49 protein-coding genes and 2 tRNA genes (1 of these 51 running past the window's edge) are annotated in these 57,671 nt (G+C 49.0%); 23 read left to right on the forward strand and 28 right to left on the reverse strand.

Going from position 1 to position 57,671, the window contains the following annotated elements; genetic code table 11:
- Window positions 1-365: hypothetical protein (locus ABI361_12665; GenBank protein ID MEO9321512.1), on the reverse strand; the 365-nt coding region annotated here is incomplete at its 3' end.
- Between the two features lie 629 nt (window positions 366-994).
- On the opposite strand from ABI361_12665, the gene ABI361_12670 reads away from it, so the two are divergent.
- Window positions 995-3,418, forward strand: a complete 2,424-nt coding sequence (locus ABI361_12670) for an HYR domain-containing protein (GenBank protein ID MEO9321513.1) — start codon at window positions 995-997, stop codon at window positions 3,416-3,418.
- Between the two features lie 175 nt (window positions 3,419-3,593).
- On the forward strand, window positions 3,594-4,460 hold the full coding sequence (locus ABI361_12675) for a hypothetical protein (GenBank protein MEO9321514.1): 867 nt from the start codon (window positions 3,594-3,596) through the stop codon (window positions 4,458-4,460).
- A gap of 52 nt (window positions 4,461-4,512) precedes the next feature.
- Here ABI361_12675 and ABI361_12680 read toward each other — a convergent pair whose 3' ends face one another.
- On the reverse strand, window positions 4,513-4,740 hold the full coding sequence (locus ABI361_12680) for a hypothetical protein (GenBank protein ID MEO9321515.1): 228 nt from the start codon (window positions 4,738-4,740) through the stop codon (window positions 4,513-4,515).
- Between the two features lie 499 nt (window positions 4,741-5,239).
- Complete coding sequence (locus ABI361_12685) at window positions 5,240-5,494, reverse strand: hypothetical protein (protein MEO9321516.1); 255 nt, start codon at window positions 5,492-5,494, stop codon at window positions 5,240-5,242.
- 98 nt (window positions 5,495-5,592) lie between these two features.
- Between ABI361_12685 and ABI361_12690 the strand changes: the two genes are divergently transcribed.
- Entirely contained in the window at window positions 5,593-5,772 is a 180-nt protein-coding gene (locus ABI361_12690) for a hypothetical protein (GenBank protein ID MEO9321517.1), read from the forward strand.
- Between the two features lie 417 nt (window positions 5,773-6,189).
- On the opposite strand, the gene ABI361_12695 is transcribed toward ABI361_12690, so the two are convergent.
- Complete coding sequence (locus ABI361_12695; GenBank protein ID MEO9321518.1) at window positions 6,190-6,723, reverse strand: CopG family transcriptional regulator; 534 nt, start codon at window positions 6,721-6,723, stop codon at window positions 6,190-6,192.
- A gap of 80 nt (window positions 6,724-6,803) precedes the next feature.
- Here ABI361_12695 and ABI361_12700 point away from each other — a divergent pair, with 80 nt between their 5' ends.
- The 4 genes from ABI361_12700 to ABI361_12715 all read left to right on the forward strand — a co-directional run bounded on the left by ABI361_12700 (window position 6,804) and on the right by ABI361_12715 (window position 10,700).
- Entirely contained in the window at window positions 6,804-8,234 is a 1,431-nt protein-coding gene (locus tag ABI361_12700; protein MEO9321519.1) for an FAD-binding oxidoreductase, read from the forward strand.
- A 444-nt stretch (window positions 8,235-8,678) separates the two neighbouring features.
- Window positions 8,679-8,912, forward strand: coding sequence for a hypothetical protein (locus tag ABI361_12705; GenBank protein MEO9321520.1), 234 nt, complete (start codon window positions 8,679-8,681; stop codon window positions 8,910-8,912).
- Complete coding sequence (locus ABI361_12710; protein MEO9321521.1) at window positions 8,909-9,673, forward strand: hypothetical protein; 765 nt, start codon at window positions 8,909-8,911, stop codon at window positions 9,671-9,673. Before ABI361_12705 ends, ABI361_12710 begins: the two co-directional genes overlap by 4 nt.
- 4 nt (window positions 9,674-9,677) lie before the next feature.
- Complete coding sequence (locus ABI361_12715; GenBank protein MEO9321522.1) at window positions 9,678-10,700, forward strand: thymidylate synthase; 1,023 nt, start codon at window positions 9,678-9,680, stop codon at window positions 10,698-10,700.
- 133 nt (window positions 10,701-10,833) lie between these two features.
- On the opposite strand, the gene ABI361_12720 is transcribed toward ABI361_12715, so the two are convergent.
- The 9 genes from ABI361_12720 to ABI361_12760 all read right to left on the reverse strand — a co-directional run bounded on the left by ABI361_12720 (window position 10,834) and on the right by ABI361_12760 (window position 22,357).
- Window positions 10,834-11,439 carry a deoxynucleoside kinase gene (locus tag ABI361_12720; GenBank protein MEO9321523.1) on the reverse strand — a complete coding sequence of 202 codons (606 nt, stop codon included), beginning with the start codon at window positions 11,437-11,439 and terminating at the stop codon, window positions 10,834-10,836.
- Complete coding sequence (locus tag ABI361_12725) at window positions 11,436-12,401, reverse strand: methyltransferase (protein ID MEO9321524.1); 966 nt, start codon at window positions 12,399-12,401, stop codon at window positions 11,436-11,438. Before ABI361_12725 ends, ABI361_12720 begins: the two co-directional genes overlap by 4 nt.
- Window positions 12,402-13,360: 959 nt before the next feature.
- Window positions 13,361-14,827: a restriction endonuclease subunit S gene (locus ABI361_12730; protein MEO9321525.1), complete on the reverse strand. Its 1,467-nt coding sequence runs from the start codon at window positions 14,825-14,827 to the stop codon at window positions 13,361-13,363.
- A gap of 4 nt (window positions 14,828-14,831) precedes the next feature.
- Window positions 14,832-16,223, reverse strand: a complete 1,392-nt coding sequence (locus ABI361_12735; protein ID MEO9321526.1) for a class I SAM-dependent DNA methyltransferase — start codon at window positions 16,221-16,223, stop codon at window positions 14,832-14,834.
- The gene (locus tag ABI361_12740; GenBank protein MEO9321527.1) at window positions 16,211-18,871 is read right to left on the reverse strand and encodes a type I restriction-modification enzyme R subunit C-terminal domain-containing protein; all 2,661 of its coding nucleotides are present in this window, start codon (window positions 18,869-18,871) and stop codon (window positions 16,211-16,213) included. The genes ABI361_12735 and ABI361_12740 overlap by 13 nt, the downstream gene beginning before the upstream one ends.
- A 155-nt stretch (window positions 18,872-19,026) precedes the next feature.
- Window positions 19,027-19,287, reverse strand: coding sequence for a hypothetical protein (locus ABI361_12745; GenBank protein ID MEO9321528.1), 261 nt, complete (start codon window positions 19,285-19,287; stop codon window positions 19,027-19,029).
- 157 nt (window positions 19,288-19,444) lie between these two features.
- A complete protein-coding gene (locus tag ABI361_12750) occupies window positions 19,445-20,089 on the reverse strand; it encodes a hypothetical protein (GenBank protein MEO9321529.1) in 645 nt (214 codons plus the stop codon).
- Window positions 20,082-22,064, reverse strand: a complete 1,983-nt coding sequence (locus ABI361_12755; GenBank protein ID MEO9321530.1) for a hypothetical protein — start codon at window positions 22,062-22,064, stop codon at window positions 20,082-20,084. The genes ABI361_12750 and ABI361_12755 overlap by 8 nt, the downstream gene beginning before the upstream one ends.
- Complete coding sequence (locus ABI361_12760; GenBank protein MEO9321531.1) at window positions 22,061-22,357, reverse strand: hypothetical protein; 297 nt, start codon at window positions 22,355-22,357, stop codon at window positions 22,061-22,063. The genes ABI361_12755 and ABI361_12760 overlap by 4 nt, the downstream gene beginning before the upstream one ends.
- 435 nt (window positions 22,358-22,792) lie before the next feature.
- Here ABI361_12760 and ABI361_12765 point away from each other — a divergent pair, with 435 nt between their 5' ends.
- A complete protein-coding gene (locus ABI361_12765) occupies window positions 22,793-23,713 on the forward strand; it encodes a hypothetical protein (protein MEO9321532.1) in 921 nt (306 codons plus the stop codon).
- A 37-nt stretch (window positions 23,714-23,750) separates the two neighbouring features.
- Here the strand turns inward: ABI361_12765 and ABI361_12770 are convergent, their stop codons facing one another.
- Together ABI361_12770 and ABI361_12775 are read right to left on the reverse strand one after the other, a co-directional pair.
- Window positions 23,751-25,022 (reverse strand): hypothetical protein, encoded by a 1,272-nt coding sequence (locus ABI361_12770; GenBank protein ID MEO9321533.1) that lies wholly within the window; start codon window positions 25,020-25,022, stop codon window positions 23,751-23,753.
- Window positions 25,023-25,063: 41 nt separating this feature from the next.
- A tRNA-Ile gene (locus ABI361_12775) sits at window positions 25,064-25,137 on the reverse strand.
- 99 nt (window positions 25,138-25,236) lie between these two features.
- Here ABI361_12775 and ABI361_12780 point away from each other — a divergent pair.
- The 8 genes from ABI361_12780 to ABI361_12815 all read left to right on the forward strand — a co-directional run bounded on the left by ABI361_12780 (window position 25,237) and on the right by ABI361_12815 (window position 30,679).
- Complete coding sequence (locus ABI361_12780) at window positions 25,237-25,545, forward strand: translation initiation factor eIF-1A (protein ID MEO9321534.1); 309 nt, start codon at window positions 25,237-25,239, stop codon at window positions 25,543-25,545.
- Window positions 25,546-25,581: 36 nt separating this feature from the next.
- Window positions 25,582-25,673 (forward strand) — tRNA-Ala (locus ABI361_12785).
- 137 nt (window positions 25,674-25,810) lie between these two features.
- Window positions 25,811-26,209, forward strand: coding sequence for a hypothetical protein (locus tag ABI361_12790; protein MEO9321535.1), 399 nt, complete (start codon window positions 25,811-25,813; stop codon window positions 26,207-26,209).
- A gap of 44 nt (window positions 26,210-26,253) precedes the next feature.
- Complete coding sequence (locus tag ABI361_12795; protein MEO9321536.1) at window positions 26,254-26,991, forward strand: DNA alkylation repair protein; 738 nt, start codon at window positions 26,254-26,256, stop codon at window positions 26,989-26,991.
- Between the two features lie 38 nt (window positions 26,992-27,029).
- On the forward strand, window positions 27,030-27,338 hold the full coding sequence (gene rpl12p / locus ABI361_12800; GenBank protein ID MEO9321537.1) for a 50S ribosomal protein P1: 309 nt from the start codon (window positions 27,030-27,032) through the stop codon (window positions 27,336-27,338).
- A gap of 104 nt (window positions 27,339-27,442) precedes the next feature.
- On the forward strand, window positions 27,443-29,206 hold the full coding sequence (locus ABI361_12805; protein MEO9321538.1) for a hypothetical protein: 1,764 nt from the start codon (window positions 27,443-27,445) through the stop codon (window positions 29,204-29,206).
- A 61-nt stretch (window positions 29,207-29,267) separates the two neighbouring features.
- Window positions 29,268-29,867, forward strand: a complete 600-nt coding sequence (locus tag ABI361_12810; GenBank protein ID MEO9321539.1) for a hypothetical protein — start codon at window positions 29,268-29,270, stop codon at window positions 29,865-29,867.
- A 173-nt stretch (window positions 29,868-30,040) separates the two neighbouring features.
- Complete coding sequence (locus tag ABI361_12815; GenBank protein MEO9321540.1) at window positions 30,041-30,679, forward strand: hypothetical protein; 639 nt, start codon at window positions 30,041-30,043, stop codon at window positions 30,677-30,679.
- Window positions 30,680-30,800: 121 nt separating this feature from the next.
- Here the strand turns inward: ABI361_12815 and ABI361_12820 are convergent, their stop codons facing one another.
- From ABI361_12820 to ABI361_12845, 6 genes are all read right to left on the reverse strand, one after another.
- Window positions 30,801-31,688 (reverse strand): 50S ribosomal protein L10, encoded by an 888-nt coding sequence (locus ABI361_12820; protein ID MEO9321541.1) that lies wholly within the window; start codon window positions 31,686-31,688, stop codon window positions 30,801-30,803.
- Window positions 31,689-31,691: 3 nt separating this feature from the next.
- A complete protein-coding gene (locus ABI361_12825) occupies window positions 31,692-32,363 on the reverse strand; it encodes a 50S ribosomal protein L1 (GenBank protein MEO9321542.1) in 672 nt (223 codons plus the stop codon).
- A 61-nt stretch (window positions 32,364-32,424) separates the two neighbouring features.
- Window positions 32,425-33,393, reverse strand: coding sequence for a hypothetical protein (locus ABI361_12830; GenBank protein MEO9321543.1), 969 nt, complete (start codon window positions 33,391-33,393; stop codon window positions 32,425-32,427).
- A 256-nt stretch (window positions 33,394-33,649) separates the two neighbouring features.
- Window positions 33,650-37,390 (reverse strand): hypothetical protein, encoded by a 3,741-nt coding sequence (locus ABI361_12835; GenBank protein MEO9321544.1) that lies wholly within the window; start codon window positions 37,388-37,390, stop codon window positions 33,650-33,652.
- 249 nt (window positions 37,391-37,639) lie between these two features.
- Window positions 37,640-38,890 (reverse strand): hypothetical protein, encoded by a 1,251-nt coding sequence (locus tag ABI361_12840; protein ID MEO9321545.1) that lies wholly within the window; start codon window positions 38,888-38,890, stop codon window positions 37,640-37,642.
- 73 nt (window positions 38,891-38,963) lie between these two features.
- Window positions 38,964-39,350: a hypothetical protein gene (locus tag ABI361_12845; GenBank protein ID MEO9321546.1), complete on the reverse strand. Its 387-nt coding sequence runs from the start codon at window positions 39,348-39,350 to the stop codon at window positions 38,964-38,966.
- 148 nt (window positions 39,351-39,498) lie between these two features.
- Here ABI361_12845 and ABI361_12850 point away from each other — a divergent pair, with 148 nt between their 5' ends.
- Both ABI361_12850 and ABI361_12855 read left to right on the forward strand, forming a co-directional pair.
- A complete protein-coding gene (locus ABI361_12850) occupies window positions 39,499-41,151 on the forward strand; it encodes a hypothetical protein (protein ID MEO9321547.1) in 1,653 nt (550 codons plus the stop codon).
- Between the two features lie 110 nt (window positions 41,152-41,261).
- A complete protein-coding gene (locus ABI361_12855) occupies window positions 41,262-41,648 on the forward strand; it encodes a phosphomannose isomerase type II C-terminal cupin domain (GenBank protein MEO9321548.1) in 387 nt (128 codons plus the stop codon).
- A 12-nt stretch (window positions 41,649-41,660) separates the two neighbouring features.
- Here ABI361_12855 and ABI361_12860 read toward each other — a convergent pair whose 3' ends face one another.
- Genes ABI361_12860 through ABI361_12875 form a run of 4 tightly spaced genes read right to left on the reverse strand, consistent with a single transcriptional unit; the run spans window position 41,661 to window position 47,362 of the window.
- The gene (locus tag ABI361_12860) at window positions 41,661-43,796 is read right to left on the reverse strand and encodes an SMC family ATPase (protein ID MEO9321549.1); all 2,136 of its coding nucleotides are present in this window, start codon (window positions 43,794-43,796) and stop codon (window positions 41,661-41,663) included.
- The gene (locus ABI361_12865) at window positions 43,793-44,962 is read right to left on the reverse strand and encodes a DNA repair exonuclease (protein ID MEO9321550.1); all 1,170 of its coding nucleotides are present in this window, start codon (window positions 44,960-44,962) and stop codon (window positions 43,793-43,795) included. The genes ABI361_12860 and ABI361_12865 overlap by 4 nt, the downstream gene beginning before the upstream one ends.
- Window positions 44,963-44,973: 11 nt before the next feature.
- A complete protein-coding gene (locus ABI361_12870; GenBank protein ID MEO9321551.1) occupies window positions 44,974-46,488 on the reverse strand; it encodes an ATP-binding protein in 1,515 nt (504 codons plus the stop codon).
- A 19-nt stretch (window positions 46,489-46,507) separates the two neighbouring features.
- Window positions 46,508-47,362 carry a DNA double-strand break repair nuclease NurA gene (locus ABI361_12875; GenBank protein MEO9321552.1) on the reverse strand — a complete coding sequence of 285 codons (855 nt, stop codon included), beginning with the start codon at window positions 47,360-47,362 and terminating at the stop codon, window positions 46,508-46,510.
- 133 nt (window positions 47,363-47,495) lie between these two features.
- Between ABI361_12875 and ABI361_12880 the strand changes: the two genes are divergently transcribed.
- The gene (locus ABI361_12880; protein ID MEO9321553.1) at window positions 47,496-48,743 is read left to right on the forward strand and encodes a hypothetical protein; all 1,248 of its coding nucleotides are present in this window, start codon (window positions 47,496-47,498) and stop codon (window positions 48,741-48,743) included.
- 36 nt (window positions 48,744-48,779) lie between these two features.
- Here the strand turns inward: ABI361_12880 and ABI361_12885 are convergent, their stop codons facing one another.
- Window positions 48,780-50,087, reverse strand: a complete 1,308-nt coding sequence (locus ABI361_12885) for an FAD-dependent oxidoreductase (GenBank protein ID MEO9321554.1) — start codon at window positions 50,085-50,087, stop codon at window positions 48,780-48,782.
- A 95-nt stretch (window positions 50,088-50,182) separates the two neighbouring features.
- Between ABI361_12885 and ABI361_12890 the strand changes: the two genes are divergently transcribed.
- The 4 genes from ABI361_12890 (at window position 50,183) to ABI361_12905 (ending at window position 56,208) form a co-directional block, all read left to right on the forward strand.
- Window positions 50,183-52,864 carry a DNA-directed DNA polymerase I gene (locus tag ABI361_12890; protein MEO9321555.1) on the forward strand — a complete coding sequence of 894 codons (2,682 nt, stop codon included), beginning with the start codon at window positions 50,183-50,185 and terminating at the stop codon, window positions 52,862-52,864.
- Between the two features lie 71 nt (window positions 52,865-52,935).
- A complete protein-coding gene (locus tag ABI361_12895; protein MEO9321556.1) occupies window positions 52,936-53,925 on the forward strand; it encodes a methyltransferase in 990 nt (329 codons plus the stop codon).
- A gap of 65 nt (window positions 53,926-53,990) precedes the next feature.
- Window positions 53,991-54,935 carry an arginase family protein gene (locus tag ABI361_12900; protein MEO9321557.1) on the forward strand — a complete coding sequence of 315 codons (945 nt, stop codon included), beginning with the start codon at window positions 53,991-53,993 and terminating at the stop codon, window positions 54,933-54,935.
- Window positions 54,936-54,993: 58 nt separating this feature from the next.
- Window positions 54,994-56,208, forward strand: coding sequence for an MFS transporter (locus tag ABI361_12905; GenBank protein MEO9321558.1), 1,215 nt, complete (start codon window positions 54,994-54,996; stop codon window positions 56,206-56,208).
- Between the two features lie 100 nt (window positions 56,209-56,308).
- On the opposite strand, the gene ABI361_12910 is transcribed toward ABI361_12905, so the two are convergent.
- Both ABI361_12910 and ABI361_12915 read right to left on the reverse strand, forming a co-directional pair.
- Window positions 56,309-56,959, reverse strand: a complete 651-nt coding sequence (locus tag ABI361_12910; GenBank protein MEO9321559.1) for a phosphatase PAP2 family protein — start codon at window positions 56,957-56,959, stop codon at window positions 56,309-56,311.
- A gap of 152 nt (window positions 56,960-57,111) precedes the next feature.
- Window positions 57,112-57,671, reverse strand: partial view of a threonine--tRNA ligase gene (locus ABI361_12915; GenBank protein ID MEO9321560.1) — the final stretch only. Its footprint extends 1,357 nt past the window's final position; only the last 560 of its 1,917 coding nucleotides appear in the window; its start codon lies off the right edge, out of view; it ends in the stop codon at window positions 57,112-57,114.

Here is a 57,671-nt window from a genome sequence, read left to right on the forward strand (position 1 = left end):
AAGACGTACCCTCCATAGCTGACGGGCATTATCGTATAAGTCAGGCCGCTTCTCAAGGTGTATGAGATTGACGGACCGGTATTCCACGCAAGAAAAGTACCGCTCTGCCATAGGCCAAAGTAGCCACCAAGCGAGCCGCCTGAGTTGCTTACCGAGGTGATAGTCAGCGTCGAGTACAGCGAGTCGGCCCTGGCGGGCCTTGAAACAAGCAAAGATGGTATGGCAGTAGTTGCCACGGCGAGAAGGCAGGCTATGGCGATTGCCGGCGCGGCTCGCCTGATTACTATCGCACTTGTTGGTTGTCTGCTAGTGTTGGAAAGCTTTTTTCCGTTCGAATCTGCTTTGAATCCAAAAAAGTCTTTCATGTCGTCAGCCTCGTTACCAAAATTATGAACTTAACAGGTTAGACAGACTGTTCAATGGCAAAAGCACCATATTCGTCTATCGCGGGAATCTCATTGGAACGCAAGACCGGATGATATTTCTTTGAACTTTTTTGGAAGGTTGATAGCTACTCGCACATGGCGAACTCGTATATTCGAGTCAGTCTGAATTTCCGCCGACAATAGCGCCCGCAGCCAACTCGAGGCGCGGCAAATCGAGGTCGGCCCCAGCCATCATCACAAAATACATCAAATGTCTTCTCGGACACGGCATGTCGCCTCGCGACGTGTCATATTTGCCAGTTAGAGGAAGGTCGCCTTCATGCTATCAGACATTCCAGCCTCCCTCTAATGCGCTTTTTCGCTGAAAAACATCTTGAGAGGACAAAACCCGGTTCTTGACCGTTGGCATGTAGTTAGAAATTATACATAAGCATCGATTTAGACGCCAACGACTCCCGGCCATTCAAGGTCACTGAAAAATTGTCGCGATTCCCAGAAAACAAAGAGAGTGGATTTCTACCCCAGTCGTGCGTTTCGATATTTTCTCCAGTCACCGTTTCCTCGATTTTTGAGGAACGGAAAGGTGTTCCAGGAAGGTACAGCGAAAATTGATCCCATTCAAGTTGATTGCAATAGCCATCACTGCGCTGATAGTAGCTGGCGGAACAGCGGCTACGGTGTTGGTTCCCAAGTCTCAGTCAAACGGGAGCGATAGTACTTCCGGAAATTCGACGCCCCTATCTGTGCTCAGCAGTATACCGTCAGGTGCTGGAGGTCTTATCATTCACTCGGACGGAACAGCAGGCAGCAAGGCAGGCAGCCCCTCCGAAAGTCAGACTACCGTGCAGTCTGGCTCCGAGAACCCTGCTGTTCGAAGCAACTCGACAATCGGCGGAGATGTTTCAGGTGTCAACGAGACGGAGAAGAACTCGACAAGCAACATAATCGGCAATGTTACTCAAGGCGACATCGGCTCGGAGAACGTTACCGAGAGCTCAAACATAACGATCACCGGCCCTGCGCATGGCATGATGTTTGTAGAGGCAACTGGCCCGGCTGGCGCAAAGGTTTCATTTGATAATATCAATGCGACTGACGGATTCGGCCAACCCCTATCTCCTGTTTGCACCCCGGTCACCGGCTCGACATTCCCTCTCGGCACCACAAGGGTTACCTGTTCAGCTACCGATCATCATGGAAGAGCAGCTAGTACAGCTTTTGACGTCATAGTGAGAGATACTACCGCCCCGTCGCTTGTAGCTCCGGACGACATTACCGCACTTGCAACGGGCACGCTGACCAAGGTGTCACTTGGTGGCCCGGTAGTCACCGATGCAGTTGACAGTTCTCCAAAGGTATCCAACGACGCCCCTCCGAATGGATTTCCTGTAGGCGATACCGTTGTAACATGGACAGCGACAGACAGCTCGGGAAACACGCAGACAGCACAGCAGCTGGTCACTATTACTAATGAGTCATCTCAAACTAACGCAAATTCTTCCGAACCATCGACCACCGATGTGCCACAGCTGACGCTGAGCGGCGCATACTATAACGACACCTCGAGTGGCAGGATTTTTGTCGGACCGGCCACCACATTTGCCTTAGGATCAACTACCGGTAATGCCTCGACAGTGAATCATTACAGATACTACCGTTCAGGCGACAGCGGCGACCTTCCTGATTTCGCAAACGGATCTACCTTTACAGTTGCCGGCCACGACGGGGAGTATGTCATAGAGTACTATGGTCAAAATGCAACTCTTGTGCAGAGTCTTGATGTAACCTATGACGGCTCGCCGCCTACCTCTTCAGCGAGCATTGCCAACGATTCGTCGATAGCCTCAGCAGACAGCATTAACATTACTGCCTCAGACAGCGGGAGTGGATTGGCAAAGCAGATGCAGTCAGGGGTCTATTACTCGATCGACGGCAATAGCACATTTAGCAGCTCCAAAACCGGACTTTTGGTCCTTCCTGCCAGCGCGCTCAAATCAGGCCACCATTCGCTGACTTTCTACAGCGTGGACAACGTCGGAAATAAAGAATCGCTCAAGACAATCAGCTTTAACCTTTCCGACTGCAGTACTATGCCGACCGAACTTGTAAAAGGAGTGGTATTTGCCGACCCGACGCTCACCACAACTGGCGATGGGCAGCCGCTTACAAAGTATAGCATGCCATCAATCGACTCGAAAATCGCGGACATCAGCTCCAGAGGCTTCAACACCATTAGCGTGCCATTCTTCTGGTCTGCCTATTCAGATAACCCGACATCCACGCTCTCCGAAATGTCAAAGATTGCCGCGAGTGCTCAGAACCACAAGTTGTGCGTGATTTTCTCAAACTATCAGAGTGACACTGGCGGCAAATTCGGAGGACACGGATTCCCGCTCTCTGTTACCAAAAACTATGGCACAGAGCGGGCATTCTGGACGGATCTTTATGCTAACAGAATCCTCACCGACCACGGGCCGGAAACTATCTGGAACATACAGGCAGCAATGATGCGCGATATGATCTCGTCTGTAGACAAGTACTCCAGCGTGACCGGCTACGAGATAATCACCAGACCATACGTCTATGACCTCGACCAGTACGCTCAACTCGGTCAGTATCAGACTTATGTAGCGTCACAGATGCGCTCCGTCACCGCCAAGGTGATATTCTTCGACAAAGCAGAACCTAGGACTGGCTACAACGTCTATGTCGATCCAGAACATGACAGTCTGACAAAGCCAGCAGTGTCAAATGTAGTATTTGCTCCACACTTCTACGAAGGTGCGGCAAGTGGAACGGCTGAGGACGTGCAGGGATACGTGCAACTCGCGAGCGAATGGAACTGCCCGCTTATCATTGGCGAGTGGGCAGACAATTCCCTGAATAGCACAAAGACCAGCATCGACTCATTTGACTCGAACAACGCTGGCTGGATCTGGTGGAGCTACGACCCAATTGATTCATCGAGCCTGATGGACGCCGACTACAAAACGACGCAGAACATGGCAAACCTGCAATCAGCAATGAACTAAAGCTGTCTGACTGGCGCAAGAAGATCAACGCGCCTCCCATATTTTTAGAAGTTAAATATACCGAATTTGTACCCCTGATTGTTCTGACAGATTGTGTGACCGTAGGAAGATTTCGAGCAGATTTCGCTAAATTCAGGCTCAAACCGTTAAGAGCCGTGTGGCATCGGTTGCTTCAATGAAACCAACAACTTTTGGAATCTCGACGGCTATAGTCCTGGCGGGAATCCTTGCAGTATTTTCTGCAGGTGGCTTTTCTGCCGTGGCAGCACAGACACAATCGACCGGAACGGCAGCAGGAGCTGCCGGTAGCGCGAGCGGTTCAGGCGCAAGTCCCGGCACTTCAAATTCAGGCAGTGCATTGGCTTCGGCTCCTTATTCTAGTATTGTAAACTCGACACGAACAGCGTCTTCAAGTATGATGTCAGTATGTGAATCGAACAATACCACGGGTACTGCTTCCACAGGCAATACAACTGCTACCAGCATGAACAGCACGTCAAGTGCAGGAAGCGCAGGCAGCGGCACTAAAACCGGCAGCTTGGCAGGAAACACCGGTACGGCAGCAGCTAACAGCAGCACTGGTACAACCTCAACTTCCCCATCAGCAACCTCAAGCCTCACTGCATATAACACCAATACAAAATCAAGTGCAAACAATTCGACGTCTACTGCAAGCCTTACAGTCAACTCAACAACAGCAATGAAGCAGGCCAAATCCGACATTGAAACCGCATGTACCTTCATCAAGACCAATAACACGAGCAGTGCCCTGATGTATCTCCAGATGGCTGATCAAGTTCTCATGCAGGCGCTCAACAATACCTCGACTTCGACCGCCTCGACCAACACCACAGCAAACACTTGCAGCCCCATCAGTACAGGAACAAGCGGCACTACTGGCGTCTTGGCAGGAAACACCGGTGCGGCAGCAGCTAACAGCGGCAACGCTGGTACATCAGGCAGCACTGCGAGCAACTGTGCTAACGGACTGACAAGCAGTTCAGGCACAGACAGCACCGGAACTTCATCCACTACAAGGTAAGCAAAAGGAATGCGGACCTAAAAGGTCCGGCTTTTTCTTTTTTTATATGTCTTCAGCCAGTTGCAGGAGAATTCTTTCTGTCCCTGCTGTCTCTTCCAAATGAACGCATGAAATATCCTGAAAAAACCATTCCCGCGCTCAAGAACGCGGCCGTAATGATTCTGTTCGGCTCGAGATGAAAAACCAGACCCGAAATCGCTGCTACGCCGGCGCCTCCTGCACTCAGTGCAAGCCATCGAACAAGCTCGCTCGACCTGCCTTTAACGGATAGCCCTGACATAGAACCATCAAACCTAACACAAGTTCAAGATAAAAGTATTGCCCATTCGTTTGACTGCGTGGCTGAAGGCCCGGCTGCGCAGCGGAAATGTGGAAGGATTCCAGATACTAGTGATCCCCGAAGAGTTGTTCTGTATGTTGTAACTGGGTTGACTGCCCTGAATCTTGTAGGGTCACAAGAATCCTGTACTTCAGGACAAAAGATAGGTTGTCATTCTTTTTATTTTTTTAAGGGTACAGTCATCACGATGGGTCACCCCGAGAGAGATACTATTGAAAATAATCTAGAACATATGCTTCACTGTACCTGCAGAGCAATGGAATACAGCTACTGGGAGCCATCTAGGATGGAAAGGATGCTTTGTATCCGCGAGCCATGCAATTCGATCGAGTCCTCGAGCGAAAAAGGCAGAGGGATATCTCTTGGCCAACCAGTACTAGAGATAACGTTTGACTCACGCCGAACGCCGATCGTCAGGGAATTATGGCTCGGCTCAACCCTATGATTCCGGATGGGCCTGTCTAGAATGCTGCGTTAGCTCCGCCATAGTCTCGAACGACTCGTCGCATTCGTCACATTTAGGCTGCGACTGGTCCTCTGGGTTTTTTGCATTCTCTGCAGTAAACTCGATGCGCTGCCTGCCGACCTCGATGTTCTGCTCGCTTTTGTAATCTGAAATATTTGGCTTTTCTTGCTCGCTGACAGAAGGTGCTTTTTCGTGTTTTTCAGGCATCCTTGCCTTGTCGCTTGACATGGATATAGCTTGTCGCTCATTGAATTTCATGGTTTTCACTGCTATCGCAGCGCCTCAAAAGGCTGCTCGATATATAGTACAAATGCGTTTGGAAATAGATGGACGCGCGCGCAAAGGACGATGGAAGCATGTTCTACCTGCTTGGCAAAAGGCTGGAAAGGAAACACGCGGCTCACATGGACCGAAAGCAGTTGTACGACGCTCTGAGGCACGAGAACCCTTCGCTCAGGGACAAGAGCGACGAGTATATCTCACAGCTTATCGATAATCTGAGGTAGTCCGTTAGCAAGCGATGAACGGCAGCGCTGCTCGCCGCTGATCCACGCTGTGAATTCTCGGAATCTTTGCCATACTGGGAGCTATTGCATTAGCTCAATAGCCAGTCATTCTGGAAAAGGCCGACGCGTCGTAAACACAGGTTACGGAACTGAACCATGGGCCGCAAGGGACTCAGGACAAATTAGTCTTGAATCTCAATTTGGGTCGGGCCTACAAGCCTTTGAATCGTGTGCCGCAAGGTCCACAGCAGGGGATCACTCGTGCAAGTGAATATCAACAATTCAAAGGGAAAAGAAAGCTCATGCGTCCCACCTATGCTACAAGTTGGAGTCTAATTCAAATCACACATTAGGTCATTCGATAGAGGTCTCCTCAGATTTGTTGAGTCATGTAACTATAACAACTATCTTGAATAATTAAGGGAGTGGCTCTGTAAAACGGATTGTGATAGAGTTCTTCCCTAATTCAAGTTGAGGGGCAACTCCGATAATTTTGCGAATGGCCGCATCAAAGTAATGGGCCAAAAACTCAGAATATCCTGGCCCGAGTTCGTGATGGATGGCAAGCAGATGCACAGATTGTCCAATCGAGTGCTCGTACTCAAAGGTATTTCCATATTTTGATAGAATGTGCACAAACTGAAAAAAGGTGTTAACATCAAGCTTTCCAAACCAAAAAAGGGCTATCTCTGGCGCGTTTCTTGAGCCAGCTTCTGATGCATGCTCTAGGAGTTTTTCTTTACCAATGGAATCTATTAGACTCCTGAAGCCCTGGCGGGAGATAGAGATCATTGGAAATCTTTGGGCAAACCTGTCCCATTCTGCATACCTCGTAATAATTTCAGATAGGAGTGCATTTACACTGATCCCTCTCTTCTTCGCATCAGCCTTCAAAAGCCTGTCCTGTTCATCGTTAAATCTAATACTCCTAAGGATGGTTTTGCTGCTCATAGGGTTGTGTTACATTGTAATACTCATAAGGATTACTTTGTGGACAACATGGATATATTTACAGGCCACTTTGAATCGGTGTGAATACCTCCCCAATTCCTTCAGAACCTCTCACTGCATCCCAAATAGCCAGTCTCAAATCTGTATTCTCCGGCGATATTATTTCGAAAAATGAGAGCAGTTACGACGAATCAAGAAAAGTCTGGAACGGAATGATTGACAAGCATCCTGAACTAATTGCCAGGTGCATGAACGTTAACGATGTTGTTCAGGCGGTCAAATTTGCGCGTAAACACTCACTCCCAGTAGCCATTAGGGGAGGCAGTCACAATGTCGCCGGCTTTGCCACCTGCGATAATGGAATGGTAATAGATCTCTCCTTAATGAAATCGATCAAAGTCGACGAGGCAAAGAAGGTTGCACGCGCTGATCCGGGCCTAAAATGGAAGGAGTTTGACGCTGCGACTCAGGCGCACGGATTGGCCGTTACCGGTGGATTAATTTCGACTACTGGAATATCCGGCTTTACCTTGGGCGGCGGCATTGGCTGGCTTGTTCGCAAATGCGGTTTTACGGCTGACAACCTTATTGGTGCCCAAGTTGTCACGGCGGATGGAGAAATAATAGACTCCAGCATGGAAGTAAACCCAGATTTGTTCTGGGGGCTGCGGGGCGGGGGTGGAAATTTTGGAATCGTCACATCATTTCAATATTCCCTTGCACGAATTGGAACCATGGTTCTGGGAGGCCTTGTGCTTTATTCCTTTAAAAACGCACAGCAAGTGCTCGATCGGTATGCGAATCTAGTAGCACAGAACCCACCCGATGAACTTACTACCCTGATTGCGTTTATCACTGCGCCTCCTGCGCAGTTTGTTCCTCAAGAATATCAGGGAAAACCGGCGATCGCGCTGGCGTGCTGCTATTGTGGAGATACCAGCGATGGAGCAGAGATAGTGCAGCCGTTTAGGGCTCTCGGGGAGCCAATCGTGGATCTGATCCAGCCGATGCCCTATACTGTTCTTCAATCCATGCTTGACGAAACTGCGCCAGCCGGGCTTCAAAATTACTGGAAGTCTGCATACTTGCGGCCGATAGGCAAGGAGTTTATAGAGGCTGCAATTTCGCGGTTTAAATTAGTCCCCTCACCATTGTCTGCGATTCACATTCATCAGTTAGGTGGCGCCATCAGGCGCGTAGGCGACAATGCGACGGCTATTGGAAAACGAAATGCAGCCTATGTGTCGAATATCGTTTCCATGTGGATATCTCCAGAAGAATCCGACAAAAACGTGAAGTGGACAAAAGATACCTTTGACGCATTCGCAAAGTTCTCCGAGGAGGGCGCTTATGTTAATTTTCTGGGAGAAGACGGGAGCGATCGCGTCAGAGCAGCATATGGTGAAGGAAAGTACAGGCGTCTGTCGCAACTAAAGAGGAAATACGACCCGACTAACTTTTTCCATCTCAACCAGAACATTCGCCCCGAGCCGAGCAAGTCTAAGCGTTGACTGGATCAAGTCAAGCGAGTACGCATGCAAAGGGAAAAGACCTATTGTTCTTTTGTGCATCATTTACTATATGCCTCCTAATAGGGTAGGATCCAAATTAAGAACCGTTATCGGAATGGGCCGTAAGGGATTACATATTACATAGGTGATGGGTTCCATGATATATTGCAATTAGACATTTGCGCAACATTGAGAAGACCCCAAGAGGTTTCCGGACACAGTCGTTCAAAGCAGCGTGCATCGTAAATTATGAAGACAGGTATTTAGAATGATTTCCCATTCAGCTGGCACAAAGCTAGATTGCACCCAAAACTGCTTATGATATTCGTTTCAATGTTATTGTAACAGTGCAGGCTGCATTTAAGCGTACTCTTAACATTAATCTTCACAAGCAGGTGCATACCACTATATACTTAAATATTTGCTCCATTTAACTCGCCAGAAGTGTATGTCCTCAAGTTGCAGAGGAAAATAGAGGTCAGAAGAGAGCGCATATTGCAGGTGCTCCCTGGAAAACAATTAGACGGGAAGACCATGGTAGAAGTTTTGTCAGCACTCAACCATGACTATTCTTTAGCTACAATCAGAACGGACCTCATGGCACTAATGGAAAGAGGAGAAATCTCTTGTGATGATAAAAGAAAACCGACCATATGGTGGAGGGCTAGGCAAAAATGAATACAGAACCTGCAACCCAAGACAATCATCCGGATGTTAAAGGAGTACTTCTATCAGATGAAATCGAATACTGTGTTGAAAATTATGATTTAATTAGACCATTCGAAATTCGCAACTTACGTCCAGCGAGCTATGATTTCACAATCGGCGACGTATACAAGAAAGGTGGCAGAGAGTATACTCTAGATGCACAAAATCGTACTCTCGAGATCAAGCCGCACGAAGCAGTCGTGGTTTCTACAAGAGAATCATTGAACATGCCAAGATTTTTGGTTGGTCGATGGAATCCCAAAGTAAAAAAAATCTTTCAGGGACTCGTATGGGTCGGAGGAGTGCATATTGATCCTGGTTGGACGGGACCGTTATGGTGTCCTGTGTATAACTTATCACGTGAGACTATCTGGTTGAACCGCGGCGACACCTTCGCTTCAATAGATTTTGAGAAGACATCAGAGTATCACGAAGGATTGAGTCAACCTTATCCCTCAGGTAAGAGACCTGAGTTAACTCATCCTGGAAGCGGGCTTGAAATCGTTCGTGATGAAGTGAAGAGTTTCCCAAAAAGATTAGAAATGTTCCAGACTACTAATTTTGCCATACTGGCAATAATCGTCGCTGCACTATCCGTCATCGCTGTCGCGCCTGACGGGAAGATGCCAAATTTTCAATATGATCAATTGAGTACTGGTATAAGCATTGGTGCACTATTTCTTTCTGTGATGGCATTAGTTGCGTCGTATATCAGAACTAGGAGGGATTGACATTATGATTGCAGAAACTAAGGAGAGCGATTTGGATTCCATCTATGTTAAAGTACTAAAAGACATTCAGAAAAATGGTGAGACAGTCGAAGCGATAACTGATGCATTTTCAGTGGGATCAAAGTTCGGTGAAACTGCTAGATCGACACGCGAATTAATTGCCTACAAATTCATCCTTAGTGATCCTAGAGCAAGATTGCTTTACAATGAAGCGCGACAGTTTGACTTAACTTTTGCCTTCGCGCAATTTTTATGGAACATTTCTGGATCTGATCAACTGAGCGCGATCTCGTTTTACAATGGTAAGGGGATTGATTTTTCTGATGACGGAAAAACCATTTGTGGTAGTTCCTACGGAAAGCGCTTGTTCAAGACCCCGACAGATAGAAGCCAAATAGAATCTATTGTAAGTAGACTGAAACATGATCCTACATCAAGAAGGACATTTGCAACAATCTTCCAGCCTTCAGACAATGTCACAATGACTAGAGACGTGCCTTGCCCTATTGGAGTGCAATATCTGATACGCGATGATAAATTACATGCCATTACTTTCATGAGATCCAACTCGGCGGCATTTGTCCTGCCATACAATGTGTTCTTTTTCACTATGGTGCAGGAACTAATCGCTCTGGAAGTAGGTGTGGAATTGGGCGAGTATATTCATATGTGTGGCTCCTTGCATTATTACGACGACGAGACTCGCCTAGTGGAGCATGCTTTATCCTGCGAAGTGCCGAGCAGGAATCCAATGAAACCAATGCCAAAGTTTACAGATAGAGAATATCTGAGCAGCCTTACTTCATTTGACTCTGATCTTAGAGAAGCTGTAGAAAATTCCAGATTTAATGCTGATCAATGGATTGAGCGCGCAAAGAAATTTGATCCTTACTGGAGCCAGGTTGCGCTCCTCTTTGTCTATCATGCCCTCAGAAAGACCAAACAAGATGACATTATTCCGTCGCTTGCCCATGAACTGAATCACGAATATCTCTTCTTCTTGGAGGAACTAAAAATAAGACACTAGAAGTCATCTCATAAATGGTCGTTACGAAGGGCAGCGTCGCAAGAGCCAAAAATCATGGTTGACTTTACGGTGAAATCGATAGTTGACTTTTCTTAATATTTATGAGATGAGTTCTAGTTAAAGGATCACTTCCCTATTCCCATTGAAATTGAGATGTAATGTCCTTAATGGCCGTATCCGTGGTAATATCTATATCAGTTGTATTGATCTCGATAATAGGGCACGATTTCCACTCTCCCACGAACTTATTGAAAGCAGTTTGCAAATCATTCAGATAATCCATGCTTATGGTTTGCTCGGCATCTCGATTTCTTCCTTTAATTCTGCGATTTAAAGTGTCGATGTCAGCACGTAAAAAAATTAACAAATCTGGTTGGTGCAGCTCTCCGCGCCGTGAATCAAGTATCTGTTCCAAGAGGGCGTATTCATTGATGTCTATATACCCGCGACTAAGCATCACATTAGAGTAGACACCGTTGTGTTCATTTATAACATAATCTTGACACACTACTTGCGTTGAGAAATCTAGCTCTGCATGCCGGAGGATGCTTTGCATGAGTATGTAAACCTGATTTTGAAACGCATAATTTCCTTTTTCTTGATAGTATCTCTTCAGGAATGGACTTTTGTGTGCCTGCGAATAATTTGGAATCCATTTGAAAATACCGCATAGCCTTTGACATAAAGTTGTAGTTCCGGCACCGATGTTGCCAGTAATGTTTACAAATTTCTGCATCATTTTTTCACTGCTTCAAGAATCCAATTTAGGGTATTAAACTTCCTCCAACGAGGCCTGCTAAATCCAACAGAAAGAACTAAGTCTCTAAGCTGATGTTTATTCCACACATGACCATCACGGGTGCAAATTAGCATATTAAGATCGAACAGATTAGCCATCTGAGAACCTTTTATCCACTCGTTAATTATGATTTTACCATTACGATGTAATGCGTCAAAGGTTTTTGAAGCAAGCTGTCTCGCTTCATTTCTACTTTTGCCATGTAAGACGTTGCTAATCAAAGCTACGTTAAAATCATTTGGCCATTTGGATAAGAGTAGGTCCCCCGGAATCACAGAGATTCTCTGTTCAAGGTGATATTCTTTTATTACTTTTCTTGTGAGCAGAGCAATCTCAGTTCTGTCAATAATTGTAGCATTCAGTGATGGGTTATCAATTGCAGCCAATATAGTATAATGCCCTAGGCCTCCACCAACATCAAGAAGTTTAATCTTTCCTCGTAGGTTAACCACATCTTGCAACTTTCTATATTGGAGCAAATACAATTCCATCAAACCATAAGCATAACTTGCTACGTTCAAATCATGTGTATTCTTGAGAATCGGAGCATCAGTTCTGATTGATTCTGATAAGCTTGCCCATGATCGGAATAGATTCTTGTGATGCGCTGTCCAATTCCTAATCTTTCCGTTAATTCCAAAGCATTCGATCCCTAATCTGGTAGGTCTATATCTAATTCTGGAACCGGATGCTGGAGATCCCTTCACCAATCCTAAATCTTTCAGAGCAAGTAAAAGCCGTTCAATGCCACGTTCGGAAACTTTTAGTCTGAGAGAGAGTTCTTCGGAGTTGCTTTGTTCATGCTCAAGAAGTGGAATAATTTCCAACTCATTAGCCGCCATTATTACTTGTGCTTGTTCATACTTTTCAATGAGTTGCATTACATCAGATATTTTTTTCACACTGATCGGCCGTGCCCCACTTACTTGTTTTCGCTAATTAATATTCTAACTAGATCGTTTGTGTAGTTGGCGACGATCACTTTTCCTTGTTTCATAATGTATGAAGGATGATACATAGGATAAACAGTACGGCCCTTCGATTGTACACTCTTTCCAACAGAGCTTGGCCAAGCATCACTCCCTAGGATACTAATGATTGCATCCTGCCCGAGTGGGATTATTATAGCTGGATCAACCAGATTGATTTCCTGCGACATGAAATGTGCACAATTCATGATTTCATGTGGGAGCGATTTTCGATTATCCGGGGTATGACAATGTACTACATTCGTTATGAATACATCAGCTTTTTGCAAACCTGCGATCCTAAAGGCATTATCCAATAGGCGGCCCGATCCACCAGTAAATGGAATTTGTGTGCGCATACATGGTCTGCATAAACTCTGGCCTATTATCATGACCTTTGATTTCAAACTTCCATATCCAGGAGAATTTTCTGTTATACCTTTAATGTTTAGCCCAAGACATTTCTGACACCGCTTGATGTCTGTTACTAGAGCATCAAACCTTAGTTGCTTTGAAATTAGGCCTGTCATACAGGTGAAAATGGATGAGCATTTCCTAGTGAATTAAGATTGCGTCGATTTTCATACGTCCCCAAGCTTGCAATCTTAGAGAAAGTTACCGAGGGCTTCTGCCAGGGAATTTGATGTTGTTTATAATTCTTCTAAGGAGCGATATAGAAGTATTCAATGGTGGACAGATTCTCGCATACACAATATGCTGACTATAGATGGTTGGCTCAAGGTAATTGGAGAGTCAGTAAGAGATCAGACTGCAGATCTGGCAGTTGACAGATTTAGGATTTCGCCAATTCGAACCCTTGTTGAATTACTGGTTCGCAACTAAGAAGATCCAAGTGACCTAATCTAGGAGGCATTCCGCGATGGTAATTCTACTTAAATTCCATCTCTCTTCTTAATTCTCTCCAAGAGCAATGATGCAGGTTCATCATTTGGATCTTGTGCGACCAATTTGCCTGAAAACGCTTTCGTGAGGATAGAACCATCTATACTATAGGCTCTTCTTCTAACCTCAGTAACAGATCTCTCAATATCTTCTGCAAAATTCAAGATAACCTTTACCTTAGCTACTATCCTCTTCTGTTCTTCAAAAGGAGGGATAGGCACTACCAATTTTCTCATTGAACCAATATTGAAATGCGTTTGAGCAATACCGACTTTCCCGAAGTTGATTTGATCTCGAGCGTATGCTGAATTAATGTAGAATGAACCATATTCTGAGAGTAGACAAGATAAAGGTCTCATAATTATAAGGTCTGAACAGTTAGCATCTTTCAAGGTGCCAGGAATGACACATGAAATTCCCACATTGCCTGACCTTACTACTACTATGTTGCCGGGTTCAAGCTTTGACTTCGATAATTTATTATGGAAACTCTCAGAGATAAACTTCAAGTCAGTCGGATCAAAATAATTTTCCCTTACGTTCAGTGACCGAAGGAAAGGTATCCCATTTTCAACATACTCTTTCATCATCGGCCCAACATGTCCGACAGTTATGTCCCGACATAATTCCTCGAAAGTAGTCCATACCCAGCCAAGCGGTAATTTGGACAAGCCACTTGCTTCAACTTTCTTAGCATCATAGCATGCAGATTTGCCAACGTTCCTTCCATCAGAATTATGCTTTATCGTTGTTGTTAAATGGTGCGCCCTTGTAGTACGGTTAAGCATTATTTCTGCGGGTACATCATTTGGGCTTTGAGGAACTAGCTGACCTCTAAATGCAGATACCAGAACAGATTGTCTAATTCTCTTCATTATCCCCGGAACATTGTCTAAAGCATCACGCGCTGTCTTGCTATCACTAAAGAGCTCTTCTATTTTTGCAACTATGCGCCTCTGTTCATTAAGAGGTGGCATGGGAAATGGAATCGATGCTACGTCGTCCCTTCTTAACGAGGGTACGGTAGTAGCCCTACTGTACTGGCCCAATCTCACTGTTAACATGAAGTAATAGGCAAAGAGATTGTCGATACTTAGATCAAAACACTCCAATCCCATTATGTTATTGTCTACCAAAGACTCTTGCGCTAGAATCGCTCTCCTGTTCAGGGCAATAGCTGCTCCAATCTTGGCAAAGACTATAGCGCCTTTTTTCAGAGGTTTCGCGTTTAGACTTTTGCAGTCATCTTTGCTAACATAGTTGGCAGCCTGCGTAAGATACCTTTTTCCATTTAAGACGGCTTCTGAAATGTCTCCAACCTTAAAGAATGGAATTTGACCTTTCCTTCTTCCTTGGTACTCCAGAGGGAAGCCTGCCCCCGAAGCTATGCTGCAAACGCTTCCTACGTCGGCAAGAACCCAACCCTTCGGGAGACTCGGTATTGCTTGCGAGTTCATTTAATCACATCTTGGACTTTCCATTGCCAAGTTTGGAAACTAGATCATTCAATGAATTGAGCGCCGTTTCCAAGTGTGCAATAGCTTCATTAGCAAGCTCCGAGGGTTCCAGCAAATTACCAGAATCGCACGAACTGTCTTTTAGCCAGATGATATCAAGATTGTAGTCTCTGTTTTCAATCTCCTTCCTAGTAAATCGCTTAAACCTTTCAGATTCCTTCCGGGGCTTTTGGTTATAGCATTCTTCAAAGTCTCTAAAATAATCATCAGTTAATGGGTGTCCTTTTGTAACTTTCTCGATATTTGTCCGAAGGTCGTAGATCCATGTTTCTTCAGTAGGCAAACCTTTCCTAAAGAACATGATGTTGGCTTTAACTCCGGTGGAATAGGGTGTGAACGTTCCTATCGGCAGTCGCAAGATCGTATGCAATTGGCAGTCTGTTAGCAACAGTTTTCGAATATCTTTTCCTGCGTTATCATCAAAAAAGACATTATCAGGTGCGACCATCGCTGCTCTACCTCCCGGATTTAGTATGTTTATTATGTGTTGGACAAAGTTCAATTGTTTGTTTGATGTCTTAACAGTGAAATCTTCCCGTAAAGGAACTTCACCAGCACCTTTTGTGCCAAATGGCGGATTTGTCAAAATGCAGTCATATCTCCTGCTAGAGTGCCTTCCTTCGCTGAGAGAATCGCCATAAAAGATATCGGCCTCAATCTCGTGCAGATAGAGATTCATTAAGCCTAGCCTTCGGGTATCTAGCACGATTTCGCATCCAGAAAAGGTCTTTTTCAGTAGTCTGTTCATCTCTTCTCTTTTCAGCAGAGCACCTTCCTCTGTCTGGCGCATCGTCCATTCGTAAGCGCCTATGAGGAAGCCAGCAGTTCCCAATGCCGGATCATGTATAGTAAAGTCAGGTTTTTCCCGAATGTCTGGCTTCATGCACCTTACGACGCAACGTATTGCTTCCCGGGGTGTGAAGTATTGGCCTGCGCCTTTTTGCTCGGCTGCGTATTTTTGAAGCAATCCTTCATAGGCTTGAGCCTTGAGGTCGACATCAATTGTGGCCCATTCTGTCTCGTCTATTACATTAATTAGCTTCTTAAGATTCACAGGCTCTCTAAACTTTGAAAGTGATCCAGCGAAGATGTCCCCAAGCACTCCGTTTTCCTTTGCCAACACTCTTAATAGCTCGTTGTAGTGGTCGAGCAACTCGGTTCCAGACCTATTCTTTAGCGACTTCCAATCAAAGCCGGTCGGAATGTCCACGCCCTTTTCGTCAACAAGTTTTAGAAAGAGTAGATAGGTTAGTTGCTCAATGTAATCGCCGTAGTTAATCCCGTCGTGCCGAAGGGTATTGCAAAAACCCCAGAGTTTTCCGATTACTTCTGACATAATACCATCACGTTAATTTTTTTCAAGAGTTCTGGCAGTTTGCCGTCAAACACTTCATTTGCCTTCTTCCAAGCACCATGTCTGGAAAAAGGAGGATAGCTAAAATCTTTTTGCTCCACTATTAGGTTTGCAACTAGATGATTTCTTATAAGTGCAAGCCACTTTTCTTGTTCTTCAGTAAACTTGGTGTTCTTCTTTAGCATAGCGATTGCCTTATCGACTTTCTCCTCTGGCGGGATTAGAGGATCGCCATTTGCCGCATGTCTGACAATTCCTACAATATCGGCAAGCGCGTTGTGGTATGCTCTTCTGAGGTTATCTTCGGTGAACCTCTCTGGTCTCTTCGAGAGCTTCGCCCTTAGCTCATTCAATTCCTTGGTTGTAAAGTTTGACGGTTTGTCAAGAAGGATCTTTATTGCATCGATATGGTCAGGGTTTGCCTTCACAAACTTCTCAAATGTCGCAATGTATTCATCTGGCTTGTACTCCTTACCATCCAGTGTTCTGAAGATCAGTTGTGATTCAATGGTATCTTCCTGCCCTTCCGCGACAAGGAATGGCTGCTTTGCCCTCGGATAATCCTCCATCAATTCCAAGAATCTGTCATCTCTTAGAATCCTCATCGTCTCCGCCCAGTTAGTTTTGAGTTTTATGGGCAGAAATGCTGCAAAAGAAGAGATATCACCATCGGGGATAATACTATCAAACATCTCCCTTCCTTCCTCAGAAACGTTCTTTTCTACTCGTTGCAGCCTTCTCACCAAGCACTTAACGTTGTATTCTCGGTCTTTATTTCCATAGATTGCATCTACTAACTCTTTTACAGACCTCGTGGGTTTGTCTGGCGGGTCTGCTGTGAAATCGCTCGCGTTCTTGAAGTATTCTATTACTTCGACAGAGTCAAAGACTGTAAAGTATGATTTGTGAATGTCGTCTGCACGCCTCGTTCCCCTTCCCAGCATTTGCTCAAACAAAATACGCGACTTTACTGGCCTGACAAACACTAGGTTTTCTAATTTTGGAATGTCGACTCCGGTAGTGAGCATATCCACAGTTACCGCAATAGCAGGCTCTGGCCTGTTTCTAAACTCCCTAATTCTCTGTAATGGCCTATCAACTGTAGGACTTCCAGTAATTTTTTGAACAAACCCGTCGCCTCTGCCAAACTCTTCTCGCAGCATCTCAACTAGCATGTCTGCATGAGATGTGTGGGGCAAATCGTGAATAGCAAAGAATAGAGTCTTTGGGAATCTGCCATAGTCGCGCTCGAAATCTAGCGCATACTTCTTGAACTCTTGGACTATCTTCCTGTTCCTATCAGGAGCTGTAGCCTTCCTTTCCAAGTCTGTAGAATCATATTTGCGCTCATCCTCAAGTACGTCAAAGACTTCCTTGCCGCTTTCTGGATCAACGAGCTTAACCTCTTCGCCTGGCTTGAGGAAGAATCCTTTCATCGTAATGTCGGTCTTAATCTTGACAATATCGTAGTCTACCAAAAATCCTTCTCTAATTGCTCTCTCAAGGCCGTACCTGTATACAATATCATTGAAGTATGCCTTCGTGTGGGCTGCTGGAGTAGCAGTCAGGCCAACCTTTATCGCGTCAAAATGCTCCAGAACTTCGCGCCATTTGCCCTCCTCGGTGGAGGTATAACCTCTATGGCATTCGTCTGCTATTATGCAGTCAAAGGCATTGATTGGAATGTCAAGCTTGCGAGCATCGGGCTCAGTCTCGTCTGATTCAAACATTCCTTCAGAGCCAAAGAGATTGATCCTCATTCTCTGGATTGTGCAAATATAGATGTAGGTATGCTTGGGTTGAGGATTCTCCAAATAGTCATCAGGCAGTTTCTTAGAGTTGAACTTCTGGTCTTCAGAAAGATCCTCTTTGCGAATCCCTTGGCTGTATGTTTCGTATATCTTGTCAAACTTTAATCCAGTCTCAGGCTCAAAGGTAGATAGCGCGCCTACTGCCTGTGCAGCGAGGGCCCGCCTGTCAACAAGGAACAGGATGCGCTTAGCGAAACCGGACTTTAGAAGCCTATACATCAGTGTTGATGCTGTGAACGTCTTACCAGTTCCAGTGGCCATAGCAAGAAGCATCTTTCTCTTGCCCATGACTAGCGAGTCTTCTATCGCTTCGATTGCTTCTCTTTGATAAGGTCGTAGGTCTTTAATCTCTACAGGATTGCTCTTGACCCATGATTCATAGCTCTCAGAACCTCTGAGCAGTTTCTCTTCGATAGCACTTGGAGTATGGAACCTCGCTATTTTGTATGACTTGCTAGCCTTGTGTCTCAGGTCACGAAACCAGATGACTTCGCCATTTGTTGAATAGACAAGAGGAAGATGGTATCCGCTGAAATCGAAGTCCCCATCAAAGTCTTGGGCGTACCTTTCTGCTTGGACTAGGACATTCTGAGGGCCCAGGGTCAACTTCTTTGCCTCTACCGCTGCAACTGCTCTGCCATTGAAAAACAGAATATAGTCTGCAGGGCCGCTCGCTGTTGGGTGCTCTCTTACAGCAGCAAAATCGTAATGTTCGCCTTCTTGGAAATTGACTATGTTGCTCCAGCCAGATTCACGCAACAGCCTATCGATAAGTTTGAGCCTTGTCTTCTTCTCGCTCATGTAATTGGGATCTTTCATGAATATGACCAAGCTGGCGTGCTGCTAATGATTTGATATCAAAAACGCACGTTATAATACTATATGTCGCCTTAAACGGACCAAAAACTATGTGCGCAAGTTCAAGTGAACCTTGTAAAAGGCCCTCCCGACTTTGGGTATCTGCTCGGTGTGTCTTATCTCTGTACGAGGAATGATGCTTGGCGCTCAAGCGCCTTCAAACGCCATTCCATGTCCACGATTTCAGCCAGTTTGCCCTTTGTTAAGGCCAAGTCTTTCAGTGCATAGGCTATGCGAATCAACTTTTCAAGGTCTGTATCTGATAGCCTGCCGTCTTCTCCTTCCTGTATCCTTTGGGCCTGCTTTGCCAGCCTGCGAATAATAGTCCTCATTAATTGGCCTTCGTAGCGAGAATCAGACCAGCTGGATTTTGTCAATAAATGACCTCAAATGCAGAAAAAGGCCTCATAAATGGCCCTGATTCGAGCGTGGCTGAGCACGTACCCCCACCCCCTGGCATGATTTTGATTGCCGTCAGTACATTAATCGCATGGCTATCACGCTTTACCACTAATTCTGTAACGCCGTCTGCCATTAGGTGTCAGACACCTCGATAAACCCAAGGCCTTCTTTTTTCATTATTTTAAGGATGGCTTTGCGGCCTTCAGGTGTCACCTTGAGCAAGTCAAAGATGCCTGTAGTTTGATAGTTTAGTTTTTGCTTTTCTGCAACGGCATTAACGTGATGGGCGACTTTCTGCCATACTATGACATCGCTATTCTCTATCCTCTCTGCGGCTCTTAGCATCCGCAGGTCTAGGTCAGCCATCTGAGCGGTAAGGGCTCGCTTGGCATCAATGTCAGTAGTAGAATTGCGATACTCAATCAAGTCATCGCGAAGAGATGACAGCCTTGTCATCTGTCTCTCGAAGAAACTTGAAAACGGTAGGACCTCGTTTCCTGTTTTGCCCAGTTCTTTGTAGAGGAGTTGGATATCCGAGTTGACGGTATTCTTGTCAATCCTCATTATGCCTGCTATCTTGCGGGCGGATATCCCGACCTCGAAGTGCAGCCGGTAAACTTCTTGGCGGCGCTTGTTTCGCTGTGACTTGGTGTAAGGTGCGAATTTTGACCTATGTTGACTGAAGTTAGCGTTCAGGCCGGCCATAAGATCAGGGCTTGCGTCAAGGCCGGTTGTGACAGACGGATCGGCACCGATATCAGCGACAGAATCAGTCAACTCGCAGCCTCCTGTCTGAGTCTCGGTCAGGAGGGTCAGTTGAGTCAGTTAGGTCAATAGAGCAGGATGTCTGCTGATCTATCTGACCTTTGACGTTTTCAGAATTTGGGCTGTGTTCCTTCATATCTGACCTATCTGCCTTATCTGACCTGCAAAGAACGAGCGGCTTTATCGATGTCACAACTATGTCATTGCCGGGTGCCTGCTCCATGATGTCTCGGATTCCTCTCAGTTTCTTATTGTCTTCGACTCGCATCTTCTTTCCAAGATAAGCCCGCATTTGCTCGTTGCCAGGCTTTTCCATCGCAATCTTCGTCGCTTCTCTAAACTCTATTGGTGCTAGCATTGATAGGACAACTTTTTGAATCTCCTTGATTGCAAATACTCTAGGGTCTTCTGGCGTATAGATAGAACGTCCGTATTGCCTGATGACCGAGTTGTAAAACTCGATTGCAGCATTGGCGTCTGTCTCGTCTGCTACGATACTAAGCCTGAGCCGGGCAAAAGCCTTTGTACATTTGAATAAACTGTCTAAGATGCGCTTTGAGGTAAAGTCCTGGTCTGTGGCGATCTGTACCCAGTGCTCATTTAGCATGGCTTGGGCCTCGTCCGTCAGGACAGGATTGATGCTCTTTGCATAGTGAATGTATTTCTTGATAAAGTTGTAGTTGTACCGATTGCGCTTGCGTTCTCTATCAGACCTCTCATAGGCATATTTGCGATTGCCCTCTGAGGAGCTGTCGCGCCTGAACTCAAAGAGCAAGTCAAATCTGTCTCTTAGAGGCTTTACAAGTGGCAGCTCGGAATCAGAAATGCGGTCCTTGTTCTCCCAGGTAGCGCCTATCTGGTTTGTCGATGCAATGATTGTAGTCGGCGCATCTATTGGCTTGTCAAATCCGTGTTTATTGACATTGAAACAGCCTTCCGCCATAATGTCAAAAAGGAAGGATTGATCCTCGAATGCTATCAAGCCTATCTCATTCACAGCACAAAAGGCTTGCTTTGCCATCACTACGGGCCCAAATTTCAGGACAAACATATCGCCCTCTTTATCGACTATCGCAGTCATGGACTTCGGGCTTGCATATTGAGATGTGACATACTTGCTTGACGGAATGAGTTTTACTCCGTCTCTCAATAAGAGCGACTTTGCCTCCCCCGGGTCGCCGGCGCATAATATGTTAATCCTAGAATCACGGTCTGCAGTATTTACTGCTGAGAGAAGCAGGCCCTTCTTTGGTACGAAGTGGCCGACTACGCTTAACGCAACCATCGAAGTTAGCCTGTCGATTAGTGACCAAGTGTCAGCGCATCTAATCGCCGCAAACTTTTTGACAGCCGCAATATCTTTGCATGTGAGCTCTAGCTCCTCACGGTGTTCATACTTGATACCCGCCGCATGCATTATTGGTGCTAGCCTGCTATTCCTGCCGCCGCCCTTTACAATGTGAATATCGCCTGTCACCGTGACGAGCTCACCGACGCCTACGGATTCGTTATCACTGCCAAACAACACGACAGGTAGTCGTTCTAGCTCGTTCTTTGGCTGTGTATCTTGCATCCAGACGTTAACGGCTGTTAGGTACTCATGGGATGCACTGACTTCAGTGTCCTTGCATGATGGGCATTTACGATATTCTCTTTCATCAAAGCTTGCAAGCGGTACCTTGTACAGTATCTCGTCCACTTTGTCGCAATTGTTACAACGGATCATCGTCTTTGAAATCAAGTTGTAAATATCAGAGCGTGAGACAATGACACCCTGAACGGTATGCCTTCCGCTTTGCTTCCTTAATGCCTGAGAAATTATCAGTGTCGGCGTTTCAAGGGCTGCAAGGAAATTTCTTGAAACGTACCTGTAGCAACTGCAATTCTGTATCCTACATCTGCCACGCTTACCATCAAAATGATCCTCATGCTCCGTCTTGTCATGGCTGCATTTGCACGACTCGGAGATTGTGGCAACTGCTGTCATACTTTCGCAGACACCTGCGCTAACTTCTTACGTGCCAGATTCCCTGTTTCAATGGCAATTTTAGGTCTGTCTGATGCAGAGCGATGTTTTGGGTGTTTTTTGACCAAGTCGTCATTTTGAGGATTGTTACCTTGGTCCATGTTCTTTATCGCTGACAATTTCTTTCTCTTTATCACTTCGTGGATTTCATGGCTCACACGGAGAAGCAATATTGCCACCTTTTCGCGGCACTTCCAGTTCAGCATGACAGGAGCAAATGCAATGAAGCTCGAGGCCCAGACTTGCTGAGACATAACTACCTGTGCAGGTTCCACAAGGAGCTAGGCAATGGTTGATAGTGTCCGTCTTACGAGGGGTCATTGATACGTTTGTCACTCGCTGGCTAGCGCTCCCTTCTTGTTGTCGGTGTCATGTTCACATAGCCGTAAAATTACACTTGAGAATGAATCTTTGAGATTTCCTCTTTTGGCAAGTTCATTGTACGCTCTTTCGGAAACTCGAATTAGCTTTGTTGTCACAGTATGCGCAAGCAACAAAGTTAATTATATAGCTGACCCGTAGTGCTACGGATGCAGTACGACCTAAAGATCGATAGAGCAATCTTAAATGAGCTTTCGGAGGGACAATGTAATTATCGCAAACTCTATCGGTATGTCAATCGACGCACTAAGAGAATAATATCGTTTGAGACCTTTGGTAACCACTTGCGAGATCTGGTGAACCGCGGCATGGTCCTAAAAGAAGATACAGGGCAGAGAGGTAAAGCCGTGACCTATAGTTTATCGGAGCTTGGAAAGAAGAAGGCAAGTCTATTTGTCGCTACGAGGATCACTCTACAGGATAAGTCCACATACGGATTTCTTGAGGCATATCACGCAATTCTTCTATTCGATGAAAAGAGGCCCAAGTTTGTTTCGTTAGCTGAACTAGAGGATATCATTTCCAGGCAAGGCAAGAAACTCGATGAGTTTAAAGAGGATGAACCATGGCAAGACGGAGATGAGAGAGGATGGAACTGCACATTATCACCATACATTGAATTTATTTTGATAGAAGAGAAAGTTAAGTGTAAAAGCTGTGGATGTGAGGAGTATGTGTTCTCTAGGGCTTTGGTTACAGGACCTGGCATTGCAGCAAAAGATTTTACGAATGTCTATGTGCGCCATCTATATCACAATCGCTTCTCTGACGCACAAATAAGACGTGCACTAGATTGCCTTGAGTCCGAGGGTTACTTAACAAGAGTCGAATCTTTTGACTCTGAGATAAGGTATGCTATCGCTGACAGCCATCTCAGGGACTTTACACACTCACTGAGCATGCTGATATTTTATGAGCGAAATCTAAGGTACTTGTTTTGGTCAAGCGTAAAACGGCCTACTGCAGATGAAGTAGATTGGCTAACATTTTTGGGAGGAGACCAAGATGCCCAGAGTAGTCTAGACTTTTACGCGCTGCAGAGGCGCAAATGTACTGAAACCAATCGAGAGACCGCTTTAGAACAGGCAACCAAACTCGAGCTGGAGATTAGAGAGAAGCGGATTCAGGTCATTTCGGATATGAAACTAATGATAAATGAATATCCGGAGCTTTCAGAAGTATTCTTGAAGAGCCTTCCAAAAGATGTAATTAAGAGTATGAATTGTTGACAGCGAATGACGACCATTTTATTCAGACACTTTGCTTCTATGACCTATCCAATAATCCCTTCTCATACAGAACCTTGTAAATCATGTCGAGCTTGTCTTCTTTTTCCTTCTCTTTGGCCTTGATTTCCTCATAAGCTGCAACGGTAAGCGGATAACTGCACTGAGGATTAGTGCAGTACTTGACATCTGGCGCATTTACGCGGTTGCATTTGGGGCAATTCAGTATCGAAGGCTTGTCCTTGGCTCCCTCAACAATGATTCCTTCTCTGGCTAGAATTTGAAGTTTCAGGTTATTGCCCATCCTAGAGCTGACGTATCGCCCAGGTTGGCGAGAGTTCATTGTCCAGCGAACTTTTTTTCGAAGTGCAAATTCAGGCAGCGAGTCAGAATCGTAAGTAATTGCAGAATGACGGATGCAATAAGGGTTCCATTTCTTTGTACGGAGCAGATGCTCTAAAGTCTCTCGTTCCTTTGGGTCAGTTATCTCGCCCTTTTTCAATAGCCTAGATATCCTGCCTCGTAACGATTGCATCATCTGCCACATTGATTCAGGATTTACAGGAGCGCCATTTTTCAGGCTGCAAATGACTCTAGCATCGGGATTATCCTTGAAAGGATGCAGATTGAGCCAGTCGCGGACATATGGAAATGAGAGGGTTAGTAAAATGGGTCCACCGCCTGTTTTGGTGTTGTGCGGAATTTCACCTTCTGCGTACCTCTCGTTTAGGCGAATGTGCTTAATCTTCAGCACCGTTACTTCGTGATTTCTGGCGTCAAGATCCCAGAAAAGCCCAAGAGCCGCCTTATTTCTTGGATGTGTGCAATATCGCAATATAGACAGAATTTCTCCCTTGTCCCATTTTTCAGCGTCAGCATAAGGACTCTTGCGAGTCGCCTTCATGTGTTGCATTTTCGCAAATGCAGGAGTTTCCCAGCTGTTTGAATCTGTAAGGTCGTCGCGTCCCCGCTGGTTGTAGAGCCATCGAAAGAAAAACTTGATGCTGTCCTGATAGTCGTTGTAAGTAGTCTTCCATTTTTCATCCGGATCAATGTCTTTTGACTTCCTTTTGGTGTCAAGGAATGCGAGGATCTCGGATTGTTTGGAGACATCAAAGTATGACTTCCCGCCAAGGTGCATTGCAAATAATAGGTTCTGATAGACGTGATTCTTGATGTGTCGCTCACTGGCGCCAGTCCGATGCATGTAATCATGCATCTCAAGAAGAAGGGCTGCATTGGCCTGATTCGGCACGTCAGGAAGCCTTGAAATTACTCGGGTAAGACTCATGGGCACTTTTTGAGGAACCAATATCAGCTAAGGAGAAGATGTATTTGAACCCATGAGTAAAATGGGCCGTAAGGGATTTGAACCCTCGACCTTTCGATTATCAGTCGAACGCTCCACCAAGCTGAGCTAACGGCCCGCGAAGGAACAGCAAGTCAAGCGATATTTAATTCGTTTGCCAGATGGCCGCTGCGCTACACTTTTAACCCCAGATTACGATAATTCTAGCTGATCTAGTATAGGCAAGAAAAAAGTACTCTCTGAATCCGCGTTGAAGGAAATGGTTATGCCACAGCAGGGAGAGCTGCTTGGCCGAGTTATCAAACTTGTCGGCGGAGATAACATCATTGTCAAATGCACCGATGGTAAAGTCAGAACTTGCAGGATAAGAGGCAAAATTAAGCGCAGGATGTGGATACGCGACAACGACCTTGTACTCATTGCCCCATGGGACTTTCAGTCTGAAAGGGCAGACATCATCTGGCGCTACATTTCCGCACACGCCGAGAAGATGAAGGCCGACGGTCTTTTAAACGGCCTCGACTGATACTTTTAAATTATCATCGATTTTCGTTAGTTGCGTGGGCCGGTAGTTTAGTCCGGTAGAATACCTGCCTTGCATGCTTTAGGCAGAGGAGACGTAGGTGGTCGTGGGTTCGAATCCCACCCGGTCCACTACATCCCGCGCAATCAAACAAGATTCCCTCATGTCGGCAGGCTTGCGGCTAATTTAGAGAGAAGAGCGCTCTCGTTTGGCTCCTATTCTTTTATACAAGATTTCAAAATGTATATGCACCGAGGAGATGGACTGATTGCGCAGGGATCAGATAATTGAACAGGAAATGTCGGACTTGGCTCATCGTGTCATGCATGCCGACGACTCGATAATATTTTCGGCAGTAGGCCATGCATCGGGCTCTCTAGTCTCGTCGTCTGCACCGCGGCACTTTTCGCCGCAAGATAGGCTTACACAGGCTGACATTGAAAAGTATGTCTTTCAGACAGGCATCAACTGCGCGATGCAGCGAATCTGGGAGCATAGGGCCGGAAGGCTGCGGTATTTTGCATCATATTATGACGGGATGATGCTAGTAACAGTTGTTCTAAACGAGGATTATTTCTTGCTGACAGCTATTGACCAGGCTGGCGGCTCGGTTGATGGCTTTATTACCAAGAAAATAATACCTTCGCTTTCCAAAATGATGCATTAAGTAAGCGCAAGTCATTTTTATTGGCCGGTTTTCAAGAAAATGACGTGCGCGAAAGACAGGTAGTATGCGCCGTTAGGAAGGAGCTTTGGACAGCAGCGGACCCTGTCAGGGCGCTATTGCTTGCCAAGTATTTCAAGACCGGCCCCGGTCAGTACGGGCACGGTGACCTATTCATTGGAATTACGGTCCCGCTGCTAAGACGCATTGCAAAACAACATGCAAAGAATGCAGAGCAGCAGGACATCCGGCAACTTGTTGCGTCGCCCTATCATGAAGAGAGGCTTGTGGGGCTTTTGCTGCTCGTGCAGATGGCATCGTGCCGAGAAATGCTGGAACCTGCTGCTAGGCTCTACCTGACCATCCGCGAAAGGGTGAACAACTGGGACCTGGTCGACCTTTCGGCACCTAAGATTCTAGGGGCTTATCTTGCAGACAAGAATGATCGCTCGGTACTCTACGACTTGGCGCGTTCGAAGGTTGTCTGGGACAGACGCATCGCGATAATTTCTACGTTTTACCTTATCAGAAACAGCGACTTTGCCGACGCGCTGAAGATAAGTAGGATGCTTCTAACCGATGAGCACGACCTCATACACAAGGCGGTAGGATGGACGCTGCGTGAAATTGGCAAGCGCGATTCCAACCTGCTTGAGAGTTTTATACTTGAAAATTACAGCAAGATTCCGCGTACCACGCTTCGCTATGCGATCGAGCGATTTTCAAATGACAAGCGGCTCTACCTCTTACAGCTCAAAGCGAGCGGCGCGATGAGGAAAATGTAGATAGGGTTAAATTATGGTCGGCTCGGATTGGTTTTGCAATGGAATACGTTTACGCTGCACTACTGCTCCACAAGCTAAAGCAGAATATCACCGAGGATAATGTCAAGAACGTGATCAAGGCCACCGGTGCAAGCCCGGACGACGTGAGGGTAAAGGCACTCGTGGCCGCGCTTTCAGAAGTTAACATTGATGAGGCCCTAAAGGCAGCCCCGGTGGCTGTAGCTTCCGCTGCTCCGGCAGCTGCGGCGCCTTCAGGCGGTGCAGCAGCGGCTCCAGCAAAGGAAGAGAAGAAGGACGAAAAGAAAGAGGAAGAGGCGCTCGAAGGGCTCTCTTCGCTCTTTGGTTAAGCGGTTCCCTTTTTTCCTCCTTTTCACTTTATTCCGCTACTAGTTCCAGCCTCTAGTGGGATTTTGCAGAGTATTTTTAAGTCAAATTCCATCTCCGCAAATTTATGAAAAGACTTGTCATTTTCGCACTGATAGGAGTGTTGCTAGTGGCGGCCATTCCGCTTACTGCAATGGTTCCCAGTGCGTCGGCAGCCAAGGCCGGAAAGAACCAACTAAATGCTGGCGCCAACGATGCCGTCATCGCTCGCCTGCATGCGAGAGGATACGCGCTTATTGGAGGTAATGGATTGCAGAATGCGACCATTAACCTGCACGGGCCTGCCCACCACACCACAGACAAACGCATTCTTATTCCGTCATTTGACGGCACCGTAAACATCGGAGGAAAAGCGTATGATGTGAGTGGTCAGGGCGTGATAAAGGTCGGTCCAGGTAGCAAAATGATGGATGTGCTTGTGATTCACGGCAAGGTTTCAAACGGCTCGAATCACAACCTTCTGCTGCGCTTTATAGTAGGCCCCGGGAACAACGGCACTCACACAATTGTTGGAAATCCCGCAGGCAGGATGGGCATAGGAGTGAAGCTTGTTGATATGACTGGCAAGCTTATTCTGAACGGCACTTCTTCTGGAGGCGGCGGAGGTTCTACTCCGGGTCTTGACCACTTTACGGTGAGCCCGATTGGCAACCAGACAGCAGGGCAGCCCTTCAACTTTACAGTAACTGCCATCTCGACCAACGGTACTGTTCTTGATAGCTATAACGGAACTGTTAGCTTGGGCACCAACGATGGTACTAGTCCCGCAGGCAATGAAAGTATCTTTACACCAGAGACTTACAGCTTTGTTCCGGGCTCGGACAATGGTGTCCATACGTTCTCATCGACAATGTACAACGCAATGAGCAGCGTATACATCAATGCCTCGGGCTCAGGCAAAACCGGCATGAGCAATTCCTTTGCAGTAGTACACGGCAACTTGGCGCAGGTGAGAGTAAACCCTCCGTCAATCACACTTGTACCAAATGCCACCCAACTATTTGCCGCTTCAGCTTTTGACAGCTTTGGAAACCAAATGTCTGGAACAGCCTTTAACTGGTCGCAGACCACAGGCATAGGCACCTTGAGCCCTGGCAATTCGTCAATGTTTGAATCCTTGCACGCATCCACAAGCACAGCGGGCGCCAATGGCACCGTGGTTGCAACGGCAAACGGCACAAGCATCAGCGGATCGTCATCAGTAACGATAAGTTCAGCCTCGGTACACTTGGATCACTTTGCAATCAGCTTTATCCGCTCGAACCAGACAGCGGGCCAGCCCTTCAACTTTACGGTAGTAGCAGTAGACAACCTTGGCGGCATAATGACAGGCTTTAACGGCATGGTCAACCTGACAGGCACGGACGGCTCCAGCCCGCTTGGAAACGCAAGCATGTTCAGCCCGCAGAGCTACGTATACCAGAACTCTGACGCGGGCAGGCACGTGTTCTTTGCGACAATGTTCAAGGCTATGCGAGGGGCAACAGTAACTGCAAGTGGAGCGGGCAAGACCGGCAGTTCAAACCCATTCAACGTGGTTCCAAGCGCAATAACAAAGGTCACAATCACGCCAGACAATGTTACCATTACGGCAAACGCCACGGTGATAGCGACCGCTAACGCAACCGACGCCTACGGAAACCCGGCGAACTCGGGCTTTGAGTGGAGCATCAGTCCGACTTCAGGGGTGGCAACTGTGACTCCGACTGCAAACACCCACAGCGCTGCAATAAGGGGAGCCAACGTCAGTACAGTTACGACGGGCACCCTGACAGCCAAGGCATCGGGGACCTCGGTGTCAGCAACCGCCCCGGTCAAGGTCAGCCCGTGACCTTTTCCTTTTTCTTTTTTTTCAAAAGCCATAAATTAAAACGATGGCATTCTAGGCATAATTGTCAGGCCTCAAGTTTTGCTTTGGGCCGGTTCCAGCCATACTTGCTGCAATCTGCATAACTGGCGCTCTTGCAGCCCCATTTGGCGACCCTCGCCTGCTCGTCGTGGCAATTCCCATAGAGGTCCTCTTTATTGCGCTTACAATTCTTACTGCCCTTGGCTACAGGAAGGCGTTGTATGCGTGCCTCCCGTTAGCCGGAATAGTAATTATAGGTAATTCTCTGGCACCTCCGCATGTCCAGATAATGACAACATTTTCAAAGCCACTTAACGCGGTGCTGTTGATAATAGGTGGCTATGTACTCCAAGTGGCGTTGATTGCCGGAATATTATCAAAACTGAAAAAGGACAGGGCCCTAGCACGCTCCCGTGCGGGAGACCATAGTCCTTCAATCCAAATACTGGCGACATCAGTTAGTCATGTTGGCCAACACATAATCATCCTGACCAGCTCTTTTCGGATAGGGGCTAGCTCGGCTGCGCTTTTTGCCGACCGCTTGGTTCCTTTCTTGGACCAAGTGCCATTGCAGCCTCTATTACAGAGGATCAATGAACCTAGGCAAGGGGCGCAGATCTTGAAAAGCTCTAGGATAGCCTAGTGACATAGTGAACTCTGGCAGATACAACGCTACGGGTAGCGCTACTGGTAGCTTAGTCTGCTACTGGTAGCGAGTCAAAAAAATTAGCCTTACTAGGCTATAGGATGACAGAGTAACGACTAGGCAAGTGTTATGACACTGGAAATGGTCGTTCGGATAGGGGCAAGATAGGTATGTCGGCACTTACATCAGATAAGCAAAAAGGCAGGGCTTTTCCCAAAGGCTCAAGACCAACGATTAATCAGGTAAGGTCGAATGGCAACTTCATCCTGATGCCGCTGGAACCAGGCAAATGTTACTGGGTCCACAGTGGCAAAGATAGAGCCATAAAGTTCAAAAATTCAGATTTCCCGTCAGAATGTTACCTGTTTACGATCGGGAGACACCTGACATACGAACAGGCGGAAAGATTGAAAGCAGATTACATAGCTTCACATCCAAACGCAATACAAGATGCAGCTAAAAGAAAGCAGTCCGTGGTTCAAGCGAAGGCGTATACGCGATCATCAGTTGAGCCTAACAGTCTGAATGAAACAAAAAATGCGGATGCCAATAACAAGATCGGTTTTGGAGTTGCAGATCCGCGTTCCAAGTCTCAATTCTCATATCCACTTTTCTATGATCTGGCAGCACCCTCAACCTCAAAAATTGTACTGCAAATGCAAGAAATGATTTCTTTCCACCTGCTCCTACCCCTACTAGCAGAGGTACAGTCGAGTGCGGGAATGCCTCTTGACCTAATAAGGCTGGCTCGCGCAAATTTGATCGATAAGTTCAATAACGAGGTCATACGCAAAACGGCAAATACTTAATTTCCTACGATAGAGAATAGCACCAGACATATTTGGTCAGTTTTGTAGGGGTCGAAGACTTAGAAAGTCCCTCGGATCTGTGCACATCTTTTGGAAGTTAGATTTGCCGAGTGAAGGAGAGCTACTGTGGCGTGTAGCCCTTCTTCTTTGCCTCGTTAGCCAGTGCCTGAGCCTTGGCCTCTGCCCTTGGAAGAACGTACTGGGCGGTATCAGGCGCAAGGTACCCGGACTCTGCGGCAAGCGAGCGTGCCTGCTGTTCTGCCTTGACGAGTAGAGGAGTAACGGTCTCGGGCGTCATGTAGCCGACCTCGGTCGCAAGCGCGAGTGCCTGCTGGAACGAACGGATCAGTTCGTCCCTGTACTCGGCCAGATTAATCTGGAGGTCCCGCTCCTTGAACATCAGGCCCTCTGATATCGCAAAGTTGACCGCGATGCCCGCCTCAATCGGCTTTATGTTCAGTTTGCCGAGAAGCGAGGCGAGTGCCTGCGAGATGACGTCGCCGGGCTTTGCGGCCACGGTGTCCTTGTTCACCCAGATAGTGCCCTGGTCTATTTTCGTCTGAATATTGGCGACCTTGAACTCGGAAAGCACGGGTCCGGGAGCAATCCCGGTGTTGCCAGCAGGGACCACAATTTCCTTGCTTGCAATGTCGCCTCCTTTGGCCGGCAGGAACACCTTGTTCTGGGCAAAGATCAGGTTGAGCTTGAACGGGCTGATGTTTGTAAACATGAGCGCGCACTGGCCTTCGAGTTCCTTGCTCAGGTTCTCCATGCCTGCAACGCCCTGGACCTTCTCAAAGGCCCGTTGCGCAACCTTGTTTTTGATTATCCTTATCTTTATGTCACTTCGGAATTTTTTGCGCAGCATCATGAGTTGCGTTGCGCGCACCTTGGTCATCTTCGAGAGCGCTATTACGTTGTAGTTCTCGGGTAGCTGCTGGAGCTCCTCGTACATCAAGCGCTTTTTCTTAGGGTAGTGCTTGCGTTGCTGCTGCGCTACTTGGGCCAAGTCCTATTCCTGCTCCTTCTTGGCCTCTTTTAGAGACGATAGCTTGACGCCCTTGCCCATGGTGAATTTTATCATGGCGTTCCGGATGTTCTTGTCGCCCTGCGGAAGCTTCTTCTCAATCGCCGCAATTACGGCACTTGCGTTTTCCGCTAGCTGGCTGTCTTCCATCTTTTCGTCGCCTATCTTGGCCGCAACGTTCAGCTGGCTCTTTGCCCTTACTCGCACCGAATTTCTGAACCTGTTGGCAATGTTCTCGACCGGCGCCCCATAGGGAAGAGGCGTGGGCATCTTGCCCTTTGGACCCATGAACTGACCCAGAGAGCGACCAACCGAGGCCATCTGACCCGTGTCGGCAAGGAAAAAGTCGTGACCGCGGACTAATTTTCGGGCCTCGCGCTTGTTTGTGCCAAGCCTGTCAAGTTCCTCAGGAGCCATCACCTTGTCAATCCCTGCGGCTCTGGCCCGGGTCCCGAGGTCTCCTCCTCCAATAACGCAAATGGTCGGCTGCTTGCTTGGCTTGTGGGGAAGGGCCACCACCTCGTTAAGGTTGAAACCTTTCTTTACGTCGATATCCTTCAGAATAAGTGTCAACTCGGCGGACTGGCTAAACTTGCGCTTGGGCGAACCCTCTCTAGCGCGCTTGACCAGCTCGAGCAGTTGGCTATCGCTTACCATAGCTTGTACAGCCAGAAACTGGATTGGAAGCCACTTAAAATCCTTAGCCTCCGTAGGGACGTTACTTGTAAGAAGCGCGTATTCTTGCAAACAGCGAGATCTGCAAGGCAATGATTACTGAAATGAGAGCAAGTATAGGCAAGATGATAGAGTTGAGCTGTCCCGATGCATCGCGGAGGCTATTGATGTCTGTGTCTATCGACGACTTGGCTTGGTTAACAGAATTTGAGAGTGTCTCTCCCGTCTTGTTCAAAACTACATTAGTGGTGGTGAGCTGGTTTTGAAGGTTGACAAGCTGTTTGTTTGTAGTGTTCAATTTTGTGTTTAATTGGTCAACCGACTGCTGTATTGAGCCGATGGAGCTGTTGCTGACCGTGATCACTTTAGAGTCATGGGCAAGGTATCCTTTGTAAAAGGCTATTGCATGTATGATATAGGTGCCCTGCTGCGCAAGCTTGACGTCTGCATAGTACAAGCCCTCATGCAGCTGTACAAAGCTCTTGCCCAAGTTTATCGTCTGGTTGCCTCCGCTTCCGTAGTGTATGTGCGAGCTTCCCAAGAGATCGGTCCCGTTAGAGTTTACCAAAGCGCCATCAAACGTTACCTGAACGAAAACCCGAAAAGTGCTATTAGTAGAAACTTGCGTTGGCGAATCGAGTTTTGCGGCAAGTGTGTGTTGTTGCGGAATCTGGCTCACCGCTGCGTTCTGTGTAAAGACTATCGGAATTTCCTGGGTGTTTGGTGACCCGATGCTTGAAATCACTTCAAGGTTGTATATGCCGTATGGATAAGTGTTGGAGGCTGGAGGCCAAGTGAATAGCTGCGCTGTAAAGATTCCATTCTTGTCTAACTTGAGAATATCTTGCCTCAGGACCTTTCCGGCAGGGTCTACAAGGCGAGCTACCAATGTGTCGTTTGCCGCGCCTTTGCCATAAACTACCACAGTATCGCCTGCAGAAAATGCGCCTTGGTTTGTTCGGAAAAGAAACTCTGCCGCGTCCGCCTTCTTTACAAGCGCGCTGGAATTCAAATCTGGAATACAAGCCATCGCACTCACAACTAAAAAGGATGCAAGAATTATTCTGACAACTTCAAAGCCGCCTTGATTACTCCGCGCCAATTTGAGCAGCTTGCCTATATTGGTTAGAATTGCCATGAGCTTTCAATACTTTGACAGGAATTCGGTATTTTACATAAAGACTTCAAAAAGTTCAGACATTGTATCGATTTGCTGTTTTCAAAAAAAGAGAAGGAAAGGGAAGGATAGGAGTCATTCACTCCTATCTCTATACTACGTTGACCGTGGATGTTGATGTTTGTGACAGTAGCTGTGGCGTTGCGATGTTGGTCACAATGAAGGTCCTTACAGTGTAGGTGCCAGATGTGTCTGGAGTCCATGAGCTACCTACGTTAAGGCTTCCACCTGCATTGAGGGTGCCAGTTTGGAACGTCAGAGATACGGTCACGTCGTTTGAGTCTCGGACTTCAATGATTGCTGCGAATGGCTGTGCATTGTTGTTATTGTTCTGGACTGTGGTTGCCAATACTACCTGCTGGCCTGCTGTGATTTGTGAGACTTGTGTGCCTGCAATGCTCTGTGTCTGTGGTGCGGTTACTGATGTTGCGTTGTTGTTGCCTAACCCGCTGCTTGAGCCGATGACAGTGTTGAAGAAGAAGTCCTTGCTTGGGTCAGCTACCTGTTTGACTCTTGTTGCGAAGTCTGCGGGGTACTTGTCGTTGTACTTGACGGTCAGTGTGTCGCCTGTCTTGACTGAAACAGAACCTGCTGAAACGCCGGTTGTTGTCGGGATGTTAACGGTAAAGTTGCCGGTGTTCGGTCCAGTCTCTAATGCTGACAGTGTGATGCCTACCGCGTCAGAGGTCGAGTATGCCCTGATTGGTATGCTGTCGACTGCTTCGCCGTCAGTGTTTGCATCTGGATCGCTAACGGTCAAGGTGAATGAATCTCCCGCTGCGATTGTCTGTCTGTCGGTAGAGAATGTCGGGTCGAAGCTCTGAACTTTGAATGTGGTTGCAACTGTTACCTTGTTGCCGCTTGCATCTTTTTGGTCTGTGTATCGCAGTGAAATTGTGTCACCCGGAAGTGCTGTGCCAAATATTTCCTTGCCTGCGCCACTGAATGCGCCGCTAGTTGCGGTGCCAACCGCTGGTGTCAGTGTCAATTTGGTGTGGAAGATGCCTGTGTTTGCGCCTGTCTCTTCACCCTGGATACCTGTCGAAAGGACGTTTGCATTAGTCGCGTCTGAAGTGATTCTCAAGTAGTCAGCTGTCGGATCAGTGAGGTCAACACCTTGTGGGTTCACGTTGAGGTCGTTGTCTTTTACATCAATGCCCACCTTGGTTCCTGGACCGACGATCGTTGGCGTAACTGTGACCATACCTGTGGATGTTCCGACCTTGAGGTCAAGTTCTCTGTCGACGTTTACTGACAGGTCGCTTGCAACTGAATCGGTGTAGTGTACTTCAAGGGTTGTTGCAAACTTGTTTGTTGGCAGGTCACCTATTTTGACATCCTTGCCTATCTGGATATTCTTTGTAAAGATGCCAGTATTAGGTCCTGTTTCCTGCAAGTTGGAGATGACTGTGTCTGAGCTTACTGTGTCGTCGCTTGTGTGTAGAGTTACGCTAGCCTGCTCGGCAATCGTGTTGTCTCTGTTCAGGTCTGGGTCGTTGAGTGTGAGTGTGATGTTGTCACCGTTTCTGACGATTGAGTTTGATGATGTTACAGCACCATCGTAGTCCTTCAAAGTGACAGATATGCTTGAGGATGTTCCGCCAGATGTGTATGTGAATTTGACTTTTGCGTTGTTAAGATCGGCAATGCTAGCGGTTCCCGTGTTGTCAAGAACATACTGGTATGTGAAGATACCTGAGCTTGCGCCTGTTTCAGTGTATATCTGTGGAGTTAGTGCGTTTCCACCGCTTGTGAAACCACCGATCGATCCTGCTAAGGAAGAACCATCACTCTTGGTGATAGCGACTGTCAGAGGGTTTGCAGAAGCTGGACCGAGAAGCGGACTGTCAATGCTGCTTGGGTTGATATTCAGACTCTGGTCGGTTACTGTGATTGTGAACTTTACTTGTCCACCCGGAGCTGCAGGGTTTGGAATTGTTGTTCTGTCAGTGTCAATCGTTACTGGAGGGTTGCCTACCGTAATGTCGACAGTGCTTGTTTGTGACGGTCTTTCAGAGAAATCACGATATTTGAACTCGACTTGGTCACCGTCTTTCAGACCGGCAGGGACTGTTGTCTTGTATGCAGTGTTGATAATTTGCATGTCCAAATTGTTTGCCGTAAAGACGCCTGTGTTAGCACCTGTCTCGACAAAGGTTACAGTCATTGGAGATCCGCCAAAGTTCACACCAACGCCAGCAGCTTTGACCGTCAGTGCAGCCAAGCTAGCTGTGTTACCCACACTTGCTGTAGGCACAAACTGAGATGGATTCAGTGCGCTCGAGTCTGCGCTGTTGAATGTAATTGTGAATGAGTCTTGTGTGTCTGGGTTGAGGTTTTGGTCATTGTCAGTTATTGTGAGTGGGAACTTTGAGTTTAGGCTTACTGTTGGTTGTGGAGCACTAACCTTACCTACCACGTGTGACACCACAGTTACCTGCTGGAACACCTTGCCGAGTATGTTCGGGTCGGCTGCGGGGTCTGTGTATTTTATGTAGAGGTTGTTGTTTTGTGAAAGTGTTGAGGCGTTGAGGAATATGCCTGTTGTTCCCTTAGTTGCGTTGTCATTGAAGAATGAGTCGCCTGTTGTAAATTGGATTGCAATCTTGTTATCAGTTGTGTCTGGGACAAAAACGCCGCTGTTAAAGTCGGTTTCCTTCATTGGTACATTGCAGAACTTGTTGTCGGAAGTTGCCGATGCTGTAACATTGTCCATCGTGATACAAACTAGACTTGTGAAGTTGTCCCTTGTTTTGGTGTCAATGTTCCTGTCCTGATCGTTAATCTGGATAGCGATGCCGTTTGGAATGTTTACAGTGTTCTGAAGTGTGAGCTGACCGTCAGTATTTTGCAGTGTAACTGTCTGAGATGAGGTTACTGAGGGGTTTGGAATTGCTGCGTTGTACGGGGCTGTTGCACTTGCAGGGAAGTCGGTTGGATATACATCAAATCCGTGCAGTGTGAACTGTGCCGTTCCGGGGAATGTTGCAGAGCCAACTCGTCCGCCGTTTGATGGGTTTAGAATTGTGCCAGAATTCGAGCTTGTCACGTTAAGCACAAGGTCGAAGGCGCCGTTGTTCTGTCCCTCTTCAATGAATTTAGCACCTGTAAGGTTCATGGTGCCGCCCACTACTGTTGCGATAGCATTGGTTGCGTTGAAAGAGTCAATTGCTGTCGGGTCGATGTTGCCGTTCTGGTCGTTGAGTGTGAGTGTAACCTTGTTTCCATTACCAGCTACTGTTCTGTCGATGCTGGCTTTAACATTGCCCTTTGCAAATTGCACTGTTGTGGTTTGGCCACCATAAGTGATTATGATTGAATCGCCGTCCTTCAGTGGGGCAGAGCTTGAGCTGATTGGGAATGAGTATTCAGATGGAATGGCGCCAAAACCTGCGGCCGCTTCAGTTGTGCCGTTAATTACGGGGGTCTGGCTGATTCTGACGATAATTGGGGGGCCTGCTGTGAATGATGGACTTGCTGGTTTGAATGGGCTGTTTGAGGTGGTCAGATAGAACTCGAATGTGCCTGATGTTCCAATGATTGGAACTGTGATGTCTTGCTCAAATAGAGAGGTTGAACCGCGCTTTACTGCTACGTGTGGTACGATTGTATCCGTAGCTGTATCTTTTGAAGTGTCCGTAATCAGGACTCTCTCCAAAGCAGGGCCATAGAACTGGCTGCTGCTAGTGGTGATTGTCACTGCTGCGAAAGCACTTTTCGGCGTATATGCGACTATGCCTACTGCTCCAAAAACAAGCAGGGCGATAATAGCAATGCTCGCCGATTTCTTGTATCCACTGCCTTTGGCAAATGGATTAACATCTATGTTCATGTACTATACGTCACCGTTTGACGAGCGCGGTTACTGAAGTCGATATATAAGACTTATGAACAAAACGTTCATTCATTACGAATTTGGGAGAATCTGCCAATAGATAATAACAAGAGTGTTAAAGATTTACTAAAAAACATCATAAAAAGATAATCGCTAAACGGATTATGCTTAATTTATTGTAATAATCGGGGCTAAAATAGTAAATGTAGTCAGAATATGAGGACAAAAAGGAGGGGCAGGCTCTCCTCAAACCTGTGAGGAAGGTAAGCCATAGTCAAGAGTCAGAGCCATGTATGATTTTTGCATGTCGGAGAGGCTGTTCCAGTCGATGCCTAACGCGTCCGCCGCGAGCATTGCTTTTATTACGCCATCAGAGTCGGCGTTTTGAACGTCGTATAGCGATTTGTAGGTCACTTTGACGCCGCTAGGGCCCAGTGGCAAACCAGACAGGTTCTTGTCGGGAATCATACTACCGGTGGGTGTGTTGTACTGAAGTGATAGGGTGAGGTAGGCCTTTTGCATGTCAGAGAGGTTGTTCCAGTCGATGCCGAGTACTTGGGCGGTTTTCATGGCGTTCATGATTCCATCAGAATCAGAGTTCTGGAGGTCATAGAGTGAATTGTAGTACACGACTGTACCTGACGGTCCAATTGGGATTCCGGATAGGCTGGTGCTAGGTATGTTCTTGGCAGTCAGAGCGGTGACATTTGAGGGGTTTGTCGATGCAACAGTAGTGAAGGCACCTGTCGGCCCATTGAGAACTGAGTTTACAATTGTTTGCTTCATGTTCAGTGTCGAATATACTGTGTCCATGTCTACGCTCCACTTGTGTTTGTGGTGCGCAGCGACATGCGGAGTTGTTGCGCCTGTTGGAACTTTAACGGGTGCGCCCTCATAGCAAGGCTGTGGTGCGTTAGGATCCATGCCGTCTGGAACATATCTGTAGTATCCTGCTGCATTGATTATTGTGTTTGATGTTATTGTGAAGGGTCTTGGGTCCGCCATGGCATAGGGACTACTGCAATCCGCCCAATTGTTGAAGATGACTTTGTGGGGGACCATTTCGCCGGGTATTCCTGTTGTATTGAAGTACAATGGCGATACAAGGTAGGTTTGCCCTACGGTAAGGCCTGTAATGAAGACGCCATCTTCATTCGCAAATGCCTGACCATCTCCGCCTATGATTTCTTTGCCTGCGCTGTTATAGACAATGAAGTTCATCCAAGTGCCAGTTCCAGTTGTCACATTGACGACCTGACCGTCGACTAATTGCTGGCAGTCTTTGGCAAAACACCACGGCCAGTAGCTCTCTGGAAGTCTGTGGAGGGTGAGGAAGATTGTCCCTGTGCCTGAACCTGCGCTGTATGAATTCGAGAAGGCGGCGTATGCTTTTGGACTGGGCGCTACGAAGCTAAGTACGGATACGAGCATTGTTGCTGCTAATGACAGTGTTAGAAGCTTTTTTGTGTCGATTCTAAGTCCGTAATCTTTCCGCATAATTTTCCAATTTTGCGGAGCGCTTTTATTGCGGAAGATTGATTATTCTGCTTCAAAACTAGTGGCAACAGATCTAGAGCTTGCCGGGGCTGCCGGACCGTTTGACGTGTCCGGGGTATATCCTTCTGCCTTCAAAAAACTTCATTTCCCTGAGCATTTCTAGCATCTCAACGTCAGCAGAGCCGCGCGAGTTTTGCTGGAACTTTTTGTGAAATATCTGGGCGTTTAGACGGGCCAGTTCTCGCATAAACTCTTCGTTGTAGATTGACTCGGGGTCGAGCAGGCTTTCCCTCGGCTGGAGGGTGGAAGCTTTGATTTGAGAATTCTTTCTGCCTGCAATGTAATCCTGAAAGAGCACAATGCTGCCGGCTCCGTTATGGACCAGGCGGATGTGGCGCTGTACGCTATACCTCCTAGACGACGACATGCCGCATTCGTAGCAAGAGTATTTTGGGATCATGTGCTCGGCGTTGCGCTGCGCAACGCTGGCTTATCTCGGACATCATAGATAAAGCTACCGACGGTCAGTAAATAGAGCTGACTTCTGCGATAGTCTATAGCGGCATTTCTCGCGCTTTGTTTTATTGAGCTGCCACAAGCGATACAGGATGCGATCCAGTACCGGACTTATTGCTGCAATATCGGCACTACTCTTGGCGGTGACCTCTGTTGTTACCCCCTTGGCTAGTGCAATGGCAAACACACCAAACCTTACTATCAATGCAATCGACACGTCGAACAATCCAGTCAACGGCTATTACGTGCAGATTAGCCAGGGCGGAACCGTGGTATCCTCGGGATTTACGCCAGCGTCATTCAGCCTTGCGGCCGGAACATATAGCGTTTCTGTCGGAGACTATGGAGGCTATTACTTTAGCAAATGGAGCGACGGGACGGCCACTAGAGCGCATTCGGTCACGGCGAGTACTTCGGGAGCAGTCACGCTGACGGCAGTGTACTCTACTTCCTCTTCGTCTAGCGGCAGTACGATAACGGTATCAAGCCAGTACGCGGGAGGCGGGGCACTGACCGGAATGTACGTCCAGCTTCAAAGCGGGTCAACAACAACTTCAGGGTTTACGCCGCAGACGTTTACTGTTACCTCGGGCCAGCAGTACACCATCACTCCTTCCGACTATACTAACGCATACTTTAGCCAGTGGAGCGATGGATCTACATCGAGAGCCAGGACCGTAACGGCGACCTCAACTGCCACGTCGCTGATGGCCATCTATACCAGCACTCAAGGCGGAGGCGGGGGCGGCTCCGGAGCAAGCCTGACTGTAAATGCGGTCGACTCGAGCAACAACGCACTTACAGGCTACTACGTAGAAGTCGACCAGGGAAAGTCAAAGGTTGCCTCTGGGTACACTCCTGCGTCCTTTAACCTTCCAGCCGGGACATACGACGTAGGGGTAGGCGACTACGGCGGGTATTACTTTAACCACTGGAGCGATGGAACTTCAGGACGCCTGTACGCTGCCACGATATCGGCTTCCAAAACAACCGCACTGACCGCTGTATATTCTACAACGCAGGGCGGCGGGGGATCAGGCGGCGGTACGCAGGGTGCTCCCGACACAGTCACTGTAGTAAGCACAGACCTTAACGGCAACCCATTGACAGGAGAGTACGTCAACCTCCGGCTCAACGGCAACATCATAGCAACAGGCTACACGCCCGTGACGTTCAACCTGCAGGAGGGACAGCAGTATGTCGTGGTGGCATACTGGTATGGAGAGTATTACTTCAGGCACTACACCGATGGGACGCTGACACGGTACCATTACCTCAATGCAGATCCGACAAAGGGCATAACCTATACGGCAGTCTATGAGGACGTACCAGCTGCGCAGGCGGCAAGACTGAACGTGCACGCGTACGACACTAACGGCAACCTAATAGGCGGCACAAGCGGTTCGGCAGAAAACGGTACCCTCATTGCGAACCCAGGAATGTGGGAAACGCTTACTCCTCCAGGAGCCACTGCACCTTATACCGGCGCATACAGTGACAGCAGCAGCACTCCGTTTACCATATTCAACCACAAGACCTACACAATAGCGATGGACTCGTACGGCAACTACCAGTTCGACCACTGGCAGGACAACGGAAGCACGAACCCGGTGCGCAGTTTTGCAATGAACGGCGACAGCATCAACAACATTGCGGTCTACAGAATAGTTTCGTCGAGTTCGACGACGACCCACACTGCAATGATGGCAGGTCCGCCGTACCCGTGGTTTGACGACAGCAAGTAACCGGTAGCGAGGCTACCTCCCCTTCTTATTTTTCAGTATCAATTTCATGGAAAAAAGATCTAAAGACATTTTGCCTCAGGAAAATAACTAAGTATAAAGATAACCTGTAGATGCAATCGTCTTGTTATCCAGACTTGGATGCTGCTACTGGTCCTTCCATATCTCCGGCAACTGAAAAACGCCCCTGGGGCAGATTCGAGCGCTTTACCCAGAACCAGCCCTCCACAATCAAACTGATTTATCTGGACGGCGACAAGCGCCTTTCACTACAGTACCACGACCGCAGAAAGGAGTTCTGGAAGGTGATAAAGGGGCCTATTCGCGTGCAGCTTGACAAGGAAACAAGGACGCTTGAAACCGGCGAGTCAATCATGATACCTGAAAAATCGGTTCACCGCCTGATGGGAGCCGGAACAAACGCGATAATCCTTGAAATCTCGGTTGGCGATTTTGACGAGTCAGATATCGTCAGGCTGGAAGACGACTACAAGCGCTGAGCATCACTCGACCTAGACCTGCGAGCCTTCCGATGTCATCGAGAACCGGAAAATCTGGTCCACTTCCGAGTCTTCAAAGATTTCAGTGTCGTGCGTAATTATGATAAGCTGAGCAAGCGGTCCGGCGCCCTCGCGGAAAGCCTCGGAGATTATCCGGACAAGCGCCTTTCGCCTCTCTTCGTCAAGGTGAGTGGTCGGCTCGTCGAGGATTATAAAATCAAGCTTGTTTGAGCCCATCATGTAAGCGATTCCAAGCCGGAGCGCAAGCGCGATGGCCACCTTTTCGCCTCCGCTCATAGAGTCGGTGTCAATCTCGCCGTGCCGGCCATAGCAGGTGATTTCCACCTCGCGTGCCTTCTCTGAAAGCTCTATCCTTGATATGCCGATGTTAAACAGTGCCGCATACTCGGACGCCTTTGCAGAGATCATTTTCAGCGCCCACGACCGCAGGCTGATCCCGATTGGGCCGTCCCTGTTGTAGACGGTAGTGCGGATTTTTTCAAGCAACTTGGCAAACTCTGACGCGCTCTGGAGCTGGCGCTTTATCTTCTCCCCGTTCTCGACGGCTGCCTTTGAATCGTCGCGAGTCTTTTGATACCTGCCGGTGTCCTCGCTTATGCGCTGCAGCCTCCGGGAGAGCGAGTCTCGCTCAAGCCGGGCATTTGAAAACCTCTGCTGGTCAAAGCCCTGGGTCTGGTCGCGGAGCGACTGTACTGTTGCTGCCAGCGTCCGCGTCACTTCGTCCACAACGAGCCGGGCGGGATCGTCGACTCGGGAAATCCTGCCGGGCAGTTTTGCCGCAAGAGACTTCTTGTCTTCCAGCTGTTTTTCCAGCATTGTGACTGTCATGCCCTGCCCGGTGCGAGGATTGTCCGGATTGCCGGGACCCCCTTGCGCGTCCAGAATGATAGAATTGCTGTCAAGAAACTTTTCCGCAGCAGCGATTTCGCTGCTCCGGGCTTCAAGCTGCTTTTTTTCCGCGTTCAGCTTGTTCCGCTCTGCGGTCAGTTTTGACTTTTCGTCGTTCTTGCGGCGTGTTTCCTCGGCAACATGTACGCCATCAAAGACCTTGTTCAGCTTTTGGACTGGCGAGTCGCAGACGGGACATTTGCCGTCGGTGATGACAAGTTTGCCGGCGTACTCGGAATAGCCGCGCAGCTTGCCAAGCTGGCCCTCGTTTTCTACCAGCCTGCACTGGACGTCGTCAAGCTCCGCAGATACCATCCGAAGCTGCATCGTAACTTCGGGCTTTGACTTCAATGCTTCAGCGGAAACCCTCGCGGTGATAACCAGGCGATCAAGCCGTGAAACCTCGGACGACAGCGAGTCCATCACGCTATTTACCTGCTGCAGAAGCACTTTTTCCGTACGCTGAAGCTCGGAAACCTTTGCCGCCAGTGGCCCCAGCCTTTCAATTTCAAGGTCAATTGATGCCACCTTCTCGGAAACTTCCCTTCTCTGCCTTTCAAGTTCTGCAAGCTCTTTTTCGGACTGTTCCATGGACGAGCGCGCCTGAGCTATTGCATCCTCGACCTTGGGCATGTCCTGCGGGCCGTAGCCCGAGTTTTCGTCTCGCACCCTGTCCTCAAATCCCCGAAGCACGTCTGCCATGGTCAAATACGCTGCATCGAGGCGGTCGATTCCTATCAGGCTGTTTAGCAAGAGCTTGAAGTCCTTTGGAGTGGCCTCGACAATCTTGCCCAGCTCTCCCTGCTGCACGACGGCTGCAATCCGGAGCTTTTCATAGTCAAGCCCCAGGACTTTGGCGACCTCGTCGCTCATTGATTCGCCGCCAAGCGAGCGCCTCTCGCCTCCGGCAATCTTTTTAGAGACGGCCTTGCCCGAGTCGCTGACAAGCTCGAATTGCGAATGGGCAAGGGTCCCCGTGGCAGAGATGTTTCTGACAACCGAGAACTCGCGCGAGTTTATCGTAAAGTGCAACTTGACCATCGCGCCGTTTGCGCCCCGGCGCACCAGGTTCCTGCCAAGCTTTCTCGTGTGCTTGCCAAAGAGCGCAAAGGTAATCGCGTCTATGACCGACGACTTGCCGGAGCCGTTGTGGCCCACAAAGACTGTAATGCCCCTGCAGAACTGGAGCCGGGTGTCATGATGGGCGATAAAGTCCTTCATTTCAATGTCCTTTATCATTGTGGAGCGCTCCTTTTCTTTTGAAAGGCGTCCCAGACTATTCTCAGCGACTCTGCCGCATCCCCCTCTGCAGCTCGCGGCAGGAGCTCGCTTACTGCTAGGGCCGCAAGCTCATCTGAACCTAGAGCTTCTCGTGATAGCCTGTACAGCTCCCCGTCAATGTCCTCTGGTCTTCCGTCGAGCACAAGCCCGTCCGCCGGCATTGCTCCGCCCTCCTCGAGCGGCCTCCAGATGTAGTGAAGGCAGTAGTCGTTCAGCCTGCGCAGGTTGTTTGCGATAACGCTTGAATCGAGCGCCGAGCCTGCGATGTCAATCTTGGCTATCGGCTTTTTTCCGTTCTCCGTGAGAGACTGAGACTGCCGGATAATGTCTTCGACCTCAGAAGCGATGTCGGCGTAGCTGATTCTTGTCGCGAACTGCTTTCTGCGCCGCAGCAGTGGGACAAAGTTGGTCGAGACCTCCTCGCCGGACAGGTCGGCTATCACAAAGCCTTTCTTTATGTCCTTGATGCCCTCGCTTGGCGTAAGGTCGATTGAGCCAGGGTACATGAGCGGCCCGCCGAGAAAATCAAAGCGCCTTTTCTCGTGGTCGTGGTAGTGTCCCATCGCATAGTAGTCAAACTCTGGAGGCAGGTCCGCGGAATTGAGTTCGCCGGCGAACCTGTTGATGTCGGTGATGCCCTGGTGCAGGACAAGGATTTTTTTCGCCCTGCCGGGATATTCTTTTGCCATCTTGCCGGCGCCCTTGAGCCTTTCTACCAGCTGGTCGATGCTGTTCCTCCGCTCCTTGTCCGCGCCAAATATCACGGCATCATCACCGAGCTCCAGCGGCTGGTCCATGCGGAGCCTTTTAGCCACGCCGAGGTTGCTAAATACGTAGGCAAGCGGAACGTCTCTGATCCTGCTGATGTCGTGTTCGCCGAGGATAAACGCCGCTGTTATTTCCTTGTCCTTGAGCTTTTTTAGCGCATTGCCAAGCGTGACTATGGCCTTGCCACATGGCCGAGGCGTATGGAAAATGTCGCCTGCAAGGAGCACGAGTTTTACGCCCTCGGCGATTGAAATGTCCACCGCCTCCTGAAACACTTCATAGACGTCTTCCTCCCTCTCCTCAAGGCTGAACTGCGCGTAACCAAGGTGCAGGTCAGAGAGGTGCGAAACTAGCATTGCGGAGATGCTCAGTCCTGAATGTACCCTGATGGTATGTACGAATCAGACGATTCTCTTGCAGCCGCCGTGCTCATTGCGGCAAGCTGCTTCCACGCCTCGACTGCCTTGAGGTCTGCCCCCACTCTGCGGTCCTTGACCTCGGCCACCTTGACAAACGTCGGCAGGTTCACCCACTGGCCTGCAAATATCGCCTCGCCTGGGTTAAGCGAGGTCAGCTGGTCTATCAGGTCGCGGCTAAGCGACTCGCTTGCCGCCGAGACATGCGCCTGGTCGTCCTGCTGAATCATTCTCATTACTGCAAGCGAACCCATCTGGCTCAGGATGTTTGAATCTATCCCCCGGGGCCGCTGTGACACGATCACGAGTCCGAGCCCGAACTTGCGGCCTTCCCTTGCCACCTTGGAAGCATAGTACTTGGTTTCGGTGTCCTCGTCCTTTGGGATAAACACGTGCGCCTCCTCAATTACGACAAGCACCGGCGCCGGGAACTTGGGGGCTTTTTTCGGATTCTTTTTCTGGTGCGTGGCTGCCTTTCTGTCGTCGAGCAGCTCCTCCAGGTAGTAAGAAACGACGATGTTTGCTTGCCTTTCAGTAAGTTCTACCAGGTTGATTACGTTAAGTTTGCTGTTTTTTATCAGCCTCACCGGATCTTCTAGCCCGGCGTCAAGAATGCTGCTGAACTTGCGCCTTGCATCGTCAATTTTGTCCACGACGCGCTCTGACGCCTCCCTGTATGACTTGTCGGCGCCGAGAGCCGCGGCGCCGGCCTGCAGCGCGTCCCAAAAGTCGTTTCCCTTTCGCTGCTTTACTTCCTCTGTCAGCGCAACACGCAGCACGTGGCGCTGGTTTGTTGCGTTTTCCTGGACCTCTATCACGTCGGCAAGTTTGTCAGAGGGAAGGAGGCGAGGGTTAATCCTTGCATTCATAACGTTTGCGCCGTCGAGGCTTGAATAGTCGTCATGGTAGTCGAATATGACCATCGTGCCCTTTATCGCGGCAACCTCCTTTGCAATCAGCGAGACAAGGTTGCTCTTGCCCATGCCAGTCATGGCAAGTATTGCCAAGTGGCGCGACACAATCTTGTCAATGTTGACCTTGGTTTCCACCTCGGTGTTTCGAAGAAGCGTTCCGACGCGCACCCATTCGTGGGCGGCAGGCGAGAAAATGTCCAGAAGGTCATCGCGCGCGGCTTCGAACACCTCGGTTCCGGGCTCCGGTGGCAGAGCAGGGATTACCGCCTTGCACTTGTTCAGCTGGTCAAGCAATCCGAGAACCCTGATGGTGCCCTTGTAGCTCTTGTCACGGGTGTTCTCAAGCGCAATCATGCGGCTTTCAAACGCCTCGTCAAAGTTGCGGATTGTGGCCCCAAGCGCGTCGCTTGTGATAAACGATTTTTCAACAAGGCCGAGAATCCGCTTGCGGTTATAGAGAAGTACCACGTACTCGCCAATGCTGACAGGCCGGCGCGACTCGAATGTTACCTGCTCCGGCTTGGACGTTCCGATGACAATCCCAAGCTCCACCCTGTCGGCAGGATAATCGCTACTCGTTTAGGACCACCCTTGCACCCGGCTCGTGCTGCAGGCCAAACACGCTGGCAAGCCTGTCGATGTCGTCGTCTGATATCTTGCAGTTGTTGTGGGCATATTTTAGGCAGTACGGGTAGCCGGAAACGCTCCTGTAGCTTAGTAAATCCATGCTGCGCTTGATGTCCTGCTCGCCGACTCTTCCCAGAAATTCTAATCGGATTATCGGAGTCCCTATGCGCAGCCGCGCATAAACCTCCGTCACATTTACAGACTCGCTTGACGCCCTCGCAGGGGCGCTGAACCCCGGCGAGTCCTTGCTTGCCTTGCCGTAGTAGTAAATGTCGCCTGCACGCGAACCGAGCTCGCCGAACTGCGCCCTGCTCTCGGAACTCTTTGAAATAAAAACAGCGGACTTTTCGCCGTACTGCCTAACCAAGTCGGATGCGGCAAGCGGATTCTTGCCCCGAAGCCGGGGGATTATCGAGCCGTCAATGAGAATTGTGTCCACCACTGCCTTGCCGTTTTGCTCTAAAGCCCTTGCTGCTACGGAAGCTTCCATCGCCATCGCCTTTGATTCCAGAGTTTCGTTTCTTGCGGAATCGGAAACGTCGACTTCAAATTCCACTGCTAGCAGCTCATTAGCCGAAGTCACCGCGACCGCGTCTACCGCATAGAGGTTCAGCCCCTGAAAAGCCCTCTTGTTCCAGCTGCTGTCAACTCCGGCAGAAACGCAGGGGCTCTGCTGCGGAGTATACATTGTCCACCGCGCAGCCGCCTCTGCAAGGATCCCGTCATAGTTGGAATCCCTTATCTTGCGGACCTTGGTATCACGGTTTTTCAGGGCATAGCGGTAAACTTCCTTTAACAAGATTTACTCAATACCGTGTTCTGGCTTTCTTAAAAGTTTGACACCGGCTAGAACCGTTTGTCAGGCTAGTTGCCGCCATTGATTCTCAGGTTCTCAATTGCTTAATAACTAGTCATCAGCATTAAAATCGTCGTTGGCAGGCATTAGCCCGGTGATTGCGGCATCCATTATCATTCCGGCAATTGCAATTATCTTCTTTAGCCTGAGTCCTTCTCAGCCGACTTTCTCTTCCACATCTCAAAGCGCTCCCTCCTCCCTCCCCCCAAGCCCAGATGCTGTTGGCGCCAATTATCATGATCCCAACACTGCAACAATTTCAAGACACGCAGATGATAGCTCTAATTGGACAGTCTCTGACCCGCAATCTGTTTTTGTTCAACATGGCAGCATCTACATTGGCTCGAATGGCCGGTTTAATGATTATGCGTGGAAGCAGTTATCAATTCCACTAAGCAACTCTTCAGGCATCGTACTTGAGCAGAGGATGAAACTGGAATCAGGGGGAAAGAACTATCGTCTTCCGTTGGAAATCATATCATTTGAAAATGGCACGCAGCTGATAGTAACTGATTTGCCCGACTTGCAGCATCACGGCTGGAACTTTGGTGGCTGGACTGGCATTATGGATAACTCTGTCCCGGGCACGGGAGACTGGAACAATGCGACAGCTAACTACTGGGCGGTTACTAGAATTGTACTCTCTGATAGTCAGGCCACATTGTATGTCAAGCCGGATGATGCTGCCAGAGGCTGGTATTCAAACCATTTTGTGCAGATAGCTACACTGGAAATAAAGCATTCAGTGCTTACTGGCATCAAGTTTCAACAGCCGTGGGACAGCATCAATTACATAGACTACCTGCGGATTTACCGCTCGCCGTTAAACGATACGTCCACTCAAGCACCGCCGCTACAAGACGTAATATCGAATATCGAGTCCCTGAGGTCACTGGGAATCGCGCAAGAAACATCTTTTTTCAGAGGCGATGGATTGGCTGCTGATGGGCAGGTCCAGCCCAATCTGAGACTTGATACCGTGGTTCAGGCAGGAGGCCAGGGAAATGAAGTACTCTCGGCTGGTCCAAGTCAATCCATCAGGTTCACATACTACGTGGACGTCCGGAATGACCTCACTCCAGATGCCTTCCACTGTTCGGACACCAGGGTGCAGATACTTGTTGATGGAAAAGAGGTAGCTTTATCGCACTGGCTTGGATATGAGGGCAGAAATCCAGCATTGCCACTTGATACTGGAATCGTCACCATTGGAAACGTAACCAGCGGAACGCACCTGTTGACGCTTATCCCTGAAGGCAGACTGGTCGGCTGCGATACAGATTACCTGCGTTCATGGGGCGGGACTTTAGTGATTTTTAACTGAAGGCACTATCGGGCGCGGATCAAAACCTAGACGATTTTATTTCATTTGTTCGGCGAGCCGGCTCGCGTCCCACAGGCCCGCCCGGTCTTCCGACCTTTGCAGGACGCCGGCTTCAAAGATGGTGCTTGCGATTCTTGCTGCCATTGGAAGCGCCCCTGTGGCACCCGGCGAGTTGTAGTTGAGTATGTGAAGTGAATTTTCTCGCTCCAGGATTATGGTGTCTGGAACGAACCTTCCCCGGCTATCCACAACCGAGGACCTTATGCCAGAGGTGCCTCTCGTTTGAAAATCAGCAGGCCGCAACTGGGGCAGAAATTCCCTGACCCTGTTTACCATTGCGGTCTTTGAAAGCGAACTTTTCAGCTCCGCGCTTGCAAGCGACAGGAACTGCCTGTCAAGGACCATCTTTTTGGCGCCTGTGCGTGAAGACTCTAGTATTTTGGGTATCATGTCGGCGAGATTTTTCTCCCAGCCGTATGCGTACGGTCCAAAGACGGGGACTGCGTTAGGACCGACCTCCCGCCTGCCATCGGACCGCACTATCCAGTGCGGGTCAAGGAACGGGTATTCGGGATGCTTGGGCACTGAATAAATTGAAAGCCTTGTAAGGTCCTTGTACTTGTCGGGAGCCTGCCAGTACTCGCCTCTGAAATGGAGATCGGTATAGTCTCTGGCAATATCCATCGCATGCGCAATGTCGACCGCGTTTCCGCCGGCAGAGTTGACAATAAAATCTGCCTGAATTTCTGCTCCGTCTGCAGTGACAATTGTATGGCTCCCGGAGCCCTGACTCTTTGCTATCCTGCTGGCCCTGGCGCCCAGCATTATCTTGCAGCCAAAATTCTGGCAGTCTGCCAGCAGTGCGTGCGCAAAGGCGCCGTAATCGACAGAGCCGTCCTTGGAGCAGAATATTGCCGAAGAGCACTTTACGGACGGCTCGATTCTTGCGACATCGCTTGCGTCTAGAAGGACAAGCTCGTTCTCCAAAAGGCCGTTCTGCTTGCCCCAGACCATGTACCTTCGCAGCCTGTCAATTCCCTTTTCGTCGGTTGCGACTTCCAAGACGCCATCACGGACAAAAGTCAGGTGCTTGTTGTTGGAGTACTCTAGCCACATATCGTATCCCAGCGCAGCCGCCGTTGCCAGGGTCTTTTTGGTCGAGGGGTCGTACAGAAATGGTGCATGCACCTTGCCCGTGTTTCGGCTGCTCGTGTGCATCGCCACGTTGCTTTCCTGCTCGAGCAGTACCACCGAATCTGGCCGGCGAGTGTGCGATGATAGGAAATATGCAATCGAGATACCGAGCAGGCCGCCGCCGATTATTGCGAGCTTGAAGGTTGACACGAAAGCATGCCCAGCCTTTAGACAGCTAGCGATTTGGCGTCTGATAAATCCTTGGAACGTTTATTATTGATCGCCGGCAAGGTTTGAGCAGTCACTTGGCACAGCAGCAAATATCCGACGCTAGACGCAGGAGGCTGGACGACCAGCCGGAGATCCCCGAGGGAAGGCCGCTGCTGTTGATGTCCGCGGTGTATTCCGGCGAGGAGCGCAAGGTCTACCTGAAATTCTACGATGAACAGGACAAAAAGGTGTACTTTTGGCGCGACAGGACGGGACACAGGCCTTATTGCTATACCAAGACGGAATTTGAAGACGAAGTCAAGCAGGTTATGGCAAGCGACCCCAAGTATTCACTCGAGCACACTAAAAAGCGCGACATCATAGCCGACAGGGAAATTGACGTCCTGAAGGTTCTTGCGCCCGACCCGCTGTCCATCGGAGGCACCGACAGCAGCTTCAGGGAAAAAGTGACTTCGTGGGAGGCGGACATCAAGTATCATGAAAATTATCTTTACGACCGGGCGCTGATTCCCGGCGCCTATTATATCAGGAAGGGAGACAACCTGGCCCCCTTCGAGTACCCGATTTCTGAAAAGGTCCAGCAGGCCCTGAAGGGACTGCTCTGGGACAAGATAAAAGAGTCTGGCGAATCCGGCAAGGAGTACAGGCAGTACATCACCGCATGGGCAAACCTGCTAAACCAGCCCATCCCGGACCTAAAACGCGTGGCGCTTGACATCGAGGTCGAGTCAGAGGAGGGCCACATGCCAACGCCTCGCGACCACGACAGGCGCGTGACTGCTGTCGGCCTCGTGGGAAGCGACGGCCTCCACAAAGTGTATGTTCTCGACGGCCTGCCTGCAGAACAGAATGTCCCCATGCCTGCGGACGCGATTATCTGCAAAACAGAAAAGGAGCTTATCGAGAAGGCCTTTGAAGTAATCGGCGAGTACCCCATTCTTCTAACTTTCAACGGCGACGACTTTGACCTGCCGTATCTCTACGCAAGGTCGCAGGACCCCCGCATTGACGCGTCAGGAATAGTAATTCCAAAAGAGAGGATACCAATTGTCGTAAAGAAAGAGTCTTTTATCAAGCGCGGGATGCAGGCCGAGCCGGTAAGCATCAGGCACGGTATTCACCTTGACCTTTTCCGAACGTTTGACAACAGGTCGATTCAGATTTATGCCTACAACAGGTCGTACACTGAAAAAACGCTCAACGCGATAAGCGAGGCGCTGTTGCACGACTCAAAGATAGAGTTTGAAGGCGATATCAGCGAGCTTCCCGTGCAAAAGCTGGCAGAGTACTGCCTCAAGGACGCCGAGCTCACTTTTCGGCTGACAAGCGAGAGCGACAACCTGCTCATGAAGCTGCTTGTGGTCATTGCAAGGATCGGCCGGCTTTCAGTTGACGACATTGCCCGCTTTGGCGTGAACCAGTGGATCAGGGGCATACTATACTACGAGCACAGGCAGAGAAACGAGCTTATACCAAGCAGGAAGGAACTGGAGCAAAAGGGCACGGCATCGACTTCCGCAGTTATCAAGGAGAAGAAATACCGCGGCGGCGAGGTTGTCGAGCCTGTGGCGGGCATCCACTTTGACGTTGTCGTCCTGGACTTTGCGAGCCTGTACCCGAGCATAATCAAGGTCCACAACCTCTCGTACGAGACGATAAACTGCCCGCACGAAGAGTGCAAACAGACAGCGCCGGTTGAAGGGACTACCCACTGGGTATGCAAGCGCAGGCGCGGTCTGACATCGCTCCTGATAGGCTCGCTCCGGGACCTGCGCGTGAACTATTACAAGCAGCTGTCAAAGGACAAGACGCTTCCGCCTTCCGAACGCCAGCTGTACAGCGTCGTCAGCCAGGCTATCAAGGTCATTTTAAATGCGGCTTATGGCGTCATGGGGGCGGACATATTCCCGCTGTACTGCCTGCCCGTCGCAGACTCGATAGCCGCGATTGGAAGAAACACCATTCACAAGGCCATTGACAAGTGCAAGCAGGTCGGAATCGAGGTCGTGTATTCCGATACCGACTCGCTGTTTCTCAAAAACCCAAAGCCGGATGCGATAGAGGAAGTGGTAAACTGGGCCAGAAACAGCCTGGGCGTCGACCTCGAGGTCGACAAGGAATACCGTTACGTTGTATTTAGCAACCTCAAAAAGAACTACCTCGGAGTAAAACCCGACGGGACGGTCGACGTGAAGGGGCTGACAGGCAAGAAATCCCACACGCCACCTTTTATCCGAAGCGCATTCAAGGAAATCCTTGAAATCCTGGGAAGGGTGAATTCGCAGAAGGACTTTGAATCTGCAAAGCAGAACATCAAGGGCATTATCCAGCAAAATGCGAAAAATCTCGAAGCGCGCAAGATTCCAATGGATGACCTGAGCTTTAACGTCATGATGAACAAGTCCCCGGCAAGCTATGGAAAAAAGATCTCCGGCTCCGGCTCAATGGACGACAAGGGCCAGCAGCAGTACAAGGGCCTTCCGCAGCACATCAAGGCAGCCAAGATGCTGGAGCAAAAGGGAACAACCATCAAGGCAGGGGACATTATCTCTTACGTCAAGACCAATACTACGGACGGCGTAAAACCGGTGCAGCTTGCCAGGCCGGAGGAGATTGACACGGAAAAGTATCTTGAAGCGATGGAGTCAACGTTTGACCAGATACTCTCGACGCTTGACATGGACTTCAAGTCGCTGCTTGGAAAGCCCCGCCAGAAGAGCCTGGACGAGCTTTTCTGGAGCAAGCCGTCTGCATAGATAAGCTAGCTAGTATTCAAAATGCCCGCTAGTTTAAGTTGAAATACCAGCCGAACCACCCCTAACAGGAATTGCCCGAAATTTCACCTGACAAGATCTTGCAGGTAGCGACAGGATTTATGGCGGCTAAGCACCTTTTTGTTGCAAGCGACGTCGGAATTTTCGAGAGACTTGCTGACAATCCATCGACAATTCAAGAGCTCGCAGAGAATACCGGCCTGTCACAGAGCAGCACAAGAATTCTTGCCGATGCGATGGTTGTTTTGGGCTTTTTGGAAAAGCAGGACGGCGTTTACCGCAACAGCGCCGAGGCAGCATCATTTCTTGCGGGCAGGACTCCGGCCGACCTCCGTCCTGCGCTTCGTTTGTTTGACAGAGTTGCTTACCCTAACTGGAGTAATTTGGAGAAGGCAATAAGGTCCAAGCAGTCCTCCCACTTTGGAGAACTGAGTGAAGAGCAGCAAAAAGTATTCTCGCAAGGAGTAGAGGCACTGACTGCAGGTGCCGCCAACGCACTTGCAAGCGCATACGAGTTTGAAAGACACATGCGGGTGCTGGATATCGGGGGAGGCACCGGCTCGTTCCTTCTTCCGCTCGTTCGACGCCACGCGCACCTCAAAGAATGTGCGCTTTTTGAGTTACCCGACACTGCCAGGGTCGCAAAGGCGAGGCTTGCCATAGATGACTTGGGAAACAAGGTCAAAGTAATTGAAGGCGATTTTATGAAAGGGCAAATTCCAGCGGGCTATGATGTACTGATACTGGCAAACGTAGTTCATATTTTATCACCGGATCACAATGTCGACTTGATGTCCAAGATTAGAAAATCATGCAAGACCGGTGACAGGCTACTGCTAGTCGACTTTTGGACAGATTCCACGCATACCAAACCCGCAATTGCCGCACTTTTCGCGGGAGAGTTTCTTGTAATGAGTGGTGAGGGAGATGTCTACAGCGTGGACGATGCCAAAAAGTGGTTTGCCAAGACTGGCTGGAAATTCGTCGACTACAAGCAGCTTGCAGGACCGCAGAGCCTGGTTGTGGCAGAAGCAACTGCCTGAACCGGCTAACCAGGATTGTCGGCCCGGATACAAAATTTATTACAACCAGTTTCAGAGCATCTACATTGGACACGTTCCTGTCTAGATTCTTGGTGCCCGAGAAAACCGCGGCGGGCTATGCCTTTGCGGACACGCCTGTCAGCATTTCTTTTGAAGAATCCAAGGTTGCAGCTTACGGGGTTCCGCTTGACGCGACTACAAGTTTTGGGAAGGGCACTGCAAGGGGGCCCGAAGCTGTCCGGCTTGCCTCGGCAAGGCAGATAGAGACATTTCTTATCGACAAGGGCAGGGACATCTATGATCTTTGCTCGCTCTACGACCTGGGCGACGTCAGGATTCCTGCCCAGAAGGCCAAGCCGGCAGAAAAGGCTCTCGAGTTCGTTGACAGAACCGTGACTCTTATCACTCGGGAACTGCGAAGCAGGGGGAAAATCCCCCTGATGCTTGGAGGGGAGCACACTCTTTCTTATTTTCAGCTAAAAGAGCTTGCGTCAGAGAAGCCGCTGGTCCTTCACTTTGACGCGCACAGGGACATGAAGCCAGAGTACGACGGTATGGAAATGTGCCACACAACGCCGTTCTACCACCTGCTCAAATCCATCAAGGGTAGCGACATTGTTCAGATCGGCATAAGGCAGGCAGACAGGAGCGAAAACGAAATCGCAAAGTCAAACGGCGTTGTCACGTTTGACGCATGGAAGGTGCACGATGATTTTGATTCGGTGCTTGCATACATTGGAAAAGCAACGCAAGAAAGAAACATCTACATTTCCTTTGACATTGACGCATATGACATTTGCTTTGTTCCGTGCACCGGCACGCCCGAGCCTTTCGGCCTTGATCCATTCCAGGTAGCGGCGATGATTGACGCGATTAATCCTACTGCACGGCTCATCGGGCTTGACATGGTTGAAGTGGGGCTGAAGAACGGCGACTACCGGGAGGGTGCGCTTGCCACCCAAACGCTCTACCGGATTCTTGCGCACAAGTGGGCAAACAGCCTTCGCTGACGTTTCGAATGCTTGATTAGTTTGACCGGCTAAGTTTCGGCAGGACAGCTGATAGACATTGGGCGAGTCGCCTGGCGGCCCTGAAAAGCGGGAAGAGGAGTCGGTTCGGAGTGGCATGCGCAATGTCAAAGCCATGGGCATTGTCAGCTTTTTCACCGACTTTTCAACCGAGATGGTGCTTGGTCTTTTGCCAATCTTTGTAATATCAAGCCTTGGCGGGAGCAGGGCGCTTCTTGGGGCCATCGAAGGCTCTGCGGACCTGGTAAGCTATGCATTTCGGATGGTGTCCGGCTCCGCATCAGACAAGATAGGCCGGAGGAAAATATTTGTCGTCCTCGGCTATTCCCTCTCGGCGTTTACCAAGCCTCTTTTTGCGTTTGTACAAACCCCGCTTGGCGCCCTGGCAGTCAGGGTTTCTGACAGGATGGGCAAGGGAATCAGGACTGCTCCAAGGGATGCGCTTATTGCGGACTCGGTGCCCGAATCGGTTTCAGGCAAGGCATTTGGGATTCACCGAACTATGGACCAGTTCGGCGCGGTGGTCGGACCGCTTGTCGCCTTTGCCCTGGTCTCGTTAATCGGAATCCGCGGGGTTTTCCTTTTCTCGCTTGTTCCCGGGCTGATAGGCGTGCTCGTCCTGGTCCTGTTTGTCAGGGAAGTTGCCGTCAAGAGGTCGGCAAAGGTTGCCATCACAGCCAACATTCTTCGGCTGTTAAGGCAGAACAGGCAGTTTGTTCTATTGCTTGTCGTGACCGCAATATTTTCCGCCGGCGCGTTCAACTTTTCCTTTGTGATTCTGAGATCGACTGACTACGGGGTGGACAAGAATGCGGGTCCGCTCATTTATGCCGTCATTAATATCGCACACACTGCAATAGGCTACCCCTCAGGCACGCTTTCGGACAGGATTGGCAAGCCAAGGATGCTGATGATAGGCTACGGGGTATTTGTTGTGTCGGCATTAATGATGGCCATTCCGGTTGCTGGCGGGCCGGGAGTACCTTATGCTTACCTGCTGGCAGCCGTTTACGGAGTATATGCAGGCATAACCGAAACTCTGCAGAGGGCGATCATACCCAGATTTGTCAAGTCGGAGGAAAGGGGCACGGCCTATGGCCTTTACAACCTGGTGACAGGCATCGGCCTTCTTGCAGGGGGAGTGGTGTTTGGCTTTCTCTGGGATTCAAATGGTATACTGGCCGCCAGCATCTATAGCATGTTACTTGCCGCGATATCAGCCGCATTGCTTGCTATCCTGTTCGCAAAGAAATGAAGAGGAACTACATGGGAGCTCCTCAACAGTCTTTCTGGGGATTCGTGTGAATGGAGGCGAATGTCGTTCCTGAGACAGCTTTATTGCGACTTCAGTGACTTTATTTTTTGATCTTCAAGGTCTTGGCTACTGGCATTAGCACCTTCTCTATACGCGGCGCTAACCCGACAAAAACAAACGCTACGCCTACGCCAAGGAGAATTCCTCCAATAACATCGCTAGGATAATGACCGCCAACATACACTCTAGAGATACACACCAGAGCCGCTTCGATTGTTAGGCCAATTGTTACAGCTAGCTTTCGGCTAGTGTCTCTAAACAACGCCCAAGCGACCGCCGCGCCCGCAGAAACTATAGTTGCGTGGCCAGAAGGAAATGAGCCGTCAGTATCTGATGTAATAATAACGTCTTGGGCTGGTACTACAGGACGTTCTCTTCCGATAGCGTCCTTGGCTACCGTGCCGACTACTATGAGAACGGCCATGGAAATCGCCATGATGACTGCGGCCTTTTTGCCTGACCAGCCGCCGAAAACAAAGAGCAGGATTATAGCAGCAATCCAAAAGACCTCTCTTCCGTATTTGGTGAGCGCTACCATGAATGCGTTCAGAGTATGGCTATGAGAGTTGTTCACCGCAAGAAAGGCGCTAGAATCCCCGGACAGCAAAGGAGATTCTTTAATTGAAACAATACCAGCTAGAATAACAAAGGCAGCAATAAGCGCAATTGCAGCCGCATGGTACCTATTCAAGACAAGCTAGCTATATCCACTTTAACTATAAGCGTATCTGCCTTTGACCCCAAACACTTACGCGAGCTTTACAGTTCAAGCTAGGCAACAGCACACAGGATAATAATCAAAGAATCCACGGCTTTCACCTTCCGTCGCAAAGGGATCTGCGACTAGACCATAATCTGCGGCCTTATCGACAGCCTGCGCGGAAGGTTGAGCGGGAGGTATGGCTTGTCCTCGGTCTGCGACCTGACCTCCTGTACCAGCTCGTCTACGGTCATTTCCCTCTGCTTGCCCTGCTCCCTGTCGCGGACAACCAGCTTGCCGGATGCTATCTCTTTATCCCCGATTACTGCAGAGTAGCGGATCCACTCGGTTTCAGACTCGCGGATTTTCCGGCCCACGGTTTCGTCGCGGTCGTCAAGGTCCGCCCTTATCTGCTTAGCCGCAAGCTCGCTTACAAGCTTGTCGCAGTACTCCAAGTGCTCCCTGCCGACTGATATCACCCGCACCTGGGTATGGGCAAGCCACAGAGGAAACGAGGGTATGCCCCCAGTCTTTGAGATCTTGGCCGACTTTTCAAGCAGCGCATAGATTACGCGCTCTATTGCGCCGGAGGGCGAGTTGTGCAGGATTATCGGGTTCTTTTTGCTCCCGTCCTCGTCAACAAACTCGATGTTGTAGCGGGCTCCGTTTTCGACGTCTATCTGGTCCGTCGAGAGAGCGGACG

The organism is Nitrososphaera sp. (assembly GCA_039938515.1).
In the GTDB taxonomy this organism is placed as follows: Archaea; Thermoproteota; Nitrososphaeria; order Nitrososphaerales; family Nitrososphaeraceae; genus Nitrososphaera.

What these genes read in the sequence shown, in the direction of transcription:
- ABI361_12680 (MEO9321515.1), bottom strand. Translation starts at nt 4,740, where the DNA reads ATGTCAGGGCTATCCGTTAAAGGCAGGTCGAGCGAGCTTGTTCGATGG.
- ABI361_12805 (MEO9321538.1), top strand. Translation starts at nt 27,443, where the DNA reads ATGAAAAGACTTGTCATTTTCGCACTGATAGGAGTGTTGCTAGTGGCG.
- ABI361_12860 (MEO9321549.1), bottom strand. Translation starts at nt 43,796, where the DNA reads ATGATAAAGGACATTGAAATGAAGGACTTTATCGCCCATCATGACACC.
- ABI361_12765 (MEO9321532.1), top strand. Translation starts at nt 22,793, where the DNA reads ATGGTCCTAAAAGAAGATACAGGGCAGAGAGGTAAAGCCGTGACCTAT.
- ABI361_12735 (MEO9321526.1), bottom strand. Translation starts at nt 16,223, where the DNA reads ATGTCAGAAGTAATCGGAAAACTCTGGGGTTTTTGCAATACCCTTCGG.
- ABI361_12855 (MEO9321548.1), top strand. Translation starts at nt 41,262, where the DNA reads ATGCAATCGTCTTGTTATCCAGACTTGGATGCTGCTACTGGTCCTTCC.
- ABI361_12845 (MEO9321546.1), bottom strand. Translation starts at nt 39,350, where the DNA reads ATGATCCCAAAATACTCTTGCTACGAATGCGGCATGTCGTCGTCTAGG.
- ABI361_12740 (MEO9321527.1), bottom strand. Translation starts at nt 18,871, where the DNA reads ATGAAAGATCCCAATTACATGAGCGAGAAGAAGACAAGGCTCAAACTT.
- ABI361_12720 (MEO9321523.1), bottom strand. Translation starts at nt 11,439, where the DNA reads ATGATGCAGAAATTTGTAAACATTACTGGCAACATCGGTGCCGGAACT.
- ABI361_12840 (MEO9321545.1), bottom strand. Translation starts at nt 38,890, where the DNA reads ATGCGGAAAGATTACGGACTTAGAATCGACACAAAAAAGCTTCTAACA.
- ABI361_12850 (MEO9321547.1), top strand. Translation starts at nt 39,499, where the DNA reads ATGCGATCCAGTACCGGACTTATTGCTGCAATATCGGCACTACTCTTG.
- ABI361_12825 (MEO9321542.1), bottom strand. Translation starts at nt 32,363, where the DNA reads ATGGTAAGCGATAGCCAACTGCTCGAGCTGGTCAAGCGCGCTAGAGAG.
- ABI361_12815 (MEO9321540.1), top strand. Translation starts at nt 30,041, where the DNA reads ATGTCGGCACTTACATCAGATAAGCAAAAAGGCAGGGCTTTTCCCAAA.
- ABI361_12695 (MEO9321518.1), bottom strand. Translation starts at nt 6,723, where the DNA reads ATGAGCAGCAAAACCATCCTTAGGAGTATTAGATTTAACGATGAACAG.
- ABI361_12835 (MEO9321544.1), bottom strand. Translation starts at nt 37,390, where the DNA reads ATGAACATAGATGTTAATCCATTTGCCAAAGGCAGTGGATACAAGAAA.
- ABI361_12690 (MEO9321517.1), top strand. Translation starts at nt 5,593, where the DNA reads ATGGACGCGCGCGCAAAGGACGATGGAAGCATGTTCTACCTGCTTGGC.
- ABI361_12760 (MEO9321531.1), bottom strand. Translation starts at nt 22,357, where the DNA reads ATGTCTCAGCAAGTCTGGGCCTCGAGCTTCATTGCATTTGCTCCTGTC.
- ABI361_12685 (MEO9321516.1), bottom strand. Translation starts at nt 5,494, where the DNA reads ATGTCAAGCGACAAGGCAAGGATGCCTGAAAAACACGAAAAAGCACCT.
- ABI361_12710 (MEO9321521.1), top strand. Translation starts at nt 8,909, where the DNA reads ATGAATACAGAACCTGCAACCCAAGACAATCATCCGGATGTTAAAGGA.
- ABI361_12865 (MEO9321550.1), bottom strand. Translation starts at nt 44,962, where the DNA reads ATGCTAGTTTCGCACCTCTCTGACCTGCACCTTGGTTACGCGCAGTTC.
- ABI361_12730 (MEO9321525.1), bottom strand. Translation starts at nt 14,827, where the DNA reads ATGAACTCGCAAGCAATACCGAGTCTCCCGAAGGGTTGGGTTCTTGCC.
- rpl12p (MEO9321537.1), top strand. Translation starts at nt 27,030, where the DNA reads ATGGAATACGTTTACGCTGCACTACTGCTCCACAAGCTAAAGCAGAAT.
- ABI361_12755 (MEO9321530.1), bottom strand. Translation starts at nt 22,064, where the DNA reads ATGACAGCAGTTGCCACAATCTCCGAGTCGTGCAAATGCAGCCATGAC.
- ABI361_12715 (MEO9321522.1), top strand. Translation starts at nt 9,678, where the DNA reads ATGATTGCAGAAACTAAGGAGAGCGATTTGGATTCCATCTATGTTAAA.
- ABI361_12675 (MEO9321514.1), top strand. Translation starts at nt 3,594, where the DNA reads ATGAAACCAACAACTTTTGGAATCTCGACGGCTATAGTCCTGGCGGGA.